General features: G+C 61.5%; 48 protein-coding genes and 8 pseudogenes (1 of these 56 cut by a window edge). 31 read left to right on the top strand and 25 right to left on the bottom strand.

Annotated features, from left to right (window positions below):
* Positions 1 to 9: 9 nt before the first annotated feature.
* The 5 genes and pseudogenes from HOY44_RS21625 to HOY44_RS21645 all read right to left on the bottom strand — a co-directional run bounded on the left by HOY44_RS21625 (position 10) and on the right by HOY44_RS21645 (position 3,456).
* Complete coding sequence (locus HOY44_RS21625; RefSeq protein ID WP_287437807.1) at positions 10 to 357, bottom strand: hypothetical protein; 348 nt, start codon at positions 355 to 357, stop codon at positions 10 to 12.
* A 90-nt stretch (positions 358 to 447) separates the two neighbouring features.
* Positions 448 to 1,023, bottom strand: coding sequence for a PIN domain-containing protein (locus HOY44_RS21630; protein WP_287437809.1), 576 nt, complete (start codon positions 1,021 to 1,023; stop codon positions 448 to 450).
* Entirely contained in the window at positions 1,020 to 1,484 is a 465-nt protein-coding gene (locus HOY44_RS21635) for a helix-turn-helix domain-containing protein (protein WP_287437812.1), read from the bottom strand. Before HOY44_RS21635 ends, HOY44_RS21630 begins: the two co-directional genes overlap by 4 nt.
* 512 nt (positions 1,485 to 1,996) lie before the next feature.
* A pseudogene (scpB, locus tag HOY44_RS21640) lies at positions 1,997 to 2,569 on the bottom strand (SMC-Scp complex subunit ScpB); the annotation flags it as partial.
* A 2-nt stretch (positions 2,570 to 2,571) separates the two neighbouring features.
* A pseudogene (locus HOY44_RS21645) lies at positions 2,572 to 3,456 on the bottom strand (DUF1403 family protein).
* Between the two features lie 125 nt (positions 3,457 to 3,581).
* Between HOY44_RS21645 and HOY44_RS21650 the strand changes: the two are divergent.
* Positions 3,582 to 4,628, top strand: coding sequence for a tyrosine-type recombinase/integrase (locus tag HOY44_RS21650; protein ID WP_287437814.1), 1,047 nt, complete (start codon positions 3,582 to 3,584; stop codon positions 4,626 to 4,628).
* A gap of 66 nt (positions 4,629 to 4,694) precedes the next feature.
* Here HOY44_RS21650 and HOY44_RS21655 read toward each other — a convergent pair whose 3' ends face one another.
* Both HOY44_RS21655 and HOY44_RS21660 read right to left on the bottom strand, forming a co-directional pair.
* Entirely contained in the window at positions 4,695 to 5,861 is a 1,167-nt protein-coding gene (locus HOY44_RS21655) for a ParB/RepB/Spo0J family partition protein (protein WP_287437816.1), read from the bottom strand.
* A gap of 10 nt (positions 5,862 to 5,871) precedes the next feature.
* On the bottom strand, positions 5,872 to 7,167 hold the full coding sequence (locus HOY44_RS21660) for an AAA family ATPase (RefSeq protein ID WP_287438014.1): 1,296 nt from the start codon (positions 7,165 to 7,167) through the stop codon (positions 5,872 to 5,874).
* 460 nt (positions 7,168 to 7,627) lie between these two features.
* Between HOY44_RS21660 and HOY44_RS21665 the strand changes: the two genes are divergently transcribed.
* Both HOY44_RS21665 and HOY44_RS21670 read left to right on the top strand, forming a co-directional pair.
* Positions 7,628 to 8,305 carry a hypothetical protein gene (locus HOY44_RS21665; RefSeq protein WP_287437818.1) on the top strand — a complete coding sequence of 226 codons (678 nt, stop codon included), beginning with the start codon at positions 7,628 to 7,630 and terminating at the stop codon, positions 8,303 to 8,305.
* A 347-nt stretch (positions 8,306 to 8,652) separates the two neighbouring features.
* A pseudogene (locus HOY44_RS21670) lies at positions 8,653 to 9,352 on the top strand (DUF1403 family protein).
* A 391-nt stretch (positions 9,353 to 9,743) separates the two neighbouring features.
* Here the strand turns inward: HOY44_RS21670 and HOY44_RS21675 are convergent.
* Positions 9,744 to 10,760 (bottom strand): annotated as a pseudogene (locus HOY44_RS21675) (IS110 family RNA-guided transposase).
* Complete coding sequence (locus tag HOY44_RS21680; RefSeq protein ID WP_287438015.1) at positions 10,753 to 11,004, bottom strand: hypothetical protein; 252 nt, start codon at positions 11,002 to 11,004, stop codon at positions 10,753 to 10,755. The pseudogene HOY44_RS21675 and the gene HOY44_RS21680 overlap by 8 nt, the downstream one beginning before the upstream one ends.
* Between HOY44_RS21680 and istA (HOY44_RS21685) the strand changes: the two are divergent.
* Together istA (HOY44_RS21685) and istB (HOY44_RS21690) are read left to right on the top strand one after the other, a co-directional pair.
* A pseudogene (gene istA / locus HOY44_RS21685) lies at positions 10,940 to 12,503 on the top strand (IS21 family transposase). The gene HOY44_RS21680 and the pseudogene istA (HOY44_RS21685) overlap by 65 nt on opposite strands.
* On the top strand, positions 12,436 to 13,164 hold the full coding sequence (istB, locus tag HOY44_RS21690; protein WP_287437820.1) for an IS21-like element helper ATPase IstB: 729 nt from the start codon (positions 12,436 to 12,438) through the stop codon (positions 13,162 to 13,164). Before istA (HOY44_RS21685) ends, istB (HOY44_RS21690) begins: the two are co-directional and overlap by 68 nt.
* A gap of 112 nt (positions 13,165 to 13,276) precedes the next feature.
* Here istB (HOY44_RS21690) and HOY44_RS21695 read toward each other — a convergent pair whose 3' ends face one another.
* Complete coding sequence (locus tag HOY44_RS21695; RefSeq protein ID WP_287437822.1) at positions 13,277 to 13,426, bottom strand: hypothetical protein; 150 nt, start codon at positions 13,424 to 13,426, stop codon at positions 13,277 to 13,279.
* A 119-nt stretch (positions 13,427 to 13,545) separates the two neighbouring features.
* Between HOY44_RS21695 and HOY44_RS21700 the strand changes: the two genes are divergently transcribed.
* From HOY44_RS21700 to HOY44_RS21775, 16 genes and pseudogenes are all read left to right on the top strand, one after another.
* Positions 13,546 to 14,256: an alpha/beta fold hydrolase gene (locus HOY44_RS21700; RefSeq protein WP_287437824.1), complete on the top strand. Its 711-nt coding sequence runs from the start codon at positions 13,546 to 13,548 to the stop codon at positions 14,254 to 14,256.
* A gap of 64 nt (positions 14,257 to 14,320) precedes the next feature.
* The gene (locus HOY44_RS21705; protein ID WP_287437826.1) at positions 14,321 to 15,271 is read left to right on the top strand and encodes an alpha/beta fold hydrolase; all 951 of its coding nucleotides are present in this window, start codon (positions 14,321 to 14,323) and stop codon (positions 15,269 to 15,271) included.
* Between the two features lie 533 nt (positions 15,272 to 15,804).
* Positions 15,805 to 16,818: a phosphotransferase family protein gene (locus HOY44_RS21710; protein WP_287437828.1), complete on the top strand. Its 1,014-nt coding sequence runs from the start codon at positions 15,805 to 15,807 to the stop codon at positions 16,816 to 16,818.
* A gap of 21 nt (positions 16,819 to 16,839) precedes the next feature.
* The gene (locus tag HOY44_RS21715) at positions 16,840 to 17,637 is read left to right on the top strand and encodes an enoyl-CoA hydratase-related protein (protein ID WP_287437830.1); all 798 of its coding nucleotides are present in this window, start codon (positions 16,840 to 16,842) and stop codon (positions 17,635 to 17,637) included.
* A 114-nt stretch (positions 17,638 to 17,751) separates the two neighbouring features.
* Positions 17,752 to 19,002, top strand: a complete 1,251-nt coding sequence (locus HOY44_RS21720) for an acyl-CoA dehydrogenase family protein (protein ID WP_287437833.1) — start codon at positions 17,752 to 17,754, stop codon at positions 19,000 to 19,002.
* A 55-nt stretch (positions 19,003 to 19,057) separates the two neighbouring features.
* Positions 19,058 to 20,053 (top strand): NADPH:quinone oxidoreductase family protein, encoded by a 996-nt coding sequence (locus HOY44_RS21725; RefSeq protein ID WP_287437835.1) that lies wholly within the window; start codon positions 19,058 to 19,060, stop codon positions 20,051 to 20,053.
* Between the two features lie 346 nt (positions 20,054 to 20,399).
* Positions 20,400 to 21,509 (top strand): sugar ABC transporter substrate-binding protein, encoded by a 1,110-nt coding sequence (locus HOY44_RS21730; RefSeq protein WP_287437837.1) that lies wholly within the window; start codon positions 20,400 to 20,402, stop codon positions 21,507 to 21,509.
* 74 nt (positions 21,510 to 21,583) lie between these two features.
* On the top strand, positions 21,584 to 23,110 hold the full coding sequence (locus HOY44_RS21735; protein ID WP_287437839.1) for a sugar ABC transporter ATP-binding protein: 1,527 nt from the start codon (positions 21,584 to 21,586) through the stop codon (positions 23,108 to 23,110).
* Complete coding sequence (locus tag HOY44_RS21740) at positions 23,107 to 25,149, top strand: ABC transporter permease (protein ID WP_287437841.1); 2,043 nt, start codon at positions 23,107 to 23,109, stop codon at positions 25,147 to 25,149. Before HOY44_RS21735 ends, HOY44_RS21740 begins: the two co-directional genes overlap by 4 nt.
* Before the next feature lie 64 nt (positions 25,150 to 25,213).
* A complete protein-coding gene (locus HOY44_RS21745) occupies positions 25,214 to 26,188 on the top strand; it encodes a cyclase family protein (protein ID WP_287437843.1) in 975 nt (324 codons plus the stop codon).
* A gap of 13 nt (positions 26,189 to 26,201) precedes the next feature.
* A complete protein-coding gene (locus tag HOY44_RS21750) occupies positions 26,202 to 27,221 on the top strand; it encodes a hypothetical protein (RefSeq protein ID WP_161353802.1) in 1,020 nt (339 codons plus the stop codon).
* Positions 27,208 to 28,098 carry a MaoC/PaaZ C-terminal domain-containing protein gene (locus tag HOY44_RS21755; protein WP_161353803.1) on the top strand — a complete coding sequence of 297 codons (891 nt, stop codon included), beginning with the start codon at positions 27,208 to 27,210 and terminating at the stop codon, positions 28,096 to 28,098. The genes HOY44_RS21750 and HOY44_RS21755 overlap by 14 nt, the downstream gene beginning before the upstream one ends.
* 11 nt (positions 28,099 to 28,109) lie before the next feature.
* Positions 28,110 to 29,621 carry an AMP-binding protein gene (locus HOY44_RS22725; protein ID WP_287437848.1) on the top strand — a complete coding sequence of 504 codons (1,512 nt, stop codon included), beginning with the start codon at positions 28,110 to 28,112 and terminating at the stop codon, positions 29,619 to 29,621.
* A gap of 130 nt (positions 29,622 to 29,751) precedes the next feature.
* Positions 29,752 to 29,910, top strand: a pseudogene (locus tag HOY44_RS21765) (GntR family transcriptional regulator); the annotation flags it as partial.
* 71 nt (positions 29,911 to 29,981) lie between these two features.
* On the top strand, positions 29,982 to 30,353 hold the full coding sequence (locus HOY44_RS21770; protein WP_287437850.1) for a FadR/GntR family transcriptional regulator: 372 nt from the start codon (positions 29,982 to 29,984) through the stop codon (positions 30,351 to 30,353).
* Positions 30,340 to 30,495 carry an FCD domain-containing protein gene (locus tag HOY44_RS21775; protein ID WP_287437851.1) on the top strand — a complete coding sequence of 52 codons (156 nt, stop codon included), beginning with the start codon at positions 30,340 to 30,342 and terminating at the stop codon, positions 30,493 to 30,495. The genes HOY44_RS21770 and HOY44_RS21775 overlap by 14 nt, the downstream gene beginning before the upstream one ends.
* Before the next feature lie 204 nt (positions 30,496 to 30,699).
* Here the strand turns inward: HOY44_RS21775 and HOY44_RS21780 are convergent, their stop codons facing one another.
* The 9 genes from HOY44_RS21780 to HOY44_RS21820 all read right to left on the bottom strand — a co-directional run bounded on the left by HOY44_RS21780 (position 30,700) and on the right by HOY44_RS21820 (position 41,387).
* The gene (locus tag HOY44_RS21780; RefSeq protein ID WP_287437853.1) at positions 30,700 to 30,891 is read right to left on the bottom strand and encodes a hypothetical protein; all 192 of its coding nucleotides are present in this window, start codon (positions 30,889 to 30,891) and stop codon (positions 30,700 to 30,702) included.
* Positions 30,870 to 32,120, bottom strand: a complete 1,251-nt coding sequence (locus HOY44_RS21785; RefSeq protein WP_287437855.1) for a hypothetical protein — start codon at positions 32,118 to 32,120, stop codon at positions 30,870 to 30,872. The genes HOY44_RS21780 and HOY44_RS21785 overlap by 22 nt, the downstream gene beginning before the upstream one ends.
* Before the next feature lie 259 nt (positions 32,121 to 32,379).
* Positions 32,380 to 33,978, bottom strand: coding sequence for a fatty acyl-CoA synthetase (locus tag HOY44_RS21790; RefSeq protein WP_008335492.1), 1,599 nt, complete (start codon positions 33,976 to 33,978; stop codon positions 32,380 to 32,382).
* A gap of 185 nt (positions 33,979 to 34,163) precedes the next feature.
* Entirely contained in the window at positions 34,164 to 34,943 is a 780-nt protein-coding gene (locus HOY44_RS21795) for a TRAP transporter substrate-binding protein (RefSeq protein ID WP_008335495.1), read from the bottom strand.
* 103 nt (positions 34,944 to 35,046) lie between these two features.
* Complete coding sequence (locus HOY44_RS21800) at positions 35,047 to 36,537, bottom strand: flavin-containing monooxygenase (RefSeq protein WP_008335497.1); 1,491 nt, start codon at positions 36,535 to 36,537, stop codon at positions 35,047 to 35,049.
* A 246-nt stretch (positions 36,538 to 36,783) separates the two neighbouring features.
* On the bottom strand, positions 36,784 to 37,287 hold the full coding sequence (locus HOY44_RS21805) for a YbhB/YbcL family Raf kinase inhibitor-like protein (protein WP_050772051.1): 504 nt from the start codon (positions 37,285 to 37,287) through the stop codon (positions 36,784 to 36,786).
* 38 nt (positions 37,288 to 37,325) lie between these two features.
* Positions 37,326 to 38,288: a quinone oxidoreductase family protein gene (locus tag HOY44_RS21810; RefSeq protein ID WP_138421462.1), complete on the bottom strand. Its 963-nt coding sequence runs from the start codon at positions 38,286 to 38,288 to the stop codon at positions 37,326 to 37,328.
* Positions 38,289 to 38,414: 126 nt separating this feature from the next.
* Entirely contained in the window at positions 38,415 to 40,139 is a 1,725-nt protein-coding gene (locus tag HOY44_RS21815) for a thiamine pyrophosphate-binding protein (protein WP_138421461.1), read from the bottom strand.
* A 291-nt stretch (positions 40,140 to 40,430) separates the two neighbouring features.
* The gene (locus HOY44_RS21820; protein ID WP_138421460.1) at positions 40,431 to 41,387 is read right to left on the bottom strand and encodes a LysR family transcriptional regulator; all 957 of its coding nucleotides are present in this window, start codon (positions 41,385 to 41,387) and stop codon (positions 40,431 to 40,433) included.
* 579 nt (positions 41,388 to 41,966) lie between these two features.
* Between HOY44_RS21820 and HOY44_RS21825 the strand changes: the two genes are divergently transcribed.
* From HOY44_RS21825 to HOY44_RS21835, 3 genes are read left to right on the top strand one after another with little or no spacing between them, the layout of a single operon-like run.
* The gene (locus tag HOY44_RS21825) at positions 41,967 to 42,941 is read left to right on the top strand and encodes a TRAP transporter substrate-binding protein (protein ID WP_138421459.1); all 975 of its coding nucleotides are present in this window, start codon (positions 41,967 to 41,969) and stop codon (positions 42,939 to 42,941) included.
* Between the two features lie 10 nt (positions 42,942 to 42,951).
* Positions 42,952 to 43,473: a TRAP transporter small permease gene (locus tag HOY44_RS21830; RefSeq protein ID WP_138421458.1), complete on the top strand. Its 522-nt coding sequence runs from the start codon at positions 42,952 to 42,954 to the stop codon at positions 43,471 to 43,473.
* A gap of 9 nt (positions 43,474 to 43,482) precedes the next feature.
* Positions 43,483 to 44,784 carry a TRAP transporter large permease gene (locus HOY44_RS21835; RefSeq protein WP_138421457.1) on the top strand — a complete coding sequence of 434 codons (1,302 nt, stop codon included), beginning with the start codon at positions 43,483 to 43,485 and terminating at the stop codon, positions 44,782 to 44,784.
* A gap of 103 nt (positions 44,785 to 44,887) precedes the next feature.
* On the opposite strand, the pseudogene HOY44_RS22730 reads toward HOY44_RS21835, so the two are convergent.
* A pseudogene (locus HOY44_RS22730) lies at positions 44,888 to 44,968 on the bottom strand (IS6 family transposase); the annotation flags it as partial.
* Positions 44,969 to 45,641: 673 nt separating this feature from the next.
* Positions 45,642 to 46,660 (bottom strand): annotated as a pseudogene (locus HOY44_RS21840) (IS110 family RNA-guided transposase).
* Between the two features lie 179 nt (positions 46,661 to 46,839).
* Between HOY44_RS21840 and istA (HOY44_RS21845) the strand changes: the two are divergent.
* The 5 genes from istA (HOY44_RS21845) to HOY44_RS21865 all read left to right on the top strand — a co-directional run bounded on the left by istA (HOY44_RS21845) (position 46,840) and on the right by HOY44_RS21865 (position 51,227).
* On the top strand, positions 46,840 to 48,405 hold the full coding sequence (istA, locus tag HOY44_RS21845; protein WP_008335500.1) for an IS21 family transposase: 1,566 nt from the start codon (positions 46,840 to 46,842) through the stop codon (positions 48,403 to 48,405).
* Complete coding sequence (gene istB, locus HOY44_RS21850) at positions 48,338 to 49,066, top strand: IS21-like element helper ATPase IstB (protein WP_083783480.1); 729 nt, start codon at positions 48,338 to 48,340, stop codon at positions 49,064 to 49,066. The genes istA (HOY44_RS21845) and istB (HOY44_RS21850) overlap by 68 nt, the downstream gene beginning before the upstream one ends.
* 124 nt (positions 49,067 to 49,190) lie before the next feature.
* The gene (locus HOY44_RS21855; protein ID WP_287437865.1) at positions 49,191 to 49,637 is read left to right on the top strand and encodes a hypothetical protein; all 447 of its coding nucleotides are present in this window, start codon (positions 49,191 to 49,193) and stop codon (positions 49,635 to 49,637) included.
* Complete coding sequence (locus tag HOY44_RS21860; RefSeq protein ID WP_287437867.1) at positions 49,638 to 50,372, top strand: cytochrome c biogenesis CcdA family protein; 735 nt, start codon at positions 49,638 to 49,640, stop codon at positions 50,370 to 50,372.
* Between the two features lie 189 nt (positions 50,373 to 50,561).
* Positions 50,562 to 51,227: a L,D-transpeptidase gene (locus HOY44_RS21865; RefSeq protein WP_167646928.1), complete on the top strand. Its 666-nt coding sequence runs from the start codon at positions 50,562 to 50,564 to the stop codon at positions 51,225 to 51,227.
* 44 nt (positions 51,228 to 51,271) lie between these two features.
* Here the strand turns inward: HOY44_RS21865 and HOY44_RS21870 are convergent, their stop codons facing one another.
* Positions 51,272 to 51,556 carry a hypothetical protein gene (locus HOY44_RS21870; protein ID WP_287437871.1) on the bottom strand — a complete coding sequence of 95 codons (285 nt, stop codon included), beginning with the start codon at positions 51,554 to 51,556 and terminating at the stop codon, positions 51,272 to 51,274.
* A gap of 166 nt (positions 51,557 to 51,722) precedes the next feature.
* Between HOY44_RS21870 and HOY44_RS21875 the strand changes: the two genes are divergently transcribed.
* Positions 51,723 to 54,071, top strand: a complete 2,349-nt coding sequence (locus HOY44_RS21875) for a heavy metal translocating P-type ATPase (protein ID WP_287437873.1) — start codon at positions 51,723 to 51,725, stop codon at positions 54,069 to 54,071.
* 66 nt (positions 54,072 to 54,137) lie between these two features.
* On the top strand, positions 54,138 to 54,647 hold the full coding sequence (locus HOY44_RS21880; protein ID WP_287437875.1) for a L,D-transpeptidase family protein: 510 nt from the start codon (positions 54,138 to 54,140) through the stop codon (positions 54,645 to 54,647).
* A gap of 35 nt (positions 54,648 to 54,682) precedes the next feature.
* Here the strand turns inward: HOY44_RS21880 and phnE are convergent, their stop codons facing one another.
* The 3 genes in view from phnE to HOY44_RS21895 are tightly spaced (each overlapping or abutting the next) and all read right to left on the bottom strand, a layout consistent with a single transcriptional unit that may run on beyond the window.
* Complete coding sequence (gene phnE / locus HOY44_RS21885; RefSeq protein WP_287437877.1) at positions 54,683 to 55,441, bottom strand: phosphonate ABC transporter, permease protein PhnE; 759 nt, start codon at positions 55,439 to 55,441, stop codon at positions 54,683 to 54,685.
* Positions 55,441 to 56,223 carry a phosphonate ABC transporter ATP-binding protein gene (locus tag HOY44_RS21890; protein ID WP_287437879.1) on the bottom strand — a complete coding sequence of 261 codons (783 nt, stop codon included), beginning with the start codon at positions 56,221 to 56,223 and terminating at the stop codon, positions 55,441 to 55,443. Before HOY44_RS21890 ends, phnE begins: the two co-directional genes overlap by 1 nt.
* Positions 56,220 to 56,746 carry the 3' portion of a phosphate/phosphite/phosphonate ABC transporter substrate-binding protein gene (locus HOY44_RS21895; protein ID WP_287437881.1) on the bottom strand. Its footprint extends 349 nt past the window's final position, so the window shows 527 of its 876 coding nt (coding positions 350–876); its start codon lies beyond the right edge, outside the window; its stop codon occupies positions 56,220 to 56,222. Before HOY44_RS21895 ends, HOY44_RS21890 begins: the two co-directional genes overlap by 4 nt.

Here is a 56,746-nt window from a genome sequence, read left to right on the forward strand (position 1 = left end):
GAAAGGAGATCAAAGCAAGGACCATCGAGAAGCGCCGCTTGCTGCACCGCCAGACAGCGGCATAGACTGAAACCCCATCGAGCCAGACCCTCCGTTCGAGATCAGGCGCTCGTGTTCCAAATCACCTGACGACGGACAGATCTGAACGTCGAAGAAGCGTGAACCAAAAAGGCTATCCAAGAGGTCTTCATCATCAGCCGAAATCAATACATTGCGGCGTGACGCGCCTTCCGCAAGCGCCGTCATCAAGGCTTCGTCACTGTAGTCACCGATGCCAAGGCTCGCTGCGGCCGTGACTGGGCCCTTGCTTTGGGCCAGGCGCTCGATTTCTTCTGGCGTCACTGCATTCGATGTCATGGGTGTCAGTCCGAAAGGAGGCGGAGATTTCTTCGCATTGGAAACAATTTGGTTTGATGCGGGGATGGCAATTCTCGGATCTTCGATCCTCTAAAGGAATGCTCTGTACTCATTCATGATCGTTGCAACCTGGAGAAGACCCTGTGCCTCCAACTTGTGGATCAGCGCAGGAACATCGATCGCAGGGTTCGCAAACCGTTCACGCATACGCCTCAACGCGAGGATCGCTTCTGAAGGGTCGAGTTCGATCGTGTCTGCGATAAAGTCGTCTGCTGAGATCGCGTCGATAGCATGCCGCGTAAGCACTTCGGCTGGGAAATCCGCGAGGTTGTCGGTCACGATGACTTGTGCCGATGTCGAGATCGCCGCAGCGAGAACGTGGTTGTCTTTGGGATCCGGCAGATCGAGTTTGCCCTCAAAGACCTCGTAGCCGGAGACGATTGCCTCTGGGAACGCCGCCTCGATAGCTGCGCGCTGCCGGGAACCATCAGTTTCGCCCTTGGTGATTTGGGTGATCGCTTTCTGGGTCTCGTCGAGGATGCGACTGCTCCACCGAGGCCGGAACAATCCGGCCTCAGCCAGGCTCAGGAGCATGTTTCTGCGAAGTGCGCCGCCAAGCACGCAAGCATCGAGAAGAGCAGTGAACCGATCTGCGTATCGGCTCATACAAGACCTTCTTCCACATCCATTGAGGCAAGGTCGCTCAACGCGTCCGAGCGAAACGCATCACGCTTCTCTTTGTAGGCAAAGAGATCGTCGGCACGAACCCGGCGATGACGGCCGGTCTTCGCAAACGGAATTTCACCTTCCTCGAGAAGCTTCACCAAGAACGGGCGGGACACATTGAGAAGGTCCGCGGCCTGCTGTGTGGTCAGCTCTGACTCGACAGGGATCATCCGAAACCCGCGACCGCTCGACACGAGCCGCAGCACCTCGAGCAGCGAAGCCGTCAGGGCGGGCGCAAGCGTCACGGTGCGAACTTCGCCACCTTCCAGGGCAAGCGATAGCTTTGTCGGTTCGCCTTCCTTGATCTGGGAGGCGACAATCGTTCTGAGTTGTTCGGCGTTCTTGACCTCGACCTCGTCGGGTAAACGATCAAAGAACGCCTCTTTTCTGAGGGCGTTCATCTTCTCTCTCCAGTTCTCTCTTTTCGTATTTGATATAGGGTATCCGCCAATCGAAACAATCGCAACAGTCGAAATATTCGAAATCCGCTAACATCTTGAAAACGGATCACAGCATGCGAACACCGCACCGCTCTCACTACAAAGCGACCACCAAAGCCTTCACCGGTTGCTCTCCGTCGGGAAGTCCGCGAAGGGCTTCCAGCCCAAAACAGACGAAGAACTGCTCGCGGGCGTACGCGACAACATCCTCTCGATCAGAATCGAGTAAGTGGACGACTTCAAAGGGGTGCAACGATTATCGCATTGAAATTGTGAGTATTTCTAGCTCTCCACATGAATCGTTGCACTGCAGATGAAACGAATAACAGAACAACCGAGATTGCGTCAGGCATCGGCAATGGCGACCGGCAAGATATAAGGTTATCGGAGAAAAAAGAAATTTGTCTCAGAGCCTTATCGCACAACGAGATCAGCAACACGTTTCCCGAAATCGACTTGTGGTAGTTCGCCCACACCCCCGGCTCCACAAGCTGCTCCCGATCAGGAAGATCGCGCAGGCTCTCCAAAACCGAAGACAACAAGGAATTGCTCGGTGGTGACGAACGTATAGGTGGCCCCGCGTCGCGGTGACCCTGGCCCGGTCCCGATCAAATTGCGTGCATGCAGCCGCCCGATCAGATCGCGGCTGATCTCTTTACCAAAGATGTCCTTGCGCCCGTTGCGCGAGATCGGCTGGTGATAGGCGATGGCCGCCAGCACCGCGACGTCGAATTCGCTCAGATTGAGTAGCTGGTCCTCGACATCTGCCGCTGCGCGGACCGCGGGGGCGTAGATACCCCGCGTCCGGGAGCGTCCAGCCGCCAGCGACCTGCGCAACTTCAACAGCCCGCCCTTCCAGATCGGCGGCAAGGTCCTCGGCCAGCAGATCGACCGACGCCCCCTGCCCTACCACGCAGGCGAGATCTTCGCGTGGCAGAGGCGAAGAGCACCGCCTCGATCCGGCGCATCCATTCCCGCCAGCGCAACTCCGGCGGCATTTCGGGCAGCTCGCGATCCAGTTCGAAGTCAGAGCGATCCTTCGCCATCCCTACACCGCGTAGAGCCGGAAGGTGTCGCGCCCGGTCAGCTCGCACACCGCACCGAGGTCGACCAGCCGGTCGCAGAGCCGCCGCGCGGCGCGATCCAGCAAAGGCAGGCCGAAGGCGCCACGGCATCGCGGGTCAGTAGCATCTCAACCGCGTCACCCGCACCCTTCCTTGGCCCGCAGTTTCGGTGCGACCGCCCTCAGATGCGTCGCCCGACGCGCGAGGTCGGCAGCCGGCTTGGCGGCCTCGACCACCGAAGAGACGAGTGCCCGATGACAGGCCAAGCGAAGGTCATCGCCTTGCTTGCGCAGGTCGGCGCGTTTCAGGCAAGGGGCCAGCACCGGCACGAGATGATCCCAGCCGAGTGCCTGAGGGAGGGCAGCATCCGCGAGGATCAGCGCGGGCACATCGGCCCGCGGCGCTTCGGTCAGCACCGCCTCCAGCACCATCGCGGCACGGACTACTGGCATTACCTAGCCTGCATCCAGCCACGAGGAAATCTGACCCGGCTCGATGGTCGGCAAGGCTCGGCCCAGAGCCTTGATCGACACCGGCCGCTCCACCACGCGCCGCCAGAGGAGGCAGGTTTCGCCCGCCGGTCCGAGCAGGTCGCCGGGGCACAGGAGGTGCACCGCATCGCGCAACGTCGCATGCTCCGGCCGTCCAGAGCATGTGACGCAAGCCGCGGCAGCGCGCAGCGCGAGCCGGTCCCGCAACAAGGCTTGGGGCACCTCCTCGTGTCCCAATACAAGTTGCACGTGATTCAGCGCCGCGCCCGACAAAAACGCAACATCTTCAAGGGTTTCAGCACGCGTGAAGGTGACCCAGGCAGGCATCCGGGGTAACGTCTCGAGGTCGTCGGTCAGCGCATGTGGGGCATATGTCATGCCACGAGACACCCCACGGCGGCGCTTTTGCCTACAAGATACTGTGAAAAGCGCCCCACTCTACAGCGCTCTGTCATGTCCAATAATATTGCATTATCGGACATTAAAAGATTAGCCTCCCAAACATGGCCAAGACACCCGAAAACCCGCCCCGATCGGACCATGAATTCGCCCTGCCCGACCACGTCGCGGGCTCTGGCACGCTCGACCGACTGGTGGACACGGCACGGGATTATGCGCGGGCGGCGGTCGCGGACAGCACGCGTCGCGCCTACGCGACGGACTGGTCCAATTACACGCGCTGGTGCCGGATGAAGGGCGCGGAGCCCCTGCCCCCGTCACCGGAGCTGGTCGGCCTCTACATCGCCGACCTGGCCTTGCCCGCGGGAAAGTCCCCCGCCCTCTCGGTCGCTTCCATCGAACGCCGGTTGTCCGGCCTTGCCTGGAACGCGGCACAGCGTGGTTTCACGCTCGACCGCAGCGATCGGCACATCGCCGCCGTGCTCGCCGGCATTCGACGCCGGCATGCGCGGCCTCCGCTTCAGAAAGAGGCGATCCTGGCCGAGGACATCCGCGCGATGGTCGCCACCCTGCCCTTCGACCTGCGCGGCTTGCGGGACCGCGCGATCCTGCTTCTCGGCTACGCCGGCGGGCTGCGCCGGAGCGAAATCGTGAGCCTCGACGTGCACCGAGATGACACGCCGGACTCCGGCGGCTGGGTCGAGATCTTCGACGATGGCGCGCTGCTCACCCTGAACGCCAAGACCGGCTGGCGCGAGGTCGAGATCGGGCGCGGCAGCTCGGACCAGACTTGCCCGGTGCGCGCGCTCGAACGCTGGCTCGAGTTCGCACGGATCGACTTCGGCCCTGTGTTCGTGCGGACCTCTCGGGACGGGTCACGGACGCTCGATAGCCGGCTGAGGGACCGGCACGTGGCGCGTCTGATCAAGCGTACGGTGCTCGACGCCGGCATCCGCGCCGACCTGCCGGAGGCCGAGCGGTTGAAGCTCTTCTCGGGCCACTCCCTGCGCGCGGGCCTTGCAAGCTCGGCCGAGGTCGACGAGCGCTTTGTGCAGAAGCACCTGGGCCACGCTTCTGCCGAGATGACACGCCGCTACCAGCGCCGCCGCGACAGGTTCCGCGTGAACCTCACCAAGGCGGCCGGGCTTTGAACCGGCAAAGGGGGCGCAAGATGCGCCCCCCCTTTATTTCGAAAAACCTTCTCCGCGGAGAAGGTTTCAGTTCAGATCATCAAGGAGCCGACGGACGGCAGCCTCAAGCTTCCGCCTGTCGACCGTCGTGAAATCACGGTCAAGGCGGATCTCCAATCGGCCAGCAGCGGCCGTACATTTCGTCAATCCCTCAGCCCGCTCGAATTGGAAACTCGTCTTGGCCTTGCCCTCCGTTGAAAGCTTCTTTGTCGCCGGCTTCGGCTCTTCAACAGGCTCGGGTTCTGGGGCTGCTTCCTCCTCGGGAGACGGACCTTCTTCTTGGGCGGGCTCCTCGTCTTTCACGAAGCGGCGCAGCACCGCCAATTCCTCTTTGGCTTTGGGGTCGTCGTAAGCTGCCAGCGCCTCCCGAATGTCATTCGGCAGGTCCTCGTCTTCCTCGATGCGGGCCACCAATGCTACGCCAAGTGCTCGCGGCACTTCCGACGGGAACCGTAGGATGGAGCCGAGCGCCTGATTCAAGCGAATGAACGTGCGGATGTAGCTGCGTTTGGAATAGCTCGCAGATTTGAACAGACGGGCCACGGCCTTGTCCGGATCGTTTTCCTCGGTCTCAGGATCGGCCGCGAAATCCAGTGCGAGCTGTGCCATTTCCGAAAACGATACGTCTTTGCGAACGAGGTTTTCATCCACCATCTTGCGGTAGAGCGCATCAAGACTGTCCCCGGCCTGCGCGACCGCGGCGGGGATTTTTCCGAACCGCTCTTCGTCCCCCGTCTCTTCCAGAAGCTCGCGATAGGCTGCGAGACGACGGTAGCCTTGGATGAGCTCATAGCGCTCATCGCTTCGCGCCTCGACACGGATGGGGTTGGACAACCCAAGCTCACGGATCGACTCTTTCAATTCCGAAAGCTCCATGTCCGGACCCTTGGACCGGTCACGCACGAGCTTGTAAGTCTCGACCATCTCTAGCGGGATCAGGTCAACGAGCAAACCCAGCCGCTTCAGACGTACGTGCTCATGGGCGAGCGCATCGTTTTCCGCGCGGATCCGGGCCTCGACGTCTTGCCGTTCGCGCGCCGAACTGGCCGTTTCGGAGATCGCAGTGGCCATGGGACCTCGGCGACTACGGGGCGCGTTGTCTTCCGAAACCTTCTCCGCGGGGAAGGTTTCCGGAGGCGGCACGACGGCGTCGTCCGGCATATCGATATCGAAGATGCGGCGTTTGTTTCTCATATTTCGCTCCTCAAATCTTGTCCCAAGCGGTGACGACACGATCCCGGAATTCTTCATACGCGCGGTCGAAACTTGCACGAGCCCGACGCCATGTCTCGCGAGTCATCTCTCGGTAATCGATCTCGTAGACCGACGAGAGAAACCTTCCGGACTGTTCCACGGCGCGCGTCATCTCCACCGCGTTCTCTGCGACATGATCACCGAAGACCTTCCGAAACGCTTCCTGCATCGCACGATGGAGATCGTTGCCCGGCTCGAACCGGGTCATGACGAAGCGGATATCAGCAAAGGTTTTCGGCAAGGTCATTTTCCCTGTTGGGAAGGTTCCATCGAAGCCGACGGACAAATCCTCAAGCGCTTCGGCGAGCTGGCCTATGAACGAGGTGGTCGAGTCATATTCCCAGTAGCCGGGACCAGAAGGGATGTAGAGCATGTCGGCCGCGAAGACCGCGTTCATCGATTGGTAGCCGATCGCCGGCGGGCAATCGAAGATGATCAAGTCATAGTCGTCGTCGCCCACGCCATCGAGATAACGAGAGACCGCGGCGAAAAAGGACCATTCGGGATTGAGATGACGGTACTGGGCCGAGGCAAACTCCACAAAGGCCGCGTTGGCGCAGGATGGTATGATGTCGATGGTCGACCAAGCTGTGGGCTTGATGAAGTCCTGGTGGCGCAGCTCGGACAGGCCGAGGTCACGGATTGAAGACGGGATCTTGCGCTGGGGCAGGGCGGTTCCGCTTTCAGCGCCGACGACAGCGTCGTTCATCCGGTCAGTCTCCCGGATCAGGTCGCGCGCCATTATGCCCCACACGGTGTAGTCCTCGGCCACGTCGGTGAGGCCCATCGAATGGCTCAAGGTTGCCTGCGGGTCGAAGTCCACAAGGAGAACACGGTAGCCATCCAGCGCGGCAGCGTGTGCGTAATGGAGCGCCACGGTTGACTTGCCCGCGCCGCCTTTGAAGTTGGCCACCGCCACCCGGAAGGCCCGTTTCCCTGCGGGGCGGGGCGGCATTAACGATTTCCGGTTCACCTTCATCCGCCTCCGCAGCTCGTTGATTTCATCGAGCGAAAACCAACGCTGCCGCCCATCGGGCTCAACCTCGCCGGAGGGAAGGCTGGGGTCGGAAGCAAGGCGTCCCCGAAACGTGGACTGGTTGATACCGAAGATCAGCTCACTCACCTCCCAGGACGAAAACCGACGAAGATGCTTGGAGTTCTCTGGGGAAAAGGTTTGCTGGCGGATCCAGCTTTGCATCTTGAGCGACTGTGCCTGGAGCCGCGCGAGATCGTGGTGGTCGTACATTGTCGAATGCCTCAACGTAAATTCTGCCTGTTTCTGGAAATACGCCGAAATTGACAAAAACGCAAAAACAAAGACACGATGGGCAAAGACCTTCTCCACGGAGAAGGTATCGCCCATGAACCTTGGGGCAGGGGCTTCAGCCGATTCGGAGTAGCGCCGTCTGAGCAAGGCCCAGAACGCCCCCTATTGGGGGACACCCAAACGAGCTGCACCACATATTGGGTGACATTTCTCCCCCACTAGGGGACACATAGAATGTCACCCAGTACCAATGTTACCTTTTCTTTCAGAAAGGTTTTTGGGTCGAACGGATCCTCGCTTGACAGAATCGAAGAACTGGACGCTAATAGCCAGCATCGGAGGAAAGGCGTTGTGAACGACCTTTTCCCAGCAAAGTCACATAGATGACGACCGAGGCATTGGCGCCCGCATTACGGGCGAGGGACACGAGGAGACGGCCATGGAGCTGGCCAAACCGGTTGGGCGTGAAGCTGCATCCCGAAAGTACGACATCCTCTCGGCACTCATGGCCTTTGCCCTGAGTAAAGATAAGCATCGCCAACGGCAGGTGATGAGGATGATGTCGCTGATCACGACGCGCTACAACTGGCAACGCGATGAACTTTCTATGGGACAAGGGGCGATCGCGGAGCTTTGGTCGTGCGACACACGGACAGTCAAGCGCGAGATTGCGAAACTTTTGTCGATGGGCTGGCTTGTTATGAAGCGCCGCGGTGCACGGGGTAGGGTAAGCGTCTATGGAATCGATCTCCAACGGATGATGGAAGACACACGGCCTGCGTGGCCAAAAATTGGGGAGGATTTTGTTGAGCGTGTAGATCCCGTGCGGACGCCACCAAAACCTTCCAATGTAGTTGCACTTCGCCAAGTAGCTGCGCCCACTGTGGACGGCAGCCTCTGGGCTGAAGCGCAAGCCGTTCTACATGCGGAGGACGGTGCCACGTACGGTGCTTGGTTCCACGGGCTGACCGAGATCGAGCAGCATGAAGGGTGGCTCATCCTGGCGGCTCCCACCCGGTTCCACGCAACCTACGTGGAAACACACCTAATGGCGCGTCTGACAGGCGCGGTTCGGCGGATCGACCCGACAGTTACAGGTGTGCGCGTGGAATACTGAAAGACCTAGCCCTCTAACTGAAATGCTATCACTTCATATCGCCAGACAGCATCGCAGGTTAGTCGCTTGACCGGTTAAGCCGCCACATGGCGGAAGTCGAAGTCAGGGGCTTGAAGCACATAGGGCCACTGAAACAGAAATCCGCCGTGTCGAATATTGCAATATTATTGGGCATAAGGAGGCGCAGCAGAGTGGGGCGGTTTACACATCATATTGTGGACGAAAGCGCCGTCTTGGGATAGCCTTGTGGAATGACATATGGCCGCCATGAACTCCCCGACGACCTCGTGAACCTACCCCGGATGCCGTCCTAGGTCACCTCGGCGCGGTCTGATGTCCCTGAAGATGTGGCGTTTTTGTCCGGGGCAGCGTTGAGCCACCTACATCTCGTGTTAAGCCGGGACAAACTGCCCCACACCTTGATGCGCGAGCGTCTGGCCCGTCGGGCGGCGGAGGCTTGTGTCGCCTTCTCCGGGCGTCCGGAAAAAGTCGGAGAGCTGCGTGATGCGGTGGCGGTCCTGCAGCTGGACTACAGCCCGGGGCCCGCGGGCGAAGTTTACCTGTTATGGCAGCGCGCGCCGGTCCGGCGGGCTGCAACCGCGCTGCAGGCGGTTGTGAAGGATCGGCCCGCGCGACCATGTCACGGCGCTGATCCTAGTCGAGGCGGCCTTTGGCGCAGGCGCTCGGGTGGAGCCATGTCGTGCCCCTTCTGGTGAACGGCCTGAAGCGCGGCGATTTGCCGATGGCAGGCGCGGACCTGTGGTTCGCCTGTCATCGGGCGATTGTGTCCGCAGCCTCGAGGTCACGCGCTAGTCCGCCGACTTGGCTCGTCGCGCGGCGCAGTTGAGAGAGGTCGCACCGAAGCTTCGGGCCAAAGACGCCGACTAGGCCGTGTCTATGTTTCTAAACCGCGGTTCCGTCGCGCCGACCGTGCTTGCGCCGCTTCGGTCCGATCGGGCGGCGCGGCGGTTCTGCGACCGGCTGGTGGAGCTTGGCGCGGTGCGCGAGCTGACCGGGCGTGACACATTCCGGCTCTACGGGGTTTGAGCGCATGAGTATGGCCAGCGAAAGTGGGAACCGGGCTCAAAGTTCCGACATGCGACCAAAAAAGCAGCCGAAGGATACAGCCGACACCGACCTGGATCGAGAGGTGGAAGACCTGCCTGTGAACCGGCATGCATGTTTGGATGCCCCTTCGATGCAAGGATTTTCTCTGACTTTTTGAGCGCGTGATCGAGTGCGGTCATGTTTCAGGCCTCTCAGGTGCGGCCAAGACATGCCGCGGGCCGGTATGGTGATGCGCGGATTGGGGACCAGATCAAAATTGCGAGCTCGCAGCTCGTTGCACGCCACTGGTTTTCCCAACCCGGATCTGTTCGATCATTTGCCCATACGGGTCGTCGCTTTCCTCACATCGCCGACGCTCCGCGCGCCGCGGTCAGCAGACCGCGCCGGTCGGATCTCGGTAATCCTCTTCGCGCACGAGCATGGCCCAGACCATGCGTGCCATCTTGTTGGCCAGCGCGATAGCCACCAGCATGCGCGGCTTTCGGGCCAGCATACGCGCGAGCCATGATCCTGGCCGCCCGCCGTCGCGACCTCGCCAATGGACGATCGACATCGCCCCACGATCAGCAGGCGTCGGATGTCGCGCTGCCCCATCTTCGAGGTCCGGCCCAGCTTCTGCTTGCCGCCGCTCGAATGCTGTCGTGGCACAAGTCCCAGCCAGGCCGCGAAGTCGCGCCCCTACGGAACTCACGCATGTCCGGCGCGAAGGCCGTAATCGCCATCGCGCAGACCGGGCCGATCCCAGGCATGGTCTGCAGCCTTCGGCCTCCCCGTTTTGCTTCGCGGCCGCGACGATGCGCTTGTCGAGTTTTCGATCTCAGCCCCAGTTGCGCGATCTGATCGAGATAGATCCGTTCCAGGTGCCGGACCAAGTCCGGCAGGTCATCGTCTTCCAGACGAAGGGCGAGACGTTCGACGTTGGCGATGCCCTTACCCAGAACGATGCCGTGTTCGGCGAGATGGCCACGCAGTGCGTTGACCAGCTGGGTGCGTTGACCAACGAGCAGATCGCGGGTCCGGAAGAGCATCGCGCGGGCTTGCTGTGCGGAGCTCTTCACCGCCACCGTCCGCATGTTCGGTCGCTGGACCGCCTCGGCAATCGCTTCCGCATCCGCGGCGTCGTTCTTTGCCGCTTCACGAAGGGTTTGACATAGACGGGCGGGATGAGCCGGATCTCATGGCCGAGCCGGGCGAGTTCCCGGCCCCAGTAGTGCGCTGTCCCACAAGCCTCCATGGCTACGATGCATGGCGGCAGTGCCGCCATGAACTTCGCGAACTGTGGCCGCGACAGCTTCTTGCGGAAAACCGCGCGCCCGTCCGCCGTAGCGCCATGAATCTGGAAAACCTGCTTTGCCAGGTCGACGCCGACGATGCTAATCTCATCCATGGATGCCTCCTCTCCCTATGGTGACTTCAACATCACCATCTTGGCACATCGCGATGCCGTCGGGTGGGGCATCCACACCATCAAGATTGACCCCTGTATTGGGGTAATCGGCGTCCAAAAGTGACCCCCTGATATTTCTGTTCAGAAGCTTCCTCAAAGGATTGAGGGAGCGATTTGGGATGTTGGTTGTGGAGACGATTGCGAAGATCAGGCGGGCGCATTTCATCCAGGGGAAGTCGATCAAGCAGATCTGCCGGGAGCTGCGGGTATCACGGAACACGGTGCGGAAGGTGGTGCGGTCCGGGGCAACCGAGTTCAGCTATGACCGGTCCACGCAGCCCGCCCCAAGATCGACCCGTGGCGGTCCGATCTGGATGAGATGCTGGCTGAGAATGACCGGCAACCCAAACGCCAGCGGCTGACACTGGTTCGGATTTACGAAGAGCTGCGCAACCGGGGTTATGACGGCAGCTATGATGCGGTGCGGCGCTATGCGGCGAGTTGGTCGAAGGCGACCCGGAAGCTTCCGCCGCTGCCTACGTGCCGCTGAGCTTCGACCCGGGCGAAGCCTATCAGTTCGACTGGAGCCATGAGGTTGTCCTGATTGACGGCGTGACCACGACGGTGAAGGTTGCGCATGTGCGCCTGAGCCACAGCCGGATGCCGTTTGTGCGGGCCTATCCCAGAGAGACACAGGAGATGGTGTTCGACGCCCACGACAAGGCGTTCGCGTTCTTCGGCGGAGCTTGCGCCCGGGGGATATACGACAACATGAAGACCGCGGTCGATGCGATCTTCGTCGGCAAGGATCGCGCCTATAACCGGCGGTTCCAGCAGATGTGCGGCCACTACCTGGTCGATCCTGTTGCCTGCACGCCTGCCTCGGGCTGGGAGAAAGGGCAAGTCGAGAACCAGGTGGGCGTGATCCGGCGGCGCTTCTTCGTGCCTCGTCCGAAGTTCAAATCCTATGCCGAGCTGAACGCCTGGCTGGAAGACCGGTGCCGGGATTATGCGAAGGCGAACAAGCACCCGGAGATGCGTGATCGAACGATCTGGGAGGTGTTCGAAGAAGAGCGTCCGAGCCTTGTGCCCTATGTCGGTCCCTTCGATGGATTCCACGCGGTTCCGGCCTCGGTGTCCAAGACTTGCCTCGTGCGGTTCGACAAGAACCGATACTCGGTCGATGCCCGTGCCGTGGGGCGGCCGGTGGAGATCAGGGCCTATGCCGCCCGGCTGGAATGCTGGCAGGATGGGCAAATCGTTGGCCGGCATGCGCGGGCCTTCGGGCGGGACAAAACGATCTTCGATCCCCTGCATTACATCCCCGTTCTTGCTCGCAAACCCGGCGCCCTTCGCAACGGCGCGCCCTTCAAGGAATGGGACTTGCCGCTCCCGATCCGTCGCGTATGGCGCAAGCTGGAACGCCAGCCGGGCGGCGACCGGCAGATGGTCGATATCCTCGCCGCCGTGCTGACCGATGGCCTGGATGCGGTTGAAGCGGCCTGTGCCGAGGCTCTGTCGCACAACGTCCATTCGGCAGGCGTCGTGCTGAACATCCTGGCCCGTCACCGCGAGCCTCCACCGCCCCTGACAATCACCACCCCAGATGCCCTGCGGCTGGCCTGTGAGCCCATTGCCGACTGCAACCGATATGACAGCCTGAGGAGAACACAGAATGGAACGCTCGGACGTGATCAACGCGATGGGGAAGCTGCGGCTCTACGGAATGAAGGCCGCCTATGACGAGGTGCTGACCACCGCCGTTAAACGCCAGCACGAGCCCCAGCAGATCATCGGCGATCTGCTGACCGCCGAGATCCGAGAGAAGCAGGCCCGGTCAGTCAAAAACCAGATGACCATCGCCAAGCTGCCGCTTGCCAAGGAACTGGAAGAGTTCGACTTCGAAGCGGCGCAAGTCAACGAGACGCTGATCCGCGACCTGGCCACCGGCGACTTCCTGGATCACCAACGCAACCTTGTCCTGATCGGAGGCACAGGCACCGGCAAAACCCATCTCGCCGTCAGCATCGCCAGAATATGCATCCGGGAGGGCCGCCGGGGTCGGTTCTTCAATGTGGTAGACCTGGTGAACAAGCTGGACGCAGAAGCCCGCGCAGAACGCCAGGGACGAACCGCCGATCTCATCTCCCGCCTCGACTTCCTGATCCTCGATGAACTGGGTTATCTGCCCTTCGCCCAGACCGGCGGACAGCTCCTGTTCCACCTGATCAGCAAACTTTACGAACGCACATCCATCATCGTCACAACCAACCTGGCCTTCGGCGAATGGCCCAGCGTCTTCGGCGATGCCAAGATGACAACCGCGTTGCTCGACCGGCTTACGCACCACTGCGAGATCGTCGAAACCGGAAACGAAAGCTGGCGTTTCAAGAACCGCGCATAGCGCCAAACCGAAACTCCGCAGGCCCGCCGCCGCTGCGCTATGTGAGGGCTACGCAGCGCCGGGCCTGCTAAGCACAAGGGGTCAATATTGGATGCCGATAGGGGGTCAAACTTCAATGCCGATTGACATTCAGGCCAAGCTCATTTTCAATAACCCTGAACAAAGGCTCTCGATAGAAGTTGAGGATGTAGGAGGCTTTGTAGGCGAACGGTATTTCAGTGCCGTTCAGGATCGCATCACGGCCCTGCAAACGCACATCCATCTGATCTCTGCTTTCACCGGATTTCATAGTTGCAATTGGTACTTATTATAGTTGCATATGGAACGAATAAATCCTAACGTGTGTACGCTGAATAACAGCATAACGCTATGGAGGGAATCATGAAAATCGTATTGGTGCATGGAGGATGGCAAGGCGGCTGGGCGTGGGACGACGTCGCCTCAGCGCTTGAAGAGAAAGGCCATGAGACCTTCCACCCCACAATGTTGGGCCACGAGAAGGACGACAACAGGGCCGGGGTGACACTTTCCAAAATGGCCGACGACCTCGTTGCAAGGATCAAAGATCAAGGCTGGAAAGAGTTCGCAATAGTTGGGCATAGCGGCGGCGGCCCGTTGGCGCAATTGGTGGCCGACGCTATGCCGGATGCAGTAAAAAACATTACCTTCGTGGACGCCTGGGTCCTGCACGATGGCGAATGCATAAATGATGTACTGCCCGCCGAACTTGTGGGAGGGCTGACCGCGATGGCGAGTGCATCTCCTGACAACACGGTCCCCATGACCCGGGAGTTGTTGGACAATGCTTTCATGCAGGACGCCAACGCGGAAAGCTTGGACCTGTTTGCGCAGCGGTTGATATCCAGTCCGATGGGATGGCTCGATCAACCGATCCGCCTCAACAATTTCTGGGCGAAAAATCACCCATCTGCCTACGTCTTCCTCAAAGATGATATGGCGATGCCTCCTGAGGTCTATCGCAATATGGCGTCCCGCCTGGACAATCCCAAAACCGCCGAAAGTCCCGGAAGCCATCAGGCGATGATGACACGCCCCCGCGAATTGGCCGACGCCATCGACGGGGTCCTCTGATGCGTCCCACCGATTTGATCGTTGGAGGGTCCGGCTTTCGGTTGTTCGAAGGCAATGGCATCCGATGATTGAGACCGCATGCCTGTCCAAAACATCCGGCCCTTTTGGGCGGGATGGCGTTTACGCTGACATCATTGTCCCGTCTGACACTGATTTCGCTAAAACCCACGTTATGGTACACGGCGGCATGCATTCTGGCGTCTGCTGGTTGCGGACGCCGGATAACCGGGAAGGTTGGGCGATACGGCTCGCTCGCGGCGGTGATCGCGTCATATGCGTCGATTGGCCGGGGTGCGGCCGCAGTGGCTATGTCCCGCCCGAAAAGTTGACGGGACAACTTGTCGCCGACCAGATAGCCGCGGCGGTAGAAACTCTCGAAGGCGAAATCATCCTCTGGACCCATTCGATGGGCGGCGCCATTGGATGGCGGATTGCCGAATTGCTGGCCGACCGGCTCAGCCATTTAATCGCGATCGCGCCTGGCCCGCCTGGTAACATCCAGCCAACCGCCAGACTGCTGTCTCAAGGCCCAGATCGATTGACCTTGGAATTAGCCGGCGTTCCACTTGATGTACACCCGAACGCACCGGTTGTGCTTAGCCATGAGGCAGCCCGCGCCAAACTCATCGGCTCGAGCACGCAGTTTCCCCGTCAACATACCGAAAGCTACCTTGCCGGACTGCAGGCCGTCCCTCGTCAACTTTTTCTGGAGCGCATCAATTTCGAAGGTCAGCAATTGCGGATGTCGACCCCAAATGCACTGGCCGGGACCCGGGTTTTGATTGTCACCGGTGACAGCGACCCCGATCATCCCCCCGCTGCGGACTCCGCTATCGGCGACTTCCTGACGGAACAAGGGATGATCAGCCGCTTTGTATACTTACCCGAACATGACATCACCGGAAATGGGCACATGATGATGCTCGAACAGAACAGCGATCAGATCCTAGATCTGATCCTAGTTCTTATCAACGAGACTCAGAAAACCAACACAACCACACATTCGCACCGTTGATTGGCAAATCAGCTTCATCGAGGTGCCATTTACCTGCTGTAGCTGCCCGTTCACGCCTAATGCAATGTGAGACATGCGGGCTGAACCGGTTCACCCATTCCCGAACGGTCTCCCGGCGCACGGTTATGCCTCGCGCGGGAATCTGTAACCTTTCAGGCAGAGCATCTTAGCTGGTTTCTTCAAAACGACCGCCTAAACTCCACCGCTGAACACGGCAAGTTGGCAATGCTGACCGGATATACACGCAAGTTGACCGCGTGAGACCGACGCACGTCCCCGTTCTCACGCGCTGGTTCAAACAACCTGACGATGCCCCTCCGGACGCTCAAGACGGGATTTGCCACGCCAAATGCAAGGGGTCCGTCTTCTTGGCGCACCCGCGAATTTGTCTGACTGAAACGAAGACCACCACCAACGTCGCTTCGAGAGGGCTTGCGACAGTGGTGCGTTCAGTTTAGCCTGATTGTCCGACAGTGGGACAAGTTAGATTCGGGAGGAGTGGCAATGGTGCGTGATCCAGCGGGGGTTGCGGGATGAGCAGAGACCTCGATTTCGACCTCGACCGACTAGAGGCGGCGATCGGCGGGCCACTTGCTTTGGCGCCCGTCGCCTCTGGTCAGTCCAACCCGACATGGTTCGTGACCCGCGGCGATGAGCGAATGGTGTTGCGCAAAAAACCTGCGGGCCAGACCCTGTCCGCCGCTCATGCGATCGAACGGGAATACCAGATCATGGAGGCGCTTCACGGCAGCGACGTTCCTGTGCCTCGTATGATCCTTCTCGAGGAGGATCCTGAAGTTATCGGCACGCCGTTCTATCTGATGGAGATGGTCGCCGGACAGGTGCATGACCAATGCGCTATGCCTGACCTTGCGCCCGTGTCGCGGGGCAGTTTCTACGCCGCCGCCGCACAGGTAATGGCGGCCCTGCACCGCATTGATTGGGCTGCCTGCGGTCTGGGTGGCTATGGACGGGTCGGCGATTATTACGAGCGTCAGGTGCGCCGGTGGACGCGGCAGTGGGAAGACGCCGGCGTCGGGGCGGACCCGATGATCGATGAGCTTCAGCGCTGGTTTGCCGCGAACATCCCCGCAGCCTCGCCTACCACCATCGTGCATGGTGACTTCCGCGTCGGCAACCTGATCCACGACGCCGACAACGACAAGATTGCGGCGGTCCTTGACTGGGAGCTTTCGACGCTTGGCGATCCGCTGGCGGACCTGTCGCACTGGATGTTGTTTTACGACCTCGCCCCAGATCAGCTTGGCGGGCTGGCAGGACTCGACCTAAGGCAGCTGGGCATCCCGGAGCCGACCGCCTTTCTCGATGTCTATCGCGCGGCGGGCGGCTGCACCCAACCGCTCAGGCCGTTCCACCTGGCTTTCGCTCATTACCGGATGGCTGTGATCTTCGCCGGCATCGCGGCGCGTGCCAGATCTGGACAGGCGGTGAGCGAGGACGCGGCCGCTGTCGGGTCATTGGCGCCAATCTGTGCGGCGCATGCGCACCGCATCCTTTCGTCCGACAGGGCGGTTCCGGCGCTATGAAGGTCGCCGGGGGACGGATCGTTGAGATCAGCAAGCAGCGCGAAAAGGACCGCGCGCGAGCTGGACACGAAGATCATCCGGTTCGTCGGCGTCATCACCCTGAATCGACCCGAACAGCGCAACAGCGTGAACCGCGCACTCTCGGACGCCCTCCGCGCGGCTGTTAAGGCAGTCGAAGTCGACCCTGCGCTGCGGGTTACGGTCCTGCGCGGGGCAGGGCGGGTTTTTTGCGCGGGCATGGATCTCAAGGCTTTTGCCAGTCGTGAGATCGAAGGCGTGCTGGACGGGGAAGGCGGGTTCGCCGGCTTCGTGCGTCTCGACCGCACCAAACCGGTGATTGCGGCCGTCCATGGTGCAGCGCTGGCCGGCGGACTCGAGATCATGCTGGCTTGCGACATGGTCATTGCCGACCGATCGACCAAATTCGGGCTGCCCGAAGCGAAACTGGGATTGCTGGCCGGGGCAGGGGGCGTCTTTCGCCTCGCCGCGCGTATCCCTGTGGTTAAAGCGCGAGAGCTGGCCCTGACCGGCAGGACATTTCTCGCCGAGGAGGCGGACCGCCTCGGCTTGTTGAATCGCATCACCGAGGACGGCGGTGCTTTCGACGCCGCGATGGTATTGGCCGACGACATCGTTAAAAGCGCCCCGCGCTCGGTCGCGGCGGGTCTTGCGTTGTCACGCTACACCGAACTTGACGATGAGGGACGGGCATGGGTGCGGAACGATGCGCTTTTCGCGGACATATTCGCGTCCGACGACGCGCTTGAGGGGGCCCGGTCCTTCGCGGAGAAGCGTGCGCCGGTCTGGGTCGGACATTGAGGTGCGGGTCTCAGCGGCCGGATCGCGCCACCCCAGGAGGATCGCCTGAGTTTACATTCGCCGTTCCGGCCGGGGGTCCGCCCCCACGCCGGCCGGCCAGAGGAGGAGACAGTGATGGATTTTGAGTATTCGGCCCGGACACGGGACTATGTGGGGCGGCTAACGGAGTTCATGACGTCGCATGTCTTGCCGGCCAACCAGAGTTTCCATGAGATCGCCAGCACGGGACGGTATCCGCTCGAGGTGTTAGAGCCGCTCAAGTCGAAGGCCTTCAGCGACGGGCTCTGGAACCTGTTCATGCCAGAGCTGGAGGAGGAGGACCCCGGCACCCGGATGAGCAACCTAGAATATGCGCCGATGGCCGAGGTCATGGGGCGTGTGCCCTGGAGCTCGGAGGTCTTCAACTGTTCGGCGCCGGATACGGGGAACATGGAGATCCTCAAGCGGTTTGCCTCCCCCGAGCAGAAGGAGCGCTGGCTTGATCCGCTGATGCTGGGCGAGATCCGGTCAATCGTCGGACTGACCGAGCCTGACACCGCGTCCTCGGACCTGACCAACCTGCAGACCTCTATCCGCGAGGACGGAGACCATTTTGTCATCAACGGCCGCAAGTGGTTCTCGACCGGGGGGAGACATCCGAACGCGAAGCTCTCGATCGTCTTTGGCGTCTCGGACCCGCGCGAGGAAGCGGACCCGCACCGGAAACATTCCTTTGTACTCGTGCCCATGGACACGCCGGGGGTTGAGGTCGTGCGGGACGTGCCGATCATGCATCATCACGCGCCCGAGGGACATTGCGAGATCGTCTATCGTGACGTCCGCGTGCCCCGTGATGCGATCCTGGGACAGCCCGGCGACGGATTCATGCTAGCGCAGGCGCGTTTGGGGCCCGGGCGCATTCACCACTGCATGCGCACCATCGGCCAATGCGAACTTGCTTTGGAACTTCTTTGCGAACGGGCGATTGAGCGGAAGACTTACGGCAAAATGCTTGCCGACAACGCCAACATCCAAGACTGGATCGCACAGTCCAGAATGGAGATCGACGCGGCCCGCCTGCTGATGCTTAAGACCGCGTGGAAAATGGACCGTGAGGGAGCCAAGAGCGCGCGGGTCGACGTGTCGATGATCAAGGTAACGGCCGCGCGCCTGCAGACGCAGGTGGTCGACCGGGCGATGCAGGTCTTTGGGGCCGCGGGCATGACCCCGGACACGCCGCTGTCCTATCTGTGGACCTGGGGCCGGGCGATGCGGTTCCTCGATGGTCCGGACGAGGTGCACATGCGGGTCATTGCGCGTGAAGAACTGAAACGCTCCAAGACGACGGGCGGCCAGAATGCGGCGCATTTCGTGAAACCACACTGACATTTTGCCGGGGTTGTAGGTCGGCCCCATGCCATCTCGAGAACGGAAAAGGTATATGAAGATACTACTGAGCGAAATGGCGGGCGGACCCGACAGCCTGACCCTGAAGGACGTTCCGGATCCCGTGCCGGGCAGGGGCGAGGTACTGATCGCCGTGCGTTGTGTTGGTGTGAACTATCCCGACACGCTGATCATCGAGGATCGCTATCAATTCAAGCCGGACCGGCCGTTTGCCCCCGGTGCGGAACTGTCGGGTGTTGTCGAGGCGGTTGGGGAAGGCGTTAAAGACCTCATAGCCGGAGACCGGGTCATGGCCCTTCCGATGTGGGGTGCGATGGCCGAGAAAGTCTGTGTTCCGGCCGAACAGTGCCATCTTGTCCCCGACCCGGTCAGCGACGAGGACGCAGCATCACTTCAGATGACTTATGGAACGGCTCTCTATGCTCTTGAGGAGCGGGGCGCGATCACGCCGGGCGATACGGTCCTTGTCCTTGGCGCTGCCGGGGGAGTCGGCCTTGCGGCAGTAGAATTAGCCAAGGTCATGGGTGCGCGTGTGGTGGCGGCCGCCAGCACTGCGGAAAAGGTGGAGATTGCCCGGGCACATGGGGCCGATGACGGTGTCGTCTATCCCGGCGGACCGCTGGACCGGGCCGCGCAAAAGGCGTTGAGTGGGGCGTTCCGCGAGAAACTGGGCGAGAACGGAGCGGATATCGTGCTGGACATCGTGGGCGGCGATTACACCGAGCCTGCGCTCCGCTGCTGTGCATGGGGTGGGCGTTTTCTGATCATCGGGTTCCCAGCAGGGATCGCGCGCATCCCGGCAAACCTGCCGTTGCTGAAATCCTGCGACATCCGTGGCGTCTTCTGGGGGGCGGCGATTCAGCGAGATCCCGAGGCGAACCGGCGGGCGATGGCGCGACTTCTCGACCTCTGCGTCGCTGGTAAGCTCCAGCCACGCATCCATGCGGCCTATCCGCTAGCGCAGGGGGGCGCTGCTATCTCTGCTCTGTCCGGCCGCGGGGTGCTGGGAAAGGTGCTCGTGGCTCTCTGACACGGACTGCCTGACGCGCTTCGTTCGGGACACCTGCGGATGCCGGGCATCCGGGGAGATTGGGAAAGACATGGTCCGGCCTCTGACCTTCAGGGGGCCGGATACAAAAGTATTGCGAACGCCCCATTTGGTCATCCGGCCGCGTATCGAAAAAATATTCCAATATTTATCAGTGTGTTAAGTTGCGTACTGCAGCTTTTTCATCGGTCGCCAATATTTTCCTTTGACAGCCTGATTGCCGGTATGATGGACTGTCGGACATATGGACATAATGGGAGGCATTTGGTCCATAACTGTCAGCTTGCCTGACTTGAAAAAGGTGCCCTGGCACCATCGGGAGGACATCATGAAGACTATTCTGAGGGCGATGACCCTTGGCGCCGCGTTCGGCTGCGCTGCCGCAACCGCAGCAACTGCGGACCCCTACAAAATCTATCTTTCAATGAGCTATATCGGGAATGATTGGCAGGCCGAAGCCGCCAACATGATCAAGGCGTTGGCGGCGTCTGAGGACTATGCCGACAGGGTTGACCTCAAGGTGCAGGTCGCCGGGCCGAACGCGCAAAAGCAGATACAGCAGATCAACGCCATGGTTCAGGCTGGTGCCGATGCGATCATCGTCTATCCGATCTCTCCGACGGCGCTGAACTCGGTTGTACGGAATGCCTGCAACAAGGGCGTCAAGGTCATTGCCTATGACGGCGTCATTGAGGAGCCCTGCGCTTATAACGTCCATATCGACCAGGCTGAATGGGGGCGGGTGACCGCCGAATGGCTGGCCGAGGAGATGGGCGGCAAGGGAAACCTGGTGATGATCACCGGGGTTACCGGCACTTCGGTGGACACGCTGCGCAACGAAGCCGCGCGCGAGGTCTTCTCGAAGTATCCGGACATCAAGGTCATCGCCGAGGCCAACGGGATGTGGAGCCAGGCCGTCGCGCGTACTGAACTCTCCCGCATCACCGCCACACAAACGTGGGACAGCATCGACGGTCTGTGGATGCAGGTGGGCTGCTACACCGCTGCGTCGATGCAGGCCGAAGCCGGGGTTGCCTACGCAGACATCATTCCCTGCGCCGGCGAAGGGTCGAACGGGCACCGAATCCAGATGCTGCCTGCAGACACCGAAGTGGCCGGAGCAAACGGGACTTACAGACCCATGGGTACGCCGTCGATCTCGGCCAGCTCTCAGGTCTATCCCGGCGCGATGGCGCTGAAAGTGGTCGTGGATTCGCTGGACGGAAAGGATGTGGAGCAGACGACTCTGCTGTCACCGCATCCCATCACCAACGACGAGGTGCAGCTTTGCATCGAAGGCACGTGGGAAGAGATGAACGCGGGCTGCAATGCCTTCAGCCCTGAAGTCGTTCCCAACCCGGGCTGGTTCGCGTCGATCTTTTCGACAGAACTGCCGCAGCTTGGCTTCAACGCCGCACTGACGGGTACCCCGGACTGACCAGCAATGCCCTGGCGGGACGACCGCCGGGGCATTCGAAGGCATCCGCACATTCTTTGATCCAGGGGATTACCATGTCCGACGTTCCCGCGGTTTCTGCGCGCTCCATCCGCAAGGAATACGGTCCGACCGTGGCACTCGACGATGCGAGCGTCGAGGTCGGGGCGGGGAAGGTCCACGCGCTTCTGGGTGAAAACGGCGCCGGCAAATCGACTTTCGTCAAGGTGCTGAGCGGCCTGGTCCGCCCGGACCGGGGAGAGCTGCGAATCCATGGCGAGGAGGTCCGGCTGGGATCGGTGCGGGACGCGCATAAGCACGGTATTCAGACCGCCTTTCAGGAAATGACCCAGATCCCCGACCTGACCGTCGCCGAGAACATGCTTCTACTTAACGAACCCCTCGGGTTTCTCGGCCAGATCCGGCGGCGTTCCGGAGAGAACAAGGTTGCCGCTCATCTTGAGACGCTCGGTCTGTCGGACATTCCGCTGCGGGCGGAGATGCGGACACTGGACCTTGCACAGCGCCAGAAGCTCGAAATCGCGCGGGCAATCTTCCGCACCCCGCGTGTGCTGCTACTGGACGAACCGACCTCGACCCTGTCGGGTCCGGATATCACATGGCTGGGACGCATCGTCGAAAGGTGCAAGGCGCAGGGCACTTCGATCATCTTCATCTCGCACCATCTGCCGGAAGTGCGTGAATTTTGCGAAACGATGACGGTTTTACGAAATGGTCGCAATGCCGGGACTGCCCGCGTTGCGGACCTGAGCGATGCGGAAGTCGTCAGTATGATCATCGGCCGGTCGCTTGATGCGACCTATCCGGTGCGCGTCAGCCACAAGCGGGAACCGGCGCCGCCGGCGCTGGAAGCACGCGGGCTCCGCGTGGGTCATCGGATGCGCGATGCATCGTTCCAATTGGCACAGGGCGAAGTCCTTGGGGTTGCTGGCCTTCAGGGCATGGGCCAGAACGAATTGTTCCTGGCCTGCTTCGGCGCACTGCCGGTGGACGAAGGAACGCTTGAGGTCCGGGGCCAGCCGGTATCGTTCGCCGGACCGGCCGACGCGATCGCAAGCGGCATCGGCCTGGTGCCCGAGGACAGAAAGACCGAAGGGCTTTTTCTTGACCTCGACGGCACGCAGAACGCATCGCTTCCAAATCTTCGTGCCGTCAGCCGCTTCGGTCTGATGCAGACGACCGAGGAAGCCGCGCGTGTCCGGCAGGCATTCCGCGACATCCAGCTTCATACCCGCGCGGTAACCGATCGGGCTGACAGCTTCTCGGGAGGCAACCAGCAGAAGATGGTCCTTGCCAAGTGGCTGTTGACCGATGCGCATACCCTGCTCTTGCTCGATCCCACACGGGGCGTCGACGTCGGCACCAAGCACGAGATCTATACGCTGATCCGAGACTTCGCGCGGCGTGGCGGTGCCGTCCTGATGTTCTCTTCGGAAATACCCGAGATCGTGAACGTCTGTGACCGGGCGCTGGTTGTCTACGACCACCGCATCGCCGGCGACGTCGCCGCGGAGGACCTGACGGAAGAGACGATCATGCATCTGGCCCTTGGCGGCCATCCGGCCCTGGGGAGCGCGGCATGACTGACCAGACGATCAGAACTCCGGACCTGAGACCCCGCGATCCGATTAACTGGAGTCGCCTTGGCGGTCCGCTGACCATAGGGATCATCTTCGTCCTGCTGTTCACCTTCCTGCAGGTGATCTCGCCGGGAAGTTTCAGCTATTTCGACTTCAACTCGATGGCCAATGGCGGCGCCACACTTGCGTTGGCGGCCATCGGCCAGACGATCATCATCCTGACCCGCGGGTTCGACCTGTCGGCCGGTGCCGCAATCAGTCTGGTCAATGTCGTCGTCGCCTCGATCCCGCAGGAGACAGTTGGCGGCCAGATCGCGGCCGTGGCGGTCGGGATCGGCATCGGTGCGGCGATCGGGGCGTTCAACGGGTTTTTTGTCGCCTTCTTTCGGTTGCAGTCGATCGTGGTGACGCTGGCGACGATGTTCCTGGTCCGGGGCATCACGCTGCTGATCATGCCCAACCCTGGCGGTAGCGTCGGGTTCGAGATGTCGATGGTCCTGACCGGATCGGCGATCCCGGAGATCCTGCCGTCGTCGGTGCTTGTCATTGGGGCGGCACTGGCGATCTGGTACCTGCTGCGCTCTAGCCGGTTCGGCATTTCGCTTTATGCGGTCGGCAGCGATCCGGAAAGCGCGCGTTCAATCGGTCTGCCGGTCATGCGCACGCGGTTCCTCGCGTTCGTGATCGGCGGCATGTTCTATGGGGCCGCAGGGGTCTTTATCTCTGCCCAGACCGGAGCGGCAGACCCCTTGGTCGGCGATCCGATGCTGTTGCAAATCTTCGCCGCGGTGGTTCTTGGCGGCACCTCGCTTGCCGGCGGCAGGGGCGGCGCACTCGGCACGGTGATCGGGGCCTACACGCTCATGTTGCTGGTCAACATCCTTCTGGCGCTCGACGTGTCGGCTTATTATTCGACGGTGGTCGAAGCTGCCGCTCTGCTGATCGCCGCCGCGGCGGGCCTGATGGGTGCGAGGGGGCCGCTACGTATGGCCTTCGCGCAGGTCGGACGCAGATTGTCGGTTCGGAGGGCCGGTATCGCAGGGGCGCCGCAGCCAACGAACCGCTCTGCACCGGCCACAGACGACACACCGCCACGGTGGCTGAACGCGCGCCGGCGTGAAACGCTGGCCACCGTCCTTCCGGCGTACATCGTGCTTGTGCTGGTGTTGATCGCAACGCAGCTGGTCTATGGCGGCAACACGATCTTTTCGCTGCGCTTCTACAACTCTCTGGCACCTCTGGTATCGTTCCTCGCCATTCTGGCGCTTGGTCAGGGCGTAGTGGTCATGTCCGGCGGGCTTGACCTGTCGGTGCCATGGACGATCGCCTTCTGCGGGGTTCTGGGGGCGGGGCTGATGCAGGGCTCGAATGAGGCCGCGATCTGGGCGATCCCGATGGTTCTCGCGGTCGGTGCGGGCATCGGGCTGCTGAACGGCCTGGGTGTCGCTGCCATCGGCCTGCCGCCGATCGTGATGACCCTTGCGATGAACGGACTGCTGCAGGGTGCCGCGCTTATCTATTCCGACGGCACGCCGTCGGGCGCCACGGCCCCCGCGCTGCGCTGGCTGATGACGGGTAAGCTTTGGGGTGTCGCACCGATGCTGGTTTTCATGACAATTTTCGTTGCTATGGCGCTTGTGCTTCTGGGGCGCACCACGTTCGGCCGTCGCGTTGTCGCGGTCGGGACCAACCGGCGGGCGGCCTATCTGTCGGGCGTGAACACCGGAGACGTGACAGTGCTGGTTTTCATGCTGTCCGGCGTCTGTTCAGCACTGGTTGGCCTTCTGCTGACAGGTTTCGGCGGTCAGGCCAGCCTCGGGATGGGCGATGTCTACCTGCTGCCCTCCATCGCGATCATCATCATCGGCGGCACCGCGATCACCGGCGGGCGGGGTCACTATGCGGGGATGCTGGGCGGAGCGCTCCTGCTGACCGCATTGCAGACCTTGCTGGCCGGGACCACCCTGCCGTTCGCCTTCCGCGACATCATTTTCGGGCTCGTCGTGATCTTTGCGATCCTGACGCTGCGCGAACGCCACTGACCACCAACCACAGCGGCCCAGGCGGACCACCCGCCGTGCCGCGCCAAATCGAAGGAGGAGTACAATGGAAAAAGGGTTCTCGAAATCGCAGGATCTGCGGATGAGCCAGGTGCTTGCAAACGCGCCGTCAAACTGGGGCCGTTGGGGCAATGATGACGAAATCGGGTCGCTGAACTTCCTGACACCGGATCAGGTCCTGCGCGGTATCGCAGCGGCCAAGCAGGGCAAGGTCATCACCTGCGGCGAACTGATCGGCAATCCCGAGGGCGATCCGATGTGGCCCGGCCGTCTTCCCACGGTGCGCGAAAACGTTCGCGACAAAGGCAATTACGATAAGGGCGAGGTCGAACCGTTCCCTGGCGGCGTCGAATTCGCAGACGACAAGATCTCGATGTTCCTGCAGGGCTCGACCCAGGTCGATGCGCTTGGGCACGTCTGGTACGACGACAAAATCTGGAACGGTTTTTCCGCGCAGGAGACCGTGGGCGGCATGCGCAAGGCCTCGATCCTGCCGATTGCCGAGCGTGGGATCGTCGGGCGCGGCGTTCTGCTGGACCTGGCCGCGTACAAGGGCAAGTTCGCTCTCGACAAGGGGGACTTCCTTGGGCTCGATGACATCCTCGGCTGCGCCGAGAAACAGGGTGTGACAATCCAAAAGCACGATATCCTGTGCCTGCGGATCGGTTTCCTCCAGCTGCTCTACAAGCAGGGACCCGAAAAGTTCTACGCCGATTTCAACGAGCCCGGGCTGACCTATTCCCCCGAACTGGTCGACTGGTTCCACGAGATGGAGATCCCTTGCTTTGCCACGGACACCATCTCGAACGAAACGGAACTGGACCCCGAGGTAGGCGTGCAGATCCCGCTGCATTGCGCTTTGATGCGGAACCTCGGGATAATCTTCACCGAGATCTGCAACTTCGAGAAGCTGGCCGAGGACTGCCATGCCGACGGACAATGGGATTTCCTCTTTATGGCCTCTCCGCTGAAGGTCCGAGAAGCAACGGGCGCCCCGCTGAACGTTCTCGCGGTGAAGTAAGGCAGGGACAGTCATGTGCCGTTTTTGCGAGCAGGCCGCATTCGGGCCGTCCGTCCCCTACGATCCCCAGCTTGGTCGCGGGGGGCTGGCGCCGGGTGCGAATCTGCCGGCAGACCTGATCCTTCATGGCGGACCCATCCTGACGATGGATCCGCTACGTCCGGTGGTCGGCGCCATCGCGATCCGTGAAGGGGTGATTCAGCATGTCGGCGCGGCGGACAAGCTGATCCCTGCCCGCGGACGTATGACTCGCGTCACCGATCTGGAAGGGCGCGTTGTGGTGCCCGGGCTCATCGCCACGGGACAGCGCCTGCCGCCCGACCGAGATGCGCTGAGCCTTGATCTGTGGATTTCAGGGCTGGTCCGTCAGGGGATCACGACCGTGGAACTCTTGGACCTCGGCGCGGACTGGGCGGATCATGACCGTTTGGCAGAGCTGCTTTTGCGGCGGCATCGTCTCAGGCTGCGGGGCGGCATCGGGCCGGCGCTGCGGGCCGATTGGCAAGGCGAGCCGCTGGCGCCGGGGATGGGTCACGATTTGATCCGGTACGACACCATGCGCGTGCCTCTGCCATCCGTAGCGGGCAGCGGGGTTGAGGCGGCGCTAGCCGAAGCAGCGCGCCTGCATCGCGCAGGCTGGGCCGTCGTTCTGGACGACGTTACGTCGGGTTCAGGCATGGATCCCCACACTCTTGCCAGTCAAGCAGACCGCATGGGCGAAGGAATCCGACTGGCCAGCCAGATTACCACAGACACATCCTTTGACACGACGATACAATCGCTGGACCAAGAAACCTCAGTCTCCGGTGCTGCTTGTGCCAGGCCTCTGTCTGCGGACCGACTGCCAGCGCTGACAGTCCACGCGGCGCGGCGGGCAGGGGTCGGCGATATTTGCGGAATGCTTCGGCCGGGGTTCTACGCCGACTTCGCGATCCTCGACAAAAGACCTGGCGCCGGTACGGTCCCGGAGGTGCTGAGCACATGGATCGAAGGCGTTCCCGTAAGACAGGAGACCGATCATGTCGCGCTATGACAGGCTGATGTCCCATGATTTCGCGCCGGTTGAGCATCGCTACGACCATCGCGACACCATATTGTACGCGCTCGGGGTCGGCGCCGGCCCGGATGCCCTGGATCTCGTCTACGAGCGGGACCTTCGGGCGATTGCGTCGATGGCCACCGTGACGGCCTATCCGGGAAACTGGTACGCACGCCCCGAGATCGATCTGGACGACCGGTTCACGGTGCACGGATCGGAGCGCTTCGAGTTGTTCGGCGATCTGCCCGTGGCGGGTCATGTCATCGCAACGCCGCGCATCGTCGCCATACACGATAAAGGCGAGGGGCGCGGGGCGCTGGTGATCAGTCAACGCGAGGTGCGCGATGCCGCCACCGGTCGGCATCTGGCGACCGTGACGCAACGCGCCCTGTGCCGTGGTGATGGTGGGGTCGGTGGCCCGGGCGGCCGCCCGCCCGCGCCCGGGCCTCTACCCTCGCGCGCAGCCGACATAGTGCTGCATGTTCCCACGGCAGCGAATGCCGCGCTGATCTATCGGCTTCTGGGTGACGACAATCCGCTGCATGTGGATCCCGCTTTTGCTAGGGATGCCGGGTTCGACCGCCCGATCCTGCACGGGCTGTCCAGTTATGGCCACCTTTGCCGGGCCATCATGGAGCAACGCCCTGGAGTTTCGATCCAGGCGATGGACTGTCGGTTCACCGCACCGGTCTTTCCTGGCGACATGATAGTGCTGGAAGTCTGGGACCAGCCCGGGGGGGTCGCGTTCCGCGCCCATAGCCGTGGCCGCGTCGTAATCGACAACGGAGAAATCCGCTTTGCTGCGGAGCCAAAAGACACCCCGGAAGTAGCCCGCGACGCGGCTGGCCGGGCCGAACAGAGTACGACGTGATGGAGGATGACATGAACGATCTGCCCCGGATCAGACACGAGGTGCTATATGGAGATCGGGTGGTGCGCTGCTTTGCCGACCGTCCCCGGAACGTCGACGCGATGTTTCGCACGGCAGTGGCAGGGTTCGCCGACCGCGTCGCCGTCATAGACGAAGAGCGGCGTGTCACCTACGCGGACCTCGACCGTCAGGTCGAGGCGATGGCGTCGGGCCTGATGGCACTCGGCTTCCAACCCGGTGAACGGATCGCTCTGCTGATGGGCAACGAGCTGGAGTTTGTCGTGGCGGTCCTGGCCATTGCGCGGGCCGGGCTGATCTCGGTCCCGCTCAACACCCGGCAGCGGATGCCGGAAATCGAGTTCGTGTTGAACCAGAACACCTCCTCGGCGCTCATTGCTGACGCGAAACATGCCGAGAACATCCCGCCTAGGTCAGATGTGCCGCAGTTGCGGGCTGTCTATCTGGTCGGCGAGGACGGAGGCTATCCGGAGTCCGAACCTTTGTCCGCCATTCCGGCAGCCGCGAAAGCCGGAACTGAATTTCCTCATGTGGAGGAAGAGGATACGCTCTGCCTGCTTTATACGTCGGGCACCACGGGGAAGCCGAAGGGCGCAATGCTGACCCACGTGTCGAGCATCCATTCGGTGATGCACTACGCCTGGGCCTTCAAATTGCAGGAGGGCGACGTGGCTTTCCTTTCAGTCCCGGCGAGTCATGTTACCGGCCTGATCGCCATCATTCTGTCGGCTATTCACGTCGGCGGCACGACAGTCATCGTGCGCGAGTTCAAGGCGCGCCGATTCCTTGAAATGGCCGCGAAGGAACAGATCAACTATTCGCTGATGGTTCCCGCGATGTACAATCTGTGCCTGCTCGACCCCGATTTCCGTTCCTTTGATCTGGACTGCTGGAGGGTGGCCGGTTTCGGCGGTGCGCCTATGCCGCAATCCACAATTGCGGCGCTGGCAAGGACCTGCCGAACATGGTGCTGCACAATGTCTACGGGTCGACCGAAACCACATCGCCGGTCACCATCATGCCGGGCGGCCAGATCGCAGAACATGCCGATACTGTGGGACAGGTGCTGCCCCTTGCTGACATCATCGTGGTCGACGACGCTGGTCGTGAAGTGGCCCCGGCGAAAGCGGAGAGCTTCTGATCGGAGGACCGATGGTGGTGCCGGGATACTGGGAGAACCCGGAAGGCAATGCCAAGGGGTTCACCGGCGGATACTGGGTGTCGGGCGACATCGGTTCAAAGACGAGAATGGCTTCGTCCGCGTCTTCGACCGCAAGAAGGACATGATCAACCGCGCGGGCTTCAAGGTCTACTGTATCGAGGTCGAGGACGTGCTGGCGTCGCATTCCTTGGTCGTTGAAGCGGCAGTGGTGGGCGTCCCTGACGACGTGTTGGGCGAGCGGGTGCACGCCTACATTTTCCTGGATGGAAATCAGGTGGACGCGGACGAGATCAAAATTATTGTTCTGCCCGACTATCCGACTATAAGGTTCCCGACCTCGTGACCTTTCTGGATGGGCCATTGCCGCGCAATGCGAACGGCAAGGTCTTGAAGAACGTGCTGCGGGACATCAAGACGGCCTGACACCTTGCGGTGATCAAGGTCGGCGCGGTGCGCGGAACTATGGGAGCACAATGGTTCAAGACCTAAAAATCGAGGCGTTGTCGGCGCCGCCGGCCTATCAGGTCGTGTCGCGCGAGATCCGCAAACTCATCCTGTCGGGCAGTCTCCAACCGGGTGAGCCCTTTCCGTCGGAGCTCAGTCTTGCCGAGAAACTTGGGGTCAACAGGTCCACCGTGCGCGAGGGATCCGTCAGCTCGAAGCCGACGGGCTGGTCCGGCGTTCGGGACGCCGGCGACTTTTCGTGTCGATCCCGGACACGTCGCAGATCGCGCCGCGCGCCACCGATGCCATGGTCCTGTCACGCATTACGTTCCTCGAACTCTGGGAGGTGTGTCGTGAGGTCGAACCGCTTTCGGCGAGACTGGCGGCAATCCACCGGACAGAAGATCAATTGGTTCCGCTGCGGGCAAACCTGATCGAATTCCGGGATGCGATGGAAACAGGACGGGCGGATTACGAGATCGACCTCGCGTTTCACGCATTGATTGCGGAGGCGAGCAACAATGTCGCGCTTCTACTGACCCGTTTCCCGATCGGGCAGTTGCTTTCCGGCCTCGCGGCACCTCAAACCGGTGCTCGAGCAGGCCCGGCCGCGCGAGATGGCAGCGCATGAAAAGATCTTCGACGCCGTCGAGCGGCAGGATCCGGACGAGGCCGAGCTTTGGATGGCGCGGCACGTCGCGGACCTCAAACGTGGTTGGGACCTCGTCGGCTTGCCCTACGATTTCGAGATCAATCCCTTCGTCTCCACATAATGACACGATAGGCATTCCAAGCGTGCCCTAGATTACGAAAAAGCCGGCGCGGGAGGTCTCGCGCCGGTCGTCATCCGATGTGTCTGTCGGTCGCCTGAATTCCTACTGGCGATGCTGATCCGGTAGTCTGTCTTGCTGACGCGCAACGTCGAGCTCCTGTCAGGCTAGGGGCGGGTCCACCCAGGTGGGCAGACCCCGCGAGGGTCATTGGCTCGGCGTCCAGGGACGGTTGTACGCCCCAACGCGCCAGTCGCCAAATTCGACGAAGCGGGGATCGGATCCCGTCTCCAGCGCGGCCGCGGCCGTGTTGAGTGCCTCGGGCGTGACCTCCGGCCAGGTGCCGGTTTCGATCCGTTCGGCCAGAATTTCAACGATCACGCTGCTTTCTGCGGCCATGAATTCGCAGTGCCCGGTCCCTGAACGAGGGCCTGCCGATAGAGGTCGGTGGTGCCGGTTTGTTCGACCAGCGCCTCGTACCCCTGCATCAGCGAATAGGGGATGGCCCAGTCTCCCAGCATGTGGATCCGTATGGCGGGCACTTCGAGCTCTCCGGTCGTGGTGCGTCCGTCCCCGGCCCAGAAGTCGAGCGCATAGTCCGACGCCGCGATCCGGGGTTCGGCGTCAATCGTCGCAAGGTCGGCCTGAAGGTCCAGCCCGGCTTCGGCATAAAGCGCCTCGACCAGCTGTTTCATCGCCGGTGCGGCGTTGGCGTAGAACGCGGCGTAGTCGACGCCTTCGTTTCCGGACAACTGCTGACCCGACGCCGCATTTTCGAAGAGCAGCCGCGCGGTGCCGCCGACATTGCCGGCAATACGCATCGCCGATTTTACCACCATGTCAGCCATCGCGGCGGTATCGGACGTGTCGGGCAGGTCGGTTCCCTCGACCATCCAGGGCGACCACTGACCAATGGCAAAGGCGAGCGCCAGACGGGCGCGACCTTCGGGCGTCTTGCCCGCGTTTTCGATCGCGCTCTTCCACGACGCCCGGATGGCGTCGAGGTTACGATCGCCGCCCGCGCCTGCGTTCGGCAGACCGGCCACCGTCAGATCCGAGGCCTGGCCCAGGCCCTGTGCCACGAAATCTTCCGCCAGCAGCGCCCGCATCGCGAACCAGCCGTCCAGAAAACTGTTCATGATCCAGACCGGTGTATGGGCCGCAAGCACCACCGAGCCATCGATCTTGTCGGGGTAATCTTCGGCCGAGGCGAGGCTGTCCAGACCGCCGCCGGAGCATCCGTATTGCATCACCATGTCGGGCTCGCTTTCGAGCTGGGTGAAGGTGTCCTGAACGGTCTGGAGGTTCAAGATCTCGCGCTGCGGGTCGTATTGCCAGAAATTCACGGGATGGCGCGCCGTACCGGCAAAGGCATAGCCGCGCGCCAGCAGATCATCATAACGGGGCGCGAAGCCCGGGACATGGATCCAGCTGGCGAAATCGAGATCACGCAGCAGGCGGCCGTTCCAGTTCTCGGGGACGCGGATGAGCCAGGAAGTGCCGTCGGGCAGAACGCCACTGTGCTCGCGGTATGGGGTTTTGTCCTGTGCCGAGACAGGAACAGCAAGGCTGGCCGCAAGCGCTAGGCAAAGCATCTTCTGCCCCGCCCGATATGAAAATCGAAACATGGTTCTCCTCCAGGTTGTGTTTTGGATGGCGCAGAGCTCCTCTCGTCCCGCCATCCTGTCAATAAACGTAGATGGCTAAATTTATGAGTGTCAAGTTCATATTTGCGTAAGGTCAAAGCGTTTTTTTCGAAATTGCGCCAATGCACAACTGCTGATCGGCTCCGGACGTCAGACACAAGATTTTAGGGCCGTTGCCAAAGCGGAACAGCTGAAAAGTCGCGACGCTGATCTCTTTGATTAATCAGCGTTTATGGTTACTCTACCCTTCGAATAATACAGCGAACTCCTCACGCAGCTCACGCTTCAGGATCTTCCCGCTCGCATTCTTCGGAAGGCTGTCCCGCAGGGCGATGTGCTTGGGTGTCTTGAATACGCTGAGCGCGCCGCGGCAGTAATCGGTAACCTCTTCGGCGGTCACATTCTGCCCTGGTTTTGGCACCACGACGGCGACGACGGCTTCGATCCACTTCGGATGCGGAACGCCGAAGACAGCAACCTCTGCAACCTTGGGATGTCGAAATATGGTCTCCTCGACCTCGCGGCTCGCGACGTTCTCTCCGCCGGTCTTGATCATGTCCTTCTTGCGGTCGACGACGTAAAGATACCCATCCTCGTCGAACCGTCCGAGGTCGCCACTGTGGAACCAGCCGTTGCGGAACGCCTCTGCCGTCTTATCGGGGTCGTTATAGTAGCAAAGCGTAAGGTGGGGGCTTCTGTGCACGATCTCGCCAACTTCCCCGACCGGGACCTCATCGTCCTGATCGTTGACCACACGCGTCTCGACATTCAGGCCCGGACGGCCCGCGGATCCTAGTTTGGTCAGCTGTTCTTCCGGTCTGAGGATTGTCGCGCAGGGCGCCATTTCGGTCTGGCCATAGAAATTGTAGAGCCGCATGTTCGGCAGTCGCGCCGACAATTCCTCGATGATGGCGGTCGGCATGATAGAGGCGCCGTAATAGCCCTGACGCAGGCTCGACAGGTCGTGCTTGTCAAACTCGGGATGGCGCAGCAGCAGGATCCAGACCGTGGGCGGACAGAAAAGCTTGGTCACCTTTTCCGCCTCGATAGCGGCGAACATGGCCGCCGGGTCGGCCCCATCATGCAGGATGCTGGTCGCGCCGAGGTAGAGGTCGGGGGTCAGGAAGCAATCCAGTTGGGCGCAATGAAAGAGCGGAAGGCAGTGAAGTTCGACAGTGTCCGGCTGCATCTCTCCATCCACGATGACGGTGACGTACTGATCGAGCAGCGCGGAAGTGCTCATCATCGCGCCCTTAGGCCGGGATTCCGTGCCGCTGGTGTACATCATCTGGATCGGGTCGTCGGGCTGGACATCTGTCCAAGGCTCGGAGGCATCGGCACAGGCAAAAAGGTCTTCGACCGGGCTCCACCGGTCGGACACCGCTCCGCCCCCATGCGCGATAGAGAGCAGAATGTCGGGGCCGCCCCCGATCCGGTCCAGCGCCTCCTCCGCGACCGGGCAGAGCGTATCTTGGCAGATCAGGCCACGGGCCCCAGAGTGATCCAGAATGTAGGCGACATCCTCGGCGTTCAGCATGAAGTTGACGGGCGTTGCGATGGCCCCGATCTTTGCGAGCGCAAAGCGGACGATGACGAACGCACGGCTGTTGCGTGACAGGATGGCAACCCTTTCCCCCTTCGATATGCCAAGCGATATCAGTGCATTCGCAGTCCGGTTCACCACGTCGTTCAGATCGGCGAATGTGTCCCGGTGCTCGCGGAAGGCGAGGGCGAGCCGGTCTGGATACCGGGCCGCGCTTCGCCGCAGCAGATCGCCCAGCTGCTGGCTGCGTGCCCTTTGCTGCTCTGCGCCGGTCTGAATCTCGAGACCTGTGTTCATGGTTTTGCCCTCCCTGTCACGGTCGCCATGCGGGCAACCCTCCTGAAAATCTCTGTGTCGCTTTGATGCCCTGTCCGCCTCGGAATGTTGCGACTATTGCGTTAGGCTTGGCCGGTGGTTGAGCCGGCCATGCCCTTGAATGCCAACCGCACGCTTGTACGACCGGCAAGTGCAGGGCGCCCGAATTATTGCCGAAGCGATGTCAATGTGGTCACCAGGCTCTTGCTGGTTTCGTCAGTGATCTCTGACGCGAGTTCGGCAAAGACCGGGTCCCAGGCCGGGGCGAGACGTTGGCGATTCTCTTCGGTCACGCGATAGAGGTTGGCCGTTGTTTCAACCTGTGTCAGCGCGGTCTCGTTGATGGTGCGCAGGCCTTTCGTTCCACTCAATGTTGTTTCGGAGGACACGCGTTCGACGGTTGCCCGCTGCTCTTCGCTCAGCGCATCCCAGACATCCATTCCGACAACGGTAATCAAGGCATTGCCGGTCAGCTGGTAGCCCGAGAAATACGGCGCGACCTCGTACATTGAACTTGCAAGGTAGATCGTTGGAACGGTCAGCGAACAGTCGACGGTTCCAGTCTGAAGTGCGGTGTAGACGTCAGAGGCCGGCAGGGCGACTGGGCTGCCGCCAAGGATCTCGACCTGCTTGGCCTGCCAGCGTCCGGCTGCTCGGATCTTCTTTCCCGCCCAGTCGTCTATGGTTTCGACAAAGGCGTCGCGACAGGCCAGCACGCCGCTGCCCACAGCGTCGAGCGCTTCGGGGATCGAGACCAAACCACCATTGAAAGCGGCCTCGAACTGCACCTCTCCGCCGGTGGCCTCGGCCAGGGTCTCAGCCCATGTCACCCCGATCTGCGAGAATTCGTTCGCGGCATTGAAGGGGAGCGAGTAGGGATGTTCTTCGGCGATCGCCCCCGTCGCGAGACACAGCGCACTTGCCGATATGACTGCAAATTTCTTCATGTGTTTTCCTCCCTGGTTGGTGCGGGCTGATTGCCGCGCACTTGTATCAGCGAGCGCGTCTGCCTCCTCCGACAGGCGCGCAGGCCTTCGGCCCCGCGTGTTGTCAAACCGATGCAGGACCGGCAGAGTCTGACGCCCTGAACCGGACGCCGGACAGCGCTTCCTTCTTCACGCGATTGCGGAAGGCTTCGATGGTGTCGGGCCAGTGAGTGAACACCTTGCCGGTGCCGCCGACCCGGTAGTAGGACACGCAGTTCCCCTGAACGAGGACGCTGGCATCGGCCCTGGCCTGGATATCGTCGTTGAAGGCGGCATAAGCCGCTTCGTCGACCTCGAGGATGTCTGCACCGCGATCTTCGGCCTGCTTCATTGCATCAAGGATGAAACGGGTCTGCGCCTCGACCATGTCGGTGACCGACGCGCCGCCGCCGTTCGGGCCGCAGATCATGAAGAAGTTAGGAAACCCTTCGACCATGGACCCGAAATAGGCGTGCGGGACCTCCTGCCATTCCTGCGCGAGGACACGGCCTTGGCTGCCGGTGATGGTCAGGTCGCCCATCATCCCGGCTGGATCGAAACCGGTGGCCCAGATCACGACATCGACCGGGTAACGCTCGCCGTCCACATCGACGATCGCGTCCTCCGAAAGGCCGGACACACCGCGTCCGATCAATTCGACGTTGTCGCGTTCGAAAGCCGGGTAATAGTCGGTGCTGAAGAGTGGTCGCTTGCACCCGAACCGGTATTTCGGCGCCAGCACCTCGCGGGCATGCGGATCCTTGACCTGTTCGTCAAACAGCTTGCGCCAAGCCGCTTCCTGTTCCGCGATCACGGCGCCGTTCATCGGAAACCGGGACTTGGCGATCACTTCGAAACGGTCGAACCATTCCTTGCGCCGTTCCAGTTGCTGACTGGCAAACTCTTCGCTGTCGCGATCGATATCCGCAAAAGAGATGTCCGGACGCGGCATGACATAGGAGGGGGTACGCACAAAAACATAAAGCTTTTCAGCATGTTTCGCCGCATAGGGCACCACCTGGATTGAGGTCGCACCGCCACCGACGACGGCCACCCGCTTGCCGTCGAGGTCAATATCGTCGTTCCAGAAAGAGGTATGGATGGACTGGCCCTCGAACCCGTCGAGGCCCTTGATCTCAGGCAGGGTCGGCTGCGAGAGGAGGCCACCGGACCAGATCAGCATCCGTGCGGCCCAAGTCCGGCCATCGCGACTCGTCACGCGCCAGCATCCGGCGTCATCGTTCCAGGTGGCCTGACTGATGCGAGTGTTGAACACCGTCTTGCGGGTCACGCCATACCGGTCGGCGAGGTCGCGGAGATAGGCTAGTATTTCGCTGCCTGGCGCGAAATTGGTCGACCAACTGGTGCCGGGGTAGAAGCTGTAGGCGTAAAGGTCGATCGGCGTGTCGCAGGCGATATTGGGATATCGGTGCTGCCGCCAGACGCCGCCCACGCTATCTGCGGCCTCGATGACGGCGATGTTGTCGTATCCGCTTTCGATCAATTGCGCAGCCGTTCCGACGCCGCCTAGTCCTGCGCCAATGATGAGCACGTCCAGCAAGGTGTCGTCGCTCATGATCCGACCCTCTCATGTCCGTTTTGGAAACCGGTGTCGGGGCGTACCGTGTCGTCCTGCATGCTATTCCTCCCTATTCGGCGCGGTTCGGCGTCTTCAGGCCAGGTCATTCCGTTCATCCGGACGACGGTGCCGAAAGTCCGATCCGGGCGGGACAGTCAGGCCCTGGGGCCTGACATCCAGATTTCACCTTAAGATTGCGGGCCGATCTCCTCCTCCGGCCGGTGCAATCGGGCGGCGTCGGGACTAGCGGCCGTAGTATGCCGTGAAGGTGGTCGACGCGATCTTGTTCTGATGAACCATGAAGCCGACCATCGCGGCCGAGGCCTGATCGTCGAGCGGCAGAGCTTCAACGCTCAGGGCGTGTAATGTGAATACATAGCGGTGCGGCTTGTCGCCCGGTGGCGGAACCGGACCGCCGTAGATCGGGGCGCCCCAGTCAGATCGGCCCTGAACAGTCGGCATCGGAAGGTCGCCGGTCGCTGCGGCGTTTTCCGGAATGCTGGTTGTCCCGGCGGGGATGTTGAAGAGGATCCAGTGCCAGAACCCGCTGCCGGTCGGGGCGTCGGGATCGTACATCGTGAGGGCAAAGCTTTTGGTCCCATCGGGCGCCCCGCTCCATTCCAAGCCGGGCGACTTGTTGTCGCCGGTGCAGCCCCAGTCATTGAAGACGAAGGTTTCGGGGATCGTTTCGTTTTCAGGAATGCCTACGACATTTATCTTGAAGGTGCTCGCTGTCGCGTCTGCCATGGTATACTCCATTGTTTGCTGGCTTAGGTTTGGTCTGTTCAGGGGATCAGGACGACCTTCCCGAACGGGCGGTTATCTTCGACATGGCGATGCGCCGCGGCAGCTTCGCTCAGTCGGAAAGTCTTTTCCACGGGCATCACGAGTTCTCCGGCGGCGACATCCGAAAGCAGGCCCGAAATCATTTGTCCGATTTCGGGAAGGTGCATGACTTTGCCGAAGATGAAGCCTGTGACCGTGACCGCGGATTGTCGGATCGCGGCAGGGTCAAGCGTGGGTTGAACGCCGCTTGCCATGCCGACCATGACCAACCGACCCCGGGGGCGAATGGCGGCAAATAAGTCGGAAAACTTGGGGCCACCGACAAGGTCGATCGCTAGATCGACACCATATCCCCGGGTCGCCGCCAGAGTTTCGGCCCTGATGTCGCCCGTCCTGCCGTCGATACCGATATCGAGACCGAGCGTCTTGAGGGCGGCGATCTTCTCGGGTGAAGAAGCGGTGCCGATCACCCGGGCGCCGGCCCGCTTGGCGATCTGGACGAGAGCGATACCCACCCCTCCGGAGGCGCCGTGGATCAGTAAAGTTTCACCCGATCTCAACTGTCCGTATTCGAAGAGCGCCTGATGCGCCGTTCCGAAAGCAACCGGCACTGTTGACATCGCCTTCAGATCGGTACCGGCGGGGACCGGGTAGGCGAAATGTTGGGGAACCGCGAAGAGTTCGGCATGAGAGCACGAGAAGTTGAACCCCACAACGCTGTCGCCGGGGCGCAGTGATTTGACCTCGGGTCCGACCATGGTGACGGTCCCGGCGGCCTGATAACCGCCAATCCGTCGCGCTCCGTCCACCGGCGTTATCCGCCGATGCAGGAGATCACCGCCTTCGATGCTGATGGCGCTGACTTTTATCACGACGTCCGCCGGGCCGCATGTCGGGTCTTCGACATCGCCGTATTGCAGGACTTCCGGTGCGCCGGTTTCGGTGTAGAAGGCCGCTTTCATCGCGTATCCATTGCTGAAGTCGTTCAGGTCCGGCCCGCTGCCGGGCCGTCGGCCCTTGGCAGCAGGATTAGGGGTCGGGGCCCCGATGGCTTTGATTGATGGCGCCCTCCGGCGCGCAGGCCGGCGCTATTCGCCGACCACCTCGATCAGCCAGGGCCGATTGCTTGCCTTTGCCGTCTTCAGACAGGCCGACAGGTCATCCGCGGTCGTCACACGTTTGGCTTCAAGACCCAGGCTCTGAGCGAACTGGGTGAAATCGACCGGTGCGGATTCCCAGGTCCATGCCATTTCGTTGCGTTCCTGAAGACCGGTCGACATGTCGTAGACCGCATCGATCGCATCCGGGACACAGAGCCAGCCTTGGTTGTTGTTCACCACGAAAACCACAGGCAGGTTCTGCTGCGCAGCCGACCACATGCAGGTAGCGCTGAACATGAGGTTCCCGTCTCCGAGGAAGGCGAGAACCCGTCGATCCTCGGCGCCCATCTGCATGCCAATCGCCGTCGGCGCGCCCCATCCCTGCGCACTGCCTTTTCCAGATACGGCGTGGAAATTCAGAGGGTCGTCGAAGTCGTACATCGTCTCGACATGCCAGCCGAGGGTGCTGCCTGCCTGAACGATAATCCAGTCGGATCCGCACTGCTTGTACACTTCGCGGATGAGTTTCTTTTGCGGCACTGGGGACTGATCGCCTGGTAGCGCGTCCGCCTCTTCGATCGCGGTCTGCCGGGCTTGTCTTGGTGCGGCGCAGATCTCGCGGTTGCGTGCCCGTGCGTCTTCGGCGACAGGCGTGTGCTTCAATATCTCGACCAGCCGGGCGAGGCTTGGTTTCGGATGACCGTGCAGGGCCACGTCCGGCCAGAGTTGCTTGGCGGTCAGCATCGGATCGACCGACAGCGTAACCAGCCGCGTCCCGGACGGCAGCATCCGCTTTTCATCGGGCACGCCTTTTTCGGTGAACTCATAGCCGATGGCAAAGGCGACGTCTGCCTCAGCTAGGATCGCGGCATTGTTCGCCGGAGTGCCGACATACTGGTGGTGGCTGGTCGGGAACCCCATGAAGGAAGGATCCTGTTCGGACACAACCGGAGCGCCCACTGCCTCGGCAAGTGCGACCATCTCGTCGACGGCCCGGAGACGCCCGACCTCACTGCCGCAAAGCAGCACCGGCCGACGCGCTTCGCCCAGAAGCCGTGCCGTTTCCGCCAACCCGAGTTCGTCCGCGACCGGCGCGTCGAACGTACGCATCCGCGCGTAGTCCTCGCGGGGCGGGGGGCCGGACAATTCGATATCGTAGAGGTCCGAGGGGATCGAGATATGGACCGGGCCCATGGGCGCGGTCGATGCGATTTCCCAAGCGCGGGCAAGGATTTCGGGAATGCGCTCAGGCGTCGTGATGTCGTAGTTCCATTTGGTGAACTGCGCGCTCATTTCGGTCAATGAGCGAGGAGTCGCGGCATACTGATCACGTCCGCTTGTCGTGCGCGACCCGGTCGTCGACACTATCACCATGGGAATATTGTCCGCCCAGGCCGTCGTGACCGACATCATCGCTAGAGCGGTGCCGGAGGCGTGATACACGATGCAGAACGTCGGCTTGCCCGTCTGACGTGCGTAGCCCTGCGCCATCATGGTCAGGTTCGTCTCGTTCAGATGGCTTACGCAATTTATCTCTTTGCGGCGGGTCATCAGGGCGCGGGCCAGTCCCAGCATTCCAAGCCCTGTGATGTTGAATACCTTTTCGGCGCCAAGTCCGACCAGCGTGTCGATCAGCAGGTCTGCCCCGGTGTGAACCGCGTCGGCACGCCGGGCGGTCTGTGCATCAATGGCGTCGTTTCGAAGGTTTCCCATTCGATTTCCTCCTCCAGAATTTTGGATGACCTGACCATGTTCCTGCGTCGTCCTCGCTCGGCGCCGAATGCGGTCTAGTAATCTGTCATCCTGAGGACAGCGTAGGCATGGCCATCGGTGTTACTCAAATTGATTTAATCTTCAGATAAAATCACGAGGGTGAATAAAGCTTGTTTCGGTGGATTTTCCAGTCACGTCGCGGCCTAACGCAACAATCTGAAATTATTGACGAACAATCTGCCCCAATGAAAGCAGGCACGACACATTCAACATGAAGACATTGGGCACAGATCACCGCGGTTCAATGACATCCTTTACGTTCCAGGCCGCCATCGGCAGCTTCAAGATTTGCTCTCTGATCCATGTGTGGCCCTTGTCCATCTCTTGGCGCCGGTGCCAAATCAACAGCACCTGAAGCGTCTCTGTCTCGAACGGCAGGCGCGCCCTGACGAGGTCCGCCCGTGCCCGAATCGGCGCCACGGCCGGGTCAGGGACCGTGGCAATCAGTGAGGTGCCGAGAAGGATTTCTGAGAGTACGGACGCGTGAGGCAGGGTCAGCGCTATCTTTCTGGGGCGCTCCATCTGCTTGAGGGTGACATCGACCGGATGGCGATGCGCAGGCGTGGCCCGTGTCAGAACGTTGATATGACGATGTGCCAGGTAGACGTCGAGCGGGATCGTGCTGCCTTCCGTAACTCCTATCTTCTGCGCGTGTTTGGAGCAAATCAGTGCGGAATAACGGCAACTTGCCATGTGCTCTCGGCTGAAGCGCTCGGAGATCTCCAGCCGGCCGATGGCGAAGTCGGCGTATCCGTATTCGAGGAGCGTTTCATATTCGTCCAAGGGCGCTTCGAAAACGCTGATCTCTATGTTCGGCGCTTCGGTCTCAAGAACCTTCATAAGTGCGGCGATATAGGTCTCTTCTCCCACGTCGGTCGCAAGGATGGTGAAGGCTCGGGTCGACTCAGCCGGGACGAAGGACAACCCTTGCATGATAGAGGTCTCAATTCCCTTGAGTCCCTGTTGCACCGGATTGCTGATCATCTGGGCCAGGGGCGTCGGCTCCATTCCGTTGCGCGTCCGCACGAAAAGCTGATCGCCAAGCGTCTGCCTGAGCCGGTTGAGGGCGTTGGAGACCGCTGGTTGTGTCATATTGAGTCGATCCGCCGCGATCGAAACGCTTCTTTCCTGCTGAATCGCGTCGAAAACTTTCAGCAAGTTCAGGTCCAAGTTGTTCAAGCCGTGCATGCTCCCCCCTAAATTCACCACGCGAATAAAGCCGCCCCTCAATATCAATTTGCATAGCTTAGAAATCTACGCAATATCGAATTGAAGGGTGGTTCGACCGCCCGCAAGGGACCGCAACACATCCGGACACATCTGGGTTCGCACGTGTTGAACCCTTCAGAGCCAAGGGCAAGACGTCCGGCCGATGAGCGACCGAACCCTGTGCGTAGGGAGCACGGCGGGTCCGGAAGACCGGCAGTTATCTGGACGAAATCTAACCCGCAGCATCGGCGAGTCCGCAGGCACCGGAGAGGACCGGTGCTGGGGTCAGGAGAGGGGAGCCGGAGTGTTTGGCCCACAGGGCCACCGCACCGGGAGGAGAGGAAAATGGCAAGGCCTGAATGCCCTGAGGTCGTAATCGACAGCATCGCATCATCCATGTTGCTAGCTGTGACGCCACCGGCGCCGCCTCACGAGACCCCCAATGCCGACCAACGCGGCCGGAAGTGAATTCATGCCTCTGCGCTGCGCGCAAGGCCTGAAAAGGGCGTCAACCGATCGCAGTGACGGGGACAGCCAACCAAATGGGAGGAAACAGAAATGACAAAACTGAAGACAGGTGCGCTAATTGCGAGCATCATCGGAACGCAAGCCGCAGCCGACATGCAGTATTCACTGCCATTCAACGAGACCAACGAATTCTCGAAGATCGGTATCGAGTGGGCCAACGCGGTATCCGCCGCGACGAACGGCGAGATCACTTTTGAGCCGGTCGCAAACTCGGCCCTAGTGACGATTCCGGAAACGCTCGATGCCATTCAAGGCAGCGTGGTTCCAGCCGCCATGGGTGTGGCTTCGGCCATGGCTGGTACGATCCCGGCCTTTGGCTATCTGGAGCTGAACCTCAGCGTCCCGGTGAATAATCCGCTGACCGAAGAGGCGATGCCACAGATCTTTCCCGACGTAGAAAAGCTGTTGGCGCCCCATGATGCAAAGGCGCTCTGGATCATGCCCGCCTTCGGGGGCGGCCTGGCTTGTACCAGTGAGATCCTCGAATCCGTGGAAGAGTGGAGCGGCAAGAAGGTTCGGACCGCTGGCCGCTGGCAGGCCAAGCAGATGGAAGCGGCTGGCGCGAGTCCTGTTTCTCTGCCAGCGTCGGACATCTATCCGGCCTTGCAGAACGGCACCATCGATTGCGCGCTGATCTCGGGATCGATCTACCTGTCCAACTCCCTCTACGAAGTCGCTCCCTACTTCTCGGACTACGGGTTCGCGGGCAACATGTTGATCACCTTGGTCGGCGCGGACGTGTGGGACGACATGACGGACGAGCAGAAGAAGATCGTCACCGATCTGTCGAACGAGACCACCGTGAAGGGCACCAAGCAGCTTCGCGAAGTGAGTGTCCAGGAAGCCGAGAACATCAAGGCCAAGGCAACCTACCATAAGGTCACCGACGAAGAGTTGGCAAACCTGCTGCAAACCTGGGACCCGGTTTATCAGGAAGCCATGGGCGAAGTGACCGACGAGTTGGGCAAGCATCTTGTCGACACGCTTTACGCTTTCGGTCGGTAAGAGTGCCGAGATGGCATTTTACCAATCTCAGCCCTACCTGGGCTTCAAACGAACGGTAGAGGGCGTAAACGCCCTCTTCACCTTCGTCGCTTGTCTTCTGATCGCCGCCATCGGCTTGATCGTGGTGGGCGCAACCCTGGCCCGCGCCTTTGGCGAACCGCAGATGTGGGCGCACGACTATGCTCAGATTGCCTTCACCTACGTTGTCTTTCTGTCGCTGGCACCTGCGCTTCAGTCCGGACAGCATGTAACGGTCGAGTTGTTCGAAGGCTTCCTTCCCAATTGGATCCGAAAGTACCTCGATCACGTTGCCGCCATCGCCTGCCTCATCTTCGGGATCGTCTTCTGCTGGTACCTGTGGAAGCTGACGTCCCGCGCCTTTTCCGACAACCGCCTAGCCACTGCGGTGATCGCAGTTCAGCTCAAGTGGATACAGGTCATCGGCCCGATTGGCGTCCTTCAATTCGTGCTTACGGCTGTGCTCCGACTTTTCGAAGCACAACAGCGGTTCGCCGCCACGGAACAAGACTAGGAAATTCACATGGAAGCCTTGCTTTGGTTCAGCGCCTTCATTGGCGCACTCATATTCCTGCTGGCGCTTCGCATACCGGTTGCGGTTAGCATGGGTCTCATCGGCATTGTCGGTACGGCAGCCTTCGTGTCACCCCGAGCCGTCGTCCAGATCGCGAACATCGCATACTCGCAGACATGGAGCTTCGTGCTCGTCATCGTGCCGCTCTTTGTTCTGATGGGCGAGGTGATTGCGCTATCCGGCCTCGGTGCCGCTCTCTTCCGGGCGGCTGCGATATGGCTCAGGCGGCTGCCCGGCGGCCTTGCCATCGGGACCATTGCCGCAAGCGCAGGTTTCGCTTCGGTCTGCGGCTCGAGCCCGATCACCGCAGCGACAATCGGCGCAATGGCCGTCCCCGAGATGTCCAAGCACGGCTACGCCCGCAGCCTGGCCGCGGGTGCTACGGCCGCCGGGGGAACGCTCGGCATCCTTATCCCGCCGTCCGTGCCGATGATCCTTTACGGAGTGATCACCGAAACGTCCATCGGGGGGCTTTTCCTTGCCGGGATCCTGCCGGGGCTCATGATGGCCGCATTGCTGTCCGGCACGGTGATCCTGCAAGTCCTCATGAACCCGTCGATCGCTCCGGCTATCACGCATAGGGTCAGCTTTACCGAGCGGGTCAAGACAAGCGCCGAAGCCTTTCCGACGGTCCTGATCGCCGTAATGATCATCGGTGCCCTCTACGCGGGCATCGCCTCCCCATCCGAGACGGGTGCCTTCGGAGCGGCAGCGGCGGTACTGGTTGCGCTCGCGCTTGGCAAACTAAAAGGGGGTGTTTTGCCGAAAGCGCTGCAGAAGACCGTCCGGACGACAGGGATGTTCATGCTGCTTCTTGTCGGCGGGCTCTTCAGCTCTTTCGTTCTGACGCGTCTTGGCGTGCCGCAGGATATCTCGAACTATCTCACCGGTCTTGATGTCCCGCCATGGGTCATCATCGTGACGATCAACATTCTGCTCCTGATCATGGGTATGTTCCTTGATCCGCTCAGCATTCTCGTGATCGTGGTGCCGATCTTTCTCGATACCATCGTCGGTCTCGGCTACGACCCGATCTGGTTCGGTGTGATCGTGACCATCCAGATCGAGATCGCCGCCATCACCCCGCCAGTCGGACTGAACCTATTCGTCCTGCGGACGGTTGTGCCCGACCTGTCGATCACGGAAACGGCAAAGGGCGCGATCGTCTTCGTGATCCCCATGCTGCTCGGGATCGCCCTACTGCTCGTCTTCCCCCAGATCGCCCTTTATTTGCCAAGTCTGAGGTTCTGAAGCATGCGTCCAAATATGGAGCTGGGACATCCTAGGTGTTGTCGCATGTTGGGTGGTGTCACGTGAATTCGCTGAATTTTCAATTTGGCATCGGGTTGGCTGCTCAGGCGACATGCGCCGGCGATTTCCAGGCATCGAAAGCTTCGAGGCGGTGATACCGGATAGTAAGAGCGGTACGGCGCCGGACTTTCTCTTATGAGAGGTCTACGCCGCTTACGCACAGATTAACAAACCGGCAACCTCGCCCCCGTGAACGTGACAACACCGCGTGGTCAGCGGACTAAGGCTGAACGTCGGTGACCGTATTCATCAGTTCACATCCGGGGCGGGGCGGGTATGGCTCCGCGCTAGAGCGGAGCCTGGAAGCCGTCGTCGATGATTTGTATTCCGGATTGGTTTCTTCGGAACAGGCCCGACAGGTCCACGGTGTCGTCTTGTCCGACAAAGCCCAGGTCGACTAGGCGGCCACTGCGCGACGACGACAGGCTGTCCTGTCAGCGGGTGGTGCGGATCAGTAGATCACGGGCTCCTGCTCCAGACTGACTCCGAACTTTGTACGAACGGCGTGCACGGCGTCTTGGGTTGTGAACCGGCATGCATGTTTGGATGCCCCCTTCGATGCAAGGATTTTCTCTGACTTTTGAGCGCGTGATCGAGTGCGGTCATGTTTCAGGCCTCTCAGGTGCGGCCAAGACATGCCGCGGGCCGGTATGGTGATGCGCGGATTGGGGACCAGATCAAAATTGCGAGCTCGCAGCTCGTTGCACGCCACTGGTTTTCCCAACCCGGATCTGTTCGATCATTTGCCCATACGGGTCGTCGCTTTCCTCACATCGCCGACGCTCCGCGCGCCGCGGTCAGCAGACCGCGCCGGTCGGATCTCGGTAATCCTCTTCGCGCACGAGCATGGCCCAGACCATGCGTGCCATCTTGTTGGCCAGCGCGATAGCCACCAGCATGCGCGGCTTTCGGGCCAGCATACGCGCGAGCCATGATCCTGGCCGCCCGCCGTCGCGACCTCGCCAATGGACGATCGACATCGCCCCCACGATCAGCAGGCGTCGGATGTCGCGCTGCCCCATCTTCGAGGTCCGGCCCAGCTTCTGCTTGCCGCCGCTCGAATGCTGTCGTGGCACAAGTCCCAGCCAGGCCGCGAAGTCGCGCCCCTACGGAACTCACGCATGTCCGGCGCGAAGGCCGTAATCGCCATCGCGCAGACCGGGCCGATCCCAGGCATGGTCTGCAGCCTTCGGCCTCCCGTTTTGCTTCGCGGCCGCGACGATGCGCTTGTCGAGTTTTTCGATCTCAGCCCCCAGTTGCGCGATCTGATCGAGATAGATCCGCCCCAGGTGCCGGACCAAGTCCGGCAGGTCATCGTCTTCCAGACGAAGGGCGAGACGTTCGACGTTGGCGATGCCCTTACCCAGAACGATGCCGTGTTCGGCGAGATGGCCACGCAGTGCGTTGACCAGCTGGGTGCGTTGACCAACGAGCAGATCGCGGGTCCGGAAGAGCATCGCGCGGGCTTGCTGTGCGGAGCTCTTCACCGCCACCGTCCGCATGTTCGGTCGCTGGACCGCCTCGGCAATCGCTTCCGCATCCGCGGCGTCGTTCTTTGCCGCTTCACGAAGGGTTTGACATAGACGGGCGGGATGAGCCGGATCTCATGGCCGAGCCGGGCGAGTTCCCGGCCCCAGTAGTGCGCTGTCCCACAAGCCTCCATGGCCACGATGCATGGCGGCAGTGCCGCCATGAACTTCGCGAACTGTGGCCGCGACAGCTTCTTGCGGAAAACCGCGCGCCCGTCCGCCGTAGCGCCATGAATCTGGAAAACCTGCTTTGCCAGGTCGACGCCGACGATGCTAATCTCATCCATGGATGCCTCCTCTCCCTATGGTGACTTCAACATCACCATCTTGGCACATCGCGATGCCGTCGGGTGGGGGCATCCACACCATCAAGATTGACCCTGTATTGGGGTAATCGGCGTCCAAAAGTGACCCCTGATATTTCTGTTCAGAAGCTTCCTCAAAGGATTGAGGGAGCGATTTGGGGATGTTGGTTGTGGAGACGATTGCGAAGATCAGGCGGGCGCATTTCATCCAGGGGAAGTCGATCAAGCAGATCTGCCGGGAGCTGCGGGTATCACGGAACACGGTGCGGAAGGTGGTGCGGTCCGGGGCAACCGAGTTCAGCTATGACCGGTCCACGCAGCCCCGCCCCAAGATCGACCCGTGGCGGTCCGATCTGGATGAGATGCTGGCTGAGAATGACCGGCAACCCAAACGCCAGCGGCTGACACTGGTTCGGATTTACGAAGAGCTGCGCAACCGGGGTTATGACGGCAGCTATGATGCGGTGCGGCGCTATGCGGCGAGTTGGTCGAAGGCGACCCGGGAAGCTTCCGCCGCTGCCTACGTGCCGCTGAGCTTCGACCCGGGCGAAGCCTATCAGTTCGACTGGAGCCATGAGGTTGTCCTGATTGACGGCGTGACCACGACGGTGAAGGTTGCGCATGTGCGCCTGAGCCACAGCCGGATGCCGTTTGTGCGGGCCTATCCCAGAGAGACACAGGAGATGGTGTTCGACGCCCACGACAAGGCGTTTGCCTTCTTCGGTGGGGCCTGTGCGCGGGGCATCTACGACAATATGAAGACCGCCGTTGACGCGATCTTCATTGGCAAGGATCGGGCCTATAACCGGCGGTTCCAGCAGATGTGCGGCCATTACCTGGTCGACCCGGTGGCCTGTACCCCGGCCTCGGGCTGGGAGAAAGGCCAAGTCGAGAACCAGGTCGGCGTGATCCGCCGGCGCTTCTTCGTGCCGCGTCCGAAGTTCAAATCCTATGCCGAGTTGAACGCCTGGCTGGAGGATCGCTGCCTGGCCTATGCCAAGGCGAACAAACATCCAGAGTTGCGCGACAAGACGATCTGGGAGGTGTTCGAGGACGAGCGCCCGAGCCTTGTGCCTTACGTCGGCCCTTTCGATGGATTCCATGCAGTTCCCGCATCGGTGTCCAAGACCTGCCTCGTGCGGTTCGACAAGAACCGCTACTCGGTCGATGCCCGGGCGGTCGGGCGGCCGGTGGAGATCAGGGCCTATGCCGCCCGGCTGGAATGCTGGCAGGATGGGCAAATCGTTGGCCAGCATGAGCGGGCCTTCGGGCGGGACAAAACCATCTTCGATCCCCTGCATTACATCCCCGTTCTGGCCCGCAAACCCGGCGCCCTTCGCAACGGGGCGCCCTTCAGGGAATGGGAGCTGCCGGTGCCAATCCGCCGCGTGTGGCGCAAGCTGGAACGCCAGCCGGGCGGTGACCGGCAGATGGTCGACATCCTGAGCGCCGTGCTGACCGACGGGATTGATGCGGTCGAGGCGGCCTGCGCCGAAGCCCTGTCGCACAATGTCCATTCCGCAGGCGTCGTGCTGAACATCCTGGCCCGGCACCGCGAGCCGCCACCACCCCTGACAATCACCACCCCGGATGCGCTGAAGCTGGCCTGCGAGCCCATTGCCGACTGCAACCGATATGACAGCCTGAGGAGAACACAGAATGGAAAGATCCGAGGTAATCGACGCGATGGGAAAGCTGAGGCTCTACGGAATGAGGGCCGCCTATGACGAGGTCCTGACCACCGCCGTCAAACGCCAGCACGAGCCGCAACAGATCATTGGTGACCTGCTGACCGCCGAGATCAGGGAGAAGCAGGCCCGGTCAGTCAAATACCAAATGACCATCGCCAAGTTGCCGCTCGCCAAGGAACTGGAGGAGTTCGACTTCGAGGCCGCCGAGGTTAACGAGACCCTGATCCGCGACCTGGCCAACGGCGACTTCCTCGACCATCAGCGCAACCTCGTCCTGATCGGCGGCACAGGCACCGGCAAAACCCATCTTGCCGTCAGCATCGCCCGGACCTGTATCCGGGCAGGGCGCCGGGGCCGGTTCTTCAACGTGGTCGACCTGGTGAACAAGCTCGATGCCGAAGCCCGCGCCGAGCGCCAGGGCCGGACCGCCGACCTGATCTCCCGCCTCGACTTCCTGATCCTGGACGAGCTCGGCTATCTGCCCTTCGCCCAGACCGGCGGCCAATTGCTGTTCCACCTGATCAGCAAACTCTACGAACGCACATCCATCATCGTCACCACCAACCTGGCCTTCGGCGAATGGCCCAGCGTCTTCGGCGATGCCAAGATGACCACCGCACTGCTCGACCGGCTCACCCACCATTGCGAAATCGTCGAAACCGGTAACGAAAGCTGGCGCTTCAAGAACCGCGCATAGCGCCAACCCGAAACCCCGCAGGCCCGCCGCCGCTGCGCTATGTGAGGGCTACGCAGCGCCGGGCCTGCTCACCACCAAGGGGGTCAATATTGGATGCCGATAGGGGGTCAAACTTCAATGCCGATTGACAATCCGGCGCTACTTCATCTATTCCGCGATTGGACACCTTCTCTGGGAAAGTGCCCATATCCCGCTCTACACGATCTGGGTCGAAGGCAGTTGGAGCGAGATTGCCTTCGCCGTCGTCCATTGCACCGGCGGAGACTTGCTGATCGCCATGAGCACACTGCTGCTCTCGCTATTCATCGTCGGTGGGCAGGCTTGGCCGACAACTCGGGCAGGAGCTGTCATCCTTCTCGCGGTGGTCCTCGGCGTTTCCTACACGGTCTTCAGCGAATGGCTGAATATCGTGATCCGCGCTGCCAGGGCCTATCGCGACATCATGCCAGTGGTTCCGGTACTCGATGCCGGCCTTACGCCGCTGTTGCAATGGATGGTGGTTCCGTCTGTTGCCTATCTCCTGGCGATCAGGCTTCCGTTGAGCCAGCTCTTCTCCGGGGGGCGGAAGTAGATGGTGGACGTCTCTCTTCTTGGCCTGACCGCGGCCCTTCTGGCCGGTGCGATTTCGTTCCTGTCGCCCTGCGTTCTTCCGCTGGTCCCTGGATATGTGTCCTACGTTGCAGGACGCACGGCGGCCGATGGCGGTATCGCATCTGCATCCACCTCGCGCGCCGTGTGGCTGAGCCTCTGTTTTGTGCTGGGATTCTCAACCATCTTCATCGCGCTCGGCGCGTCGGCGACGGCGCTTGGTCAAGCCCTGCTGCGTTGGCGCTACGAGTTGAACTTGGCTGGCGGCGCTATCATCATCCTGTTTGGACTGTTCATGATCGGAGCAGCGCGGGTATCGGTCATGGAACGTGACTTTCGCTTTAATCTCGATATCCCCGGCGGTCAGGCGACCGCTTCCTACGTGCTCGGTCTGGCGTTCGGCTTTGGCTGGACGCCATGCATCGGGCCTATTCTCGGCGCGATCCTCACAGCCAGCGCAGCCAGCACGACGATCGGTGAAGGCATGGTCTTGCTCGCTGTCTACTCAACCGGTCTCGGTGTTCCTTTTCTCATTGTTGCTGCTTTCACTGACCGTATCGCTGGGCGACTGCGGGCCATAGGTCGCGTCGGTCGACGACTTCACCAAGCGGCCGGTGTGGTGATGATCCTGATGGGAATTGCGATGATGACAGGACAGTTGAGCGCGCTGTCATACTGGATGCTCGATGCGTTTCCGATTCTCGGACGTATCGGCTGACCGGCGAGAAGCTGTTTTGTCGGGTCACGAAAGTTTTTCTTGAACCTCTAGTAGCTATAGACGTTAGCCCTCTACAAACGCCAGTGCCGCGAGCAAATTGCCAACGCAACCTCAAACCCTCTCGGGCTCGCAACAATGTATCCGGGATATTGCGCGGCCCACCATACAATTACGAAGGAGACGTTGAACATGTTGACGAGAAGGCATTTCATTCAATCGACCACCGCGCTGTTCTCGGCATCGCTGGCCAGCCCTGCATTCGCCGACTCTTGGCCCACGGAAGCGCAAAAGGCCGAATGGGACGCGCAAGTCACGCCGCCTGGCTACGATCCTGCCACGTCCAATCCCTGGGGTCTGCATCCGCGCTTTCTTCCGCAACGTGTCGCCGCCAATGCGGGCCTCGTCCCTGGAGACATCCATGTGGATGCGGTGGCGCGCTATCTCTATCACATCGAGGAAGGTGGTACGGCAATGCGCTATGGTGTGGCGATCGCGCGTGGCAATCTATACGAGCCGGGCACATATACGATCAAGCGCAAGGTCAAGTGGCCGCATTGGCAGCCAACGCAGAACATGATCGACCGCGATCCGGAACTATATGCCGATGTTGCCGACGGCATGGAGCCTGGACCGAAGAATGCGCTCGGGTCTCGTGCCCTTTATCTCTTTGTCGGCGATCGTGACACATACTTGCGGATACATGGCTCTCCGCATCCGAGCAGCATTGGTGGTCGCGCAAGTTCCGGCTGCGTGCGCATGGTTATGGCGCACATCAACGACCTCTACCCAAACGTCGAGCTCGGATCGACGGCCTACCTCTATTCGGCCGAGGACAGCGTCACCGCCCGCAGCTAAACGCGCGCGAGCTTGGTGGTCGGTCCGACGGTCTGCCGAGCGGCTCAGCTTTCCCGTGCAGTGCATATGCGACTGCCATTTGGCGTGCGTAGCGGAATCAAGGTCGTTTCGACCGGCCCGCTATGCTCGTACCAGTAGCAGCCGTCGTCGGGCACAAGGCGCGCGGTAGAAATATCCTGGTCAGGCGCCGCCATTGCCACGACGCTATCAGGAATATCGCCGATAACGTTCGCCGCATCGCTTCCGCTGCTTGGAGGGATGGCACACCCTGCGGTGAACAACAGTGTGGTTCCGATCATCACGTTTTGCTTTGATTGTACCGACCGCATTGAATTTCCTTTCTGTTTTATCGGTCTGGCCGCAACAGATGGCCAGCCTCTTTCCGACGACACATAGCAAGAAAGCGATCCGGAGAACCATCAATTAATGTTCTTGAACCTCTAGGTACTGTAGGAACTATGTTGTTCTGAACAACCCGACTTTTGAGGTCCGTTCATGTTTGCTGAAACCAACCGACGAGATCATTCTCACGCCTCGCAAGAGAGCGGCAACAGTTGCTGCGGAAGCGATCGACCATGCGGCAACGTCGCTCCGGCGACGCCTGCGCCATCTGTCGGGCGGAGCTTCCAGGTCTCCGGGCTCGACTGCGCCGAAGAAGTGGCGATCCTGAACAAGGTCGTCGGTCCGAAGGTCGGCGGAGCAGAGCATTTGGCCTTCGACGTCATCAACGGGCGGATGACCATTCTGGACAGCGCGGACCGTGTAACTGACGACGAGGTGGCGCAACTGGTTGCGACCACCGGCATGAGTGCGAAGCCCTGGGATGCGGGAACCGCATCGGAAGATCAGGCGGCCCATCTCGCCCGGCAGCGGCTGTTCACGGCGCTGAGCGGCGGCTTCTGGGCGGCCGGCTTTCTCTGGCACATCTTCGAGACCGGCATGGGCGGGGCCCTCGGCCTGTTCGCGGGTCACGGCGAGTCCCCCATGCCGCTGGCCGAGGCGGTGCTCTTCGCCGTCGCGATCCTGTTCGGTGTCTGGCTCGTGGCCCCGAAGGCTTGGTCCTCCGCGCGGCGTCTGTCGCCCGATATGAACCTTCTCATGGTGGTCGCGGTGGCGGGAGCCATCGGCCTCGGCGAGTTCTTCGAGGCGGCGACGGTGGCCTTCTTCTTCTCGCTGTCGCTGTACCTCGAAAGTTGGAGCGTCGGGCGCGCACGGAACGCGGTTTCAGCGTTGCTTGACCTGGCGCCGCCGACGGCAAGGGTTCTCTATGATGATGGTTCTGAAGCAGACGTGCCGGCTTCCGCTGTTGCCATCAATGCACGGTTCGTGGTGCGCGGCGGCGACCGCATCCCGCTGGATGGTGAAGTTGTAGATGGGGCAGGGGCCGTCGATCAGGCGCCAATCACCGGCGAAAGCGCGCTGGTGCCGAAGGAGCCAGGCGACGAAGTCTACGCGGGAACGATCAACGGCGAAGGGACGCTGACGGTGCGCGCGACCAGGGCGGCCTCAGACACGGTGCTCGCCAAGATCATCCGCATGGTGGGGGACGCTCACGCCCGCCGAGCGCCCGTTGAGCAGTGGGTCGCGAAGTTCGCGCGCATCTATACGCCCATCGTCATGGCGCTGGCGATCGCCATTGCGCTGGTGCCGCCGCTCGTCCTCGGTGGAGCCTGGGACTACTGGGTCTACAACGCGCTGGTTCTTCTCGTGATCGCCTGTCCCTGTGCTCTGGTCATCTCAACTCCGGTCTCCATCGTGGCCGCGCTTACGGCCTCGGCGCGGGCGGGGGTTCTCATCAAGGGCGGAGCCTATGTCGAAGCCCCGGGCCGGACGACGGCACTGGCGATGGACAAGACCGGTACAATCACCATGGGTGAGCCTGAGGTGGCCGCCGTGCATCCGCTTGGCGGGGCCTCGGCGCGCGATCTTATGACGTTGGCGGGCGCACTCGAAGCGCGGTCATCGCATCCGCTGGCGCGTGCCATACTTGCGCGGGCCGAGGCAGACGGCATCGCGGTCTCAGCGGCCGAGGATACACGCACCGTGCCGGGACGGGGGCTGGAAGGACGGGCAGGGGGCCGAGAGGTCTGGCTTGGCTCCGACCGGTTCGCCGAGGAGAAAGGGTTCGGCAGCGCCATACCGGCGGACCTCCGTGACCGGATCGAAGGAGCCGGCAGTACGCTTGTGGCCGTCGGAGACGAGACCGGCGTGACCGGAATTCTCGAACTGCGCGACCGGATCCGCCCGGACGCCAAAGGTATCGTCGCGCGACTTCATGCGCAGGGCGTGAAGACCATCGTCATGCTGACGGGCGACAATGAACGCACCGCGCGCGCTGTTGCGGCAGAGGTCGGCATCGACGAGGTGCGTGCCGAACTCTTGCCCGAGGACAAGGTAACGGCAATCGAGGAACTGGTCGAAAGCCACGACATTGTCGCGATGATCGGCGACGGGGTGAATGACGCCCCGGCCATGGCACGCGCACACTATGCCATCGCCATGGGCGCTGTCGGTTCGGACGCGGCCATCGAGACGGCGGACATCGCCCTTATGACTGACGACATTGGCAAGGTGCCTTGGCTCATCGGTCATTCACGCCGCGCCATGTCGATCATCCACCAGAACATCGGCGTTTCACTGGCGACGAAAGCCGTCTTCGTCGTCGCGACGGCATTCGGGATGGCATCGATGTGGGGCGCGATCGCCGCGGATGTCGGCGTCTCGCTTCTCGTAGTTGCCAATGCATTGCGCCTGCTCAACGGCCACAAGGTAGGTGCGCCGCCATCCGGCGGCGAGCCGATTGGTGAGCAGATAGCAAAAGGCGCTCTTGCACACGGGCATTGAACCGCGACGAGCCGCAGGGTAGCATCTGCCCCACAAGAGACCTCGCTCACGAGGCATAGAGCAGTGATGAAGATCCATATTCCGCGCCGCGTCGTCTTGTTCGGAGGGCTTGTCGCTTTTCTATCCGGCTGCGCCAGTAAGTTCCGAACCTACAGCGGACCCGAGGTCACCCGGCTGCGCCTCTACAAGGCGCAGCGCTTGCTGGTTCTCGACGGCGCCGATCGTGTGTTGCGGACCTATCCGATCGGGCTGGGCTTCGCGCCCGTCGGTCACAAGCAGTTCGAGGGCGACGGTCGCACACCGGAAGGCTCCTACGTGATCGACCGACGGAACCCCGACAGCCTCTTCCATCTGTCCGTCGGTATCTCCTACCCGAACGAGGCCGACATCGCTTTCGCTGAGTCCCAAAGGCGTTCCCCCGGCAAGGACATCTTCATTCACGGCGGACCGCGGCGGGGGATCGACCCCACGAATGTCCGCGACTGGACGGCGGGCTGCATCTCGGTCACGGATCCCGAGATCGAGGAAATCTACGCCATGGTTAGGGACGGAACACCGATAGACATCTACGCCTGATGGGCCGAGAGGCGTCTGCGCGTCCGCCGATTGTTTCAGGCAAACCGGCGGCGCAGGGCCACGTTGATGGCCTCGATCGCGATCACCATGGCGATCACGGCCAGTGTGACGCTTGCTGCCTTGTCGTACTGGAACGAGCGCACATAGGTCTGGATGTAGAACCCTATACCGCCCGCACCGACGACGCCCAGGATCAGCGACTCGCGCAGGTTCAGTTCGAACCGGAAGATGGTGTCGCGGGCGACGACCGGCGCCATCTGCGGCCAGATCGCGTAGCGGAGCCGCGCCAACCACCCGGCACCGGCGCTTTCCAGCGCGGCGATCGGCGCGCGGGAGACGCCGTCAATTGCCTCTGCGTAGAACTTCGCGAGCATGCCGGTGGCATGGAAGGCGACCGCGATGATGCCGGGGAGGGGACCCAGGCCCACCGCGCCCACCATGAGCATCGCCACCAGGATCAGCGGGATGGCCCGGATAAAAGCGAGGAGCGTCCGGACGGGTCGGTACAGCACCGGCGAAACCATCGTCTCGGATGCAAGTATCCCGAGTGGCACCGACAGGAGGACCGCGCCCAGAGACCCCAGGATCGCGATGCGCAGCGTTTCCGCGCTGCCCTTCAATATCTCGTTCATCACGGTCGGATCGGGCGGGACCATCCGGCCGAGGAAATCCGCGATCCGGGATCCGGCGGACAGGAGGCGCGACAGGTCGACATCGGTCGTGGCGAATGACCATAGAACCGCACCCGCAACCAAAGCCCCGGCCGCGAAACCGCCAAACCCGCGCGACCGCATCAGGTCACCGCCCGCAAACCGATGCCCGACAGGGCCCCCGTCTCGCGATAGAGATCCGCAGTCGCGACATCGCTCAGGTCACAGACCGCCACGTCGAAGGCGATCCGCCCATCGCGCATGCCCACGATACGATCGGCGAAACGCCGCGCGAGGTCGGGCTGGTGCGAGGAGAACAGCACGGTCGCGCCACGCGCGCGCGCAGCACCAGTCAGCAGCGACAGGATTTCCGCGGCGCGGGCGGGATCGAGATTGCTGACGGGCTCGTCGGCAAGGAACAGGCGCGGCTCCTGGGCGAGGCATCGGGCGATGGCCACACGCTGCCGCTGCCCACCGCTGAGGCTGTCGACCCTACGCTCGGCCAGATCGGCGATGCCGCAATCAGCGAGTGCGGCGCGCGCCACCTCCAGGTCGCGTGGCAAGGGAGACCCGAGGGCCGCGCGCACGGGCGACATGCGGCCAAGGCGCCCGTTCAGAACGTTTCGCAGCACTGAAGAGCGTTCGACCAGCGCGAATTCCTGAAAGATAAAGCCGACGTCAGAGCGACCAGCGCGCGGCGGTGGATGATTGGGGTCGAGCGGTGCGCCCAGGACCGAGACCCGACCGCGCCAGCCGCGAAGACGCCCGTCGAGCAAGGCCAGTAACGTCGTTTTCCCGGCGCCCGAGGGTCCGAGCAGCGCGGTGCTTTCGCCCGCACGAATGTCGAGCGACACATGATCGAGCGCTGGTGGCGTGGCGCCTCGATGGACGAAGCTCAGATCCCCTATTTGCGCGGCGGCGCTCATCCGAGGAGCCCGTAGCGCCGGGCCATGTCGCGCACCCCGTCATAAGCAGCGGGATCCGCTCGGACGTAGCCGTCGGGTCCGTAGAGGTAGCGCAGCAGGTCGCGGTTGCCGGCTTCGTTGAGACGCATCATCGCATCAACGAACCGCGACCGGAGATCTGCGTCCAGTCCCGGTCGCGCGATTACCACGTGGCTGGGGATTGGTTCGCTCTCGGCGATCCAGACGACTTCGGCTTGCTGCTGCGGGGTGAGAAGGAGGTTGGCGTACTGGCTCGCGCCGGCGGCATCGACAAGGCCCTCGGCCATCGCCTGCATCGCTTGCTGATATCCGCCCGCGAAGAAGATGCGACGGAAAAAGGCGTCTGCGTCGCCGGGCCCGGCAACCAATCCGGCCTCGACGAACTCGGCCAGCGGATAGAGGTAGCCCGATTCCGAGATCGGGTCCGCAAAAGCGATATCCTTGCCCCCGAGATCAGCAAGCGTCTCGATCCCGCTGTCTCTGCGCACGAAGATCCGCCCGGTGT

This window comes from Maritimibacter sp. (genome assembly GCF_016774595.1).
GTDB lineage: Bacteria > Pseudomonadota > Alphaproteobacteria > Rhodobacterales > Rhodobacteraceae > Maritimibacter > Maritimibacter alkaliphilus.

What these genes read in the sequence shown, in the direction of transcription:
- HOY44_RS21625 (WP_287437807.1), bottom strand. Translation starts at nt 357, where the DNA reads ATGACATCGAATGCAGTGACGCCAGAAGAAATCGAGCGCCTGGCCCAA.
- HOY44_RS21630 (WP_287437809.1), bottom strand. Translation starts at nt 1,023, where the DNA reads ATGAGCCGATACGCAGATCGGTTCACTGCTCTTCTCGATGCTTGCGTG.
- HOY44_RS21635 (WP_287437812.1), bottom strand. Translation starts at nt 1,484, where the DNA reads ATGAACGCCCTCAGAAAAGAGGCGTTCTTTGATCGTTTACCCGACGAG.
- HOY44_RS21650 (WP_287437814.1), top strand. Translation starts at nt 3,582, where the DNA reads ATGGCCAAGACACCCGAAAACCCGCCCCGATCGGACCATGAATTCGCC.
- HOY44_RS21655 (WP_287437816.1), bottom strand. Translation starts at nt 5,861, where the DNA reads ATGAGAAACAAACGCCGCATCTTCGATATCGATATGCCGGACGACGCC.
- HOY44_RS21660 (WP_287438014.1), bottom strand. Translation starts at nt 7,167, where the DNA reads ATGTACGACCACCACGATCTCGCGCGGCTCCAGGCACAGTCGCTCAAG.
- HOY44_RS21665 (WP_287437818.1), top strand. Translation starts at nt 7,628, where the DNA reads ATGGAGCTGGCCAAACCGGTTGGGCGTGAAGCTGCATCCCGAAAGTAC.
- istB (WP_287437820.1), top strand. Translation starts at nt 12,436, where the DNA reads ATGGAACGCTCGGACGTGATCAACGCGATGGGGAAGCTGCGGCTCTAC.
- HOY44_RS21695 (WP_287437822.1), bottom strand. Translation starts at nt 13,426, where the DNA reads ATGGATGTGCGTTTGCAGGGCCGTGATGCGATCCTGAACGGCACTGAA.
- HOY44_RS21700 (WP_287437824.1), top strand. Translation starts at nt 13,546, where the DNA reads ATGAAAATCGTATTGGTGCATGGAGGATGGCAAGGCGGCTGGGCGTGG.
- HOY44_RS21705 (WP_287437826.1), top strand. Translation starts at nt 14,321, where the DNA reads ATGATTGAGACCGCATGCCTGTCCAAAACATCCGGCCCTTTTGGGCGG.
- HOY44_RS21710 (WP_287437828.1), top strand. Translation starts at nt 15,805, where the DNA reads ATGAGCAGAGACCTCGATTTCGACCTCGACCGACTAGAGGCGGCGATC.
- HOY44_RS21720 (WP_287437833.1), top strand. Translation starts at nt 17,752, where the DNA reads ATGGATTTTGAGTATTCGGCCCGGACACGGGACTATGTGGGGCGGCTA.
- HOY44_RS21725 (WP_287437835.1), top strand. Translation starts at nt 19,058, where the DNA reads ATGAAGATACTACTGAGCGAAATGGCGGGCGGACCCGACAGCCTGACC.
- HOY44_RS21730 (WP_287437837.1), top strand. Translation starts at nt 20,400, where the DNA reads ATGAAGACTATTCTGAGGGCGATGACCCTTGGCGCCGCGTTCGGCTGC.
- HOY44_RS21735 (WP_287437839.1), top strand. Translation starts at nt 21,584, where the DNA reads ATGTCCGACGTTCCCGCGGTTTCTGCGCGCTCCATCCGCAAGGAATAC.
- HOY44_RS21740 (WP_287437841.1), top strand. Translation starts at nt 23,107, where the DNA reads ATGACTGACCAGACGATCAGAACTCCGGACCTGAGACCCCGCGATCCG.
- HOY44_RS21745 (WP_287437843.1), top strand. Translation starts at nt 25,214, where the DNA reads ATGGAAAAAGGGTTCTCGAAATCGCAGGATCTGCGGATGAGCCAGGTG.
- HOY44_RS21750 (WP_161353802.1), top strand. Translation starts at nt 26,202, where the DNA reads ATGTGCCGTTTTTGCGAGCAGGCCGCATTCGGGCCGTCCGTCCCCTAC.
- HOY44_RS21755 (WP_161353803.1), top strand. Translation starts at nt 27,208, where the DNA reads ATGTCGCGCTATGACAGGCTGATGTCCCATGATTTCGCGCCGGTTGAG.
- HOY44_RS22725 (WP_287437848.1), top strand. Translation starts at nt 28,110, where the DNA reads ATGAACGATCTGCCCCGGATCAGACACGAGGTGCTATATGGAGATCGG.
- HOY44_RS21775 (WP_287437851.1), top strand. Translation starts at nt 30,340, where the DNA reads ATGGCAGCGCATGAAAAGATCTTCGACGCCGTCGAGCGGCAGGATCCG.
- HOY44_RS21780 (WP_287437853.1), bottom strand. Translation starts at nt 30,891, where the DNA reads ATGGCCGCAGAAAGCAGCGTGATCGTTGAAATTCTGGCCGAACGGATC.
- HOY44_RS21785 (WP_287437855.1), bottom strand. Translation starts at nt 32,120, where the DNA reads ATGTTTCGATTTTCATATCGGGCGGGGCAGAAGATGCTTTGCCTAGCG.
- HOY44_RS21790 (WP_008335492.1), bottom strand. Translation starts at nt 33,978, where the DNA reads ATGAACACAGGTCTCGAGATTCAGACCGGCGCAGAGCAGCAAAGGGCA.
- HOY44_RS21795 (WP_008335495.1), bottom strand. Translation starts at nt 34,943, where the DNA reads ATGAAGAAATTTGCAGTCATATCGGCAAGTGCGCTGTGTCTCGCGACG.
- HOY44_RS21800 (WP_008335497.1), bottom strand. Translation starts at nt 36,537, where the DNA reads ATGAGCGACGACACCTTGCTGGACGTGCTCATCATTGGCGCAGGACTA.
- HOY44_RS21805 (WP_050772051.1), bottom strand. Translation starts at nt 37,287, where the DNA reads ATGGCAGACGCGACAGCGAGCACCTTCAAGATAAATGTCGTAGGCATT.
- HOY44_RS21810 (WP_138421462.1), bottom strand. Translation starts at nt 38,288, where the DNA reads ATGAAAGCGGCCTTCTACACCGAAACCGGCGCACCGGAAGTCCTGCAA.
- HOY44_RS21815 (WP_138421461.1), bottom strand. Translation starts at nt 40,139, where the DNA reads ATGGGAAACCTTCGAAACGACGCCATTGATGCACAGACCGCCCGGCGT.
- HOY44_RS21820 (WP_138421460.1), bottom strand. Translation starts at nt 41,387, where the DNA reads ATGCACGGCTTGAACAACTTGGACCTGAACTTGCTGAAAGTTTTCGAC.
- HOY44_RS21825 (WP_138421459.1), top strand. Translation starts at nt 41,967, where the DNA reads ATGACAAAACTGAAGACAGGTGCGCTAATTGCGAGCATCATCGGAACG.
- HOY44_RS21830 (WP_138421458.1), top strand. Translation starts at nt 42,952, where the DNA reads ATGGCATTTTACCAATCTCAGCCCTACCTGGGCTTCAAACGAACGGTA.
- HOY44_RS21835 (WP_138421457.1), top strand. Translation starts at nt 43,483, where the DNA reads ATGGAAGCCTTGCTTTGGTTCAGCGCCTTCATTGGCGCACTCATATTC.
- istA (WP_008335500.1), top strand. Translation starts at nt 46,840, where the DNA reads ATGTTGGTTGTGGAGACGATTGCGAAGATCAGGCGGGCGCATTTCATC.
- istB (WP_083783480.1), top strand. Translation starts at nt 48,338, where the DNA reads ATGGAAAGATCCGAGGTAATCGACGCGATGGGAAAGCTGAGGCTCTAC.
- HOY44_RS21860 (WP_287437867.1), top strand. Translation starts at nt 49,638, where the DNA reads ATGGTGGACGTCTCTCTTCTTGGCCTGACCGCGGCCCTTCTGGCCGGT.
- HOY44_RS21865 (WP_167646928.1), top strand. Translation starts at nt 50,562, where the DNA reads ATGTTGACGAGAAGGCATTTCATTCAATCGACCACCGCGCTGTTCTCG.
- HOY44_RS21870 (WP_287437871.1), bottom strand. Translation starts at nt 51,556, where the DNA reads ATGCGGTCGGTACAATCAAAGCAAAACGTGATGATCGGAACCACACTG.
- HOY44_RS21875 (WP_287437873.1), top strand. Translation starts at nt 51,723, where the DNA reads ATGTTTGCTGAAACCAACCGACGAGATCATTCTCACGCCTCGCAAGAG.
- HOY44_RS21880 (WP_287437875.1), top strand. Translation starts at nt 54,138, where the DNA reads ATGAAGATCCATATTCCGCGCCGCGTCGTCTTGTTCGGAGGGCTTGTC.
- phnE (WP_287437877.1), bottom strand. Translation starts at nt 55,441, where the DNA reads ATGCGGTCGCGCGGGTTTGGCGGTTTCGCGGCCGGGGCTTTGGTTGCG.
- HOY44_RS21890 (WP_287437879.1), bottom strand. Translation starts at nt 56,223, where the DNA reads ATGAGCGCCGCCGCGCAAATAGGGGATCTGAGCTTCGTCCATCGAGGC.